General features: G+C 67.9%; 69 protein-coding genes (1 of these 69 running past the window's edge). 10 read left to right on the forward strand and 59 right to left on the reverse strand.

The window, feature by feature from the left end:
• Positions 1 to 79 precede the first annotated feature (79 nt).
• The 3 genes from H5T77_RS10675 to H5T77_RS10685 all read right to left on the reverse strand — a co-directional run bounded on the left by H5T77_RS10675 (position 80) and on the right by H5T77_RS10685 (position 3789).
• On the reverse strand, positions 80 to 997 hold the full coding sequence (locus H5T77_RS10675) for a type IV toxin-antitoxin system AbiEi family antitoxin domain-containing protein (protein WP_292648706.1): 918 nt from the start codon (positions 995 to 997) through the stop codon (positions 80 to 82).
• An 84-nt stretch (positions 998 to 1081) separates the two neighbouring features.
• Positions 1082 to 2095, reverse strand: a complete 1014-nt coding sequence (locus H5T77_RS10680; RefSeq protein WP_292648709.1) for a GNAT family N-acetyltransferase — start codon at positions 2093 to 2095, stop codon at positions 1082 to 1084.
• On the reverse strand, positions 2092 to 3789 hold the full coding sequence (locus tag H5T77_RS10685) for an ABC-F family ATP-binding cassette domain-containing protein (RefSeq protein ID WP_292648712.1): 1698 nt from the start codon (positions 3787 to 3789) through the stop codon (positions 2092 to 2094). The genes H5T77_RS10680 and H5T77_RS10685 overlap by 4 nt, the downstream gene beginning before the upstream one ends.
• 118 nt (positions 3790 to 3907) lie before the next feature.
• Here H5T77_RS10685 and H5T77_RS10690 point away from each other — a divergent pair, with 118 nt between their 5' ends.
• Both H5T77_RS10690 and H5T77_RS10695 read left to right on the forward strand, forming a co-directional pair.
• Positions 3908 to 4822: an alpha/beta hydrolase gene (locus tag H5T77_RS10690; RefSeq protein ID WP_292648715.1), complete on the forward strand. Its 915-nt coding sequence runs from the start codon at positions 3908 to 3910 to the stop codon at positions 4820 to 4822.
• Positions 4823 to 4917: 95 nt separating this feature from the next.
• Positions 4918 to 6258 (forward strand): cytochrome P450, encoded by a 1341-nt coding sequence (locus H5T77_RS10695; RefSeq protein WP_292648718.1) that lies wholly within the window; start codon positions 4918 to 4920, stop codon positions 6256 to 6258.
• A gap of 9 nt (positions 6259 to 6267) precedes the next feature.
• Here the strand turns inward: H5T77_RS10695 and H5T77_RS10700 are convergent, their stop codons facing one another.
• Both H5T77_RS10700 and truA read right to left on the reverse strand, forming a co-directional pair.
• A complete protein-coding gene (locus H5T77_RS10700) occupies positions 6268 to 6885 on the reverse strand; it encodes a class I SAM-dependent methyltransferase (RefSeq protein ID WP_292648721.1) in 618 nt (205 codons plus the stop codon).
• Complete coding sequence (gene truA, locus H5T77_RS10705) at positions 6869 to 7735, reverse strand: tRNA pseudouridine(38-40) synthase TruA (RefSeq protein ID WP_292648724.1); 867 nt, start codon at positions 7733 to 7735, stop codon at positions 6869 to 6871. The genes H5T77_RS10700 and truA overlap by 17 nt, the downstream gene beginning before the upstream one ends.
• 124 nt (positions 7736 to 7859) lie before the next feature.
• Here truA and H5T77_RS10710 point away from each other — a divergent pair, with 124 nt between their 5' ends.
• Complete coding sequence (locus tag H5T77_RS10710; RefSeq protein ID WP_292648727.1) at positions 7860 to 8528, forward strand: hypothetical protein; 669 nt, start codon at positions 7860 to 7862, stop codon at positions 8526 to 8528.
• Positions 8529 to 8576: 48 nt separating this feature from the next.
• Here H5T77_RS10710 and rplQ read toward each other — a convergent pair whose 3' ends face one another.
• From rplQ to rpsJ, 39 genes are all read right to left on the reverse strand, one after another.
• A complete protein-coding gene (gene rplQ, locus H5T77_RS10715) occupies positions 8577 to 9110 on the reverse strand; it encodes a 50S ribosomal protein L17 (RefSeq protein WP_292648730.1) in 534 nt (177 codons plus the stop codon).
• Positions 9111 to 9266: 156 nt separating this feature from the next.
• Complete coding sequence (locus H5T77_RS10720) at positions 9267 to 10283, reverse strand: DNA-directed RNA polymerase subunit alpha (protein WP_008361061.1); 1017 nt, start codon at positions 10281 to 10283, stop codon at positions 9267 to 9269.
• Between the two features lie 149 nt (positions 10284 to 10432).
• Entirely contained in the window at positions 10433 to 11041 is a 609-nt protein-coding gene (gene rpsD, locus H5T77_RS10725) for a 30S ribosomal protein S4 (RefSeq protein WP_183544329.1), read from the reverse strand.
• A 34-nt stretch (positions 11042 to 11075) separates the two neighbouring features.
• Entirely contained in the window at positions 11076 to 11477 is a 402-nt protein-coding gene (rpsK, locus tag H5T77_RS10730; protein WP_091052417.1) for a 30S ribosomal protein S11, read from the reverse strand.
• A gap of 86 nt (positions 11478 to 11563) precedes the next feature.
• Positions 11564 to 11941 (reverse strand): 30S ribosomal protein S13, encoded by a 378-nt coding sequence (rpsM, locus tag H5T77_RS10735; RefSeq protein ID WP_292648745.1) that lies wholly within the window; start codon positions 11939 to 11941, stop codon positions 11564 to 11566.
• A 159-nt stretch (positions 11942 to 12100) separates the two neighbouring features.
• On the reverse strand, positions 12101 to 12214 hold the full coding sequence (rpmJ, locus tag H5T77_RS10740; RefSeq protein ID WP_008361054.1) for a 50S ribosomal protein L36: 114 nt from the start codon (positions 12212 to 12214) through the stop codon (positions 12101 to 12103).
• A 27-nt stretch (positions 12215 to 12241) separates the two neighbouring features.
• Positions 12242 to 12463, reverse strand: coding sequence for a translation initiation factor IF-1 (gene infA / locus H5T77_RS10745; protein WP_011757309.1), 222 nt, complete (start codon positions 12461 to 12463; stop codon positions 12242 to 12244).
• Between the two features lie 313 nt (positions 12464 to 12776).
• The gene (locus tag H5T77_RS10750; RefSeq protein WP_292648828.1) at positions 12777 to 14030 is read right to left on the reverse strand and encodes a styrene monooxygenase/indole monooxygenase family protein; all 1254 of its coding nucleotides are present in this window, start codon (positions 14028 to 14030) and stop codon (positions 12777 to 12779) included.
• A 33-nt stretch (positions 14031 to 14063) separates the two neighbouring features.
• Positions 14064 to 14654, reverse strand: a complete 591-nt coding sequence (locus H5T77_RS10755; protein ID WP_292648831.1) for a GTP-binding protein — start codon at positions 14652 to 14654, stop codon at positions 14064 to 14066.
• Positions 14632 to 14976 carry a DUF742 domain-containing protein gene (locus tag H5T77_RS10760; protein ID WP_179659677.1) on the reverse strand — a complete coding sequence of 115 codons (345 nt, stop codon included), beginning with the start codon at positions 14974 to 14976 and terminating at the stop codon, positions 14632 to 14634. Before H5T77_RS10760 ends, H5T77_RS10755 begins: the two co-directional genes overlap by 23 nt.
• 28 nt (positions 14977 to 15004) lie before the next feature.
• Positions 15005 to 15454 carry a roadblock/LC7 domain-containing protein gene (locus H5T77_RS10765; protein ID WP_179659678.1) on the reverse strand — a complete coding sequence of 150 codons (450 nt, stop codon included), beginning with the start codon at positions 15452 to 15454 and terminating at the stop codon, positions 15005 to 15007.
• Positions 15455 to 15483: 29 nt separating this feature from the next.
• Positions 15484 to 16818: a sensor histidine kinase gene (locus H5T77_RS10770; RefSeq protein ID WP_292648837.1), complete on the reverse strand. Its 1335-nt coding sequence runs from the start codon at positions 16816 to 16818 to the stop codon at positions 15484 to 15486.
• A gap of 347 nt (positions 16819 to 17165) precedes the next feature.
• Complete coding sequence (locus tag H5T77_RS10775; RefSeq protein WP_292648840.1) at positions 17166 to 18203, reverse strand: LLM class flavin-dependent oxidoreductase; 1038 nt, start codon at positions 18201 to 18203, stop codon at positions 17166 to 17168.
• A gap of 30 nt (positions 18204 to 18233) precedes the next feature.
• Entirely contained in the window at positions 18234 to 19319 is a 1086-nt protein-coding gene (locus H5T77_RS10780) for an enterochelin esterase domain-containing protein (protein ID WP_292648841.1), read from the reverse strand.
• A 270-nt stretch (positions 19320 to 19589) separates the two neighbouring features.
• Positions 19590 to 20207, reverse strand: coding sequence for a 4'-phosphopantetheinyl transferase family protein (locus tag H5T77_RS10785; protein WP_292648845.1), 618 nt, complete (start codon positions 20205 to 20207; stop codon positions 19590 to 19592).
• Between the two features lie 24 nt (positions 20208 to 20231).
• A complete protein-coding gene (gene map / locus H5T77_RS10790; protein ID WP_292648848.1) occupies positions 20232 to 21047 on the reverse strand; it encodes a type I methionyl aminopeptidase in 816 nt (271 codons plus the stop codon).
• Between the two features lie 30 nt (positions 21048 to 21077).
• Entirely contained in the window at positions 21078 to 21653 is a 576-nt protein-coding gene (locus tag H5T77_RS10795) for an adenylate kinase (protein ID WP_292648851.1), read from the reverse strand.
• Positions 21650 to 22960, reverse strand: coding sequence for a preprotein translocase subunit SecY (secY, locus tag H5T77_RS10800; protein WP_292648855.1), 1311 nt, complete (start codon positions 22958 to 22960; stop codon positions 21650 to 21652). The genes H5T77_RS10795 and secY overlap by 4 nt, the downstream gene beginning before the upstream one ends.
• A 183-nt stretch (positions 22961 to 23143) precedes the next feature.
• Complete coding sequence (gene rplO, locus H5T77_RS10805; RefSeq protein ID WP_292648857.1) at positions 23144 to 23584, reverse strand: 50S ribosomal protein L15; 441 nt, start codon at positions 23582 to 23584, stop codon at positions 23144 to 23146.
• 1 nt (position 23585) lies between these two features.
• Positions 23586 to 23768 (reverse strand): 50S ribosomal protein L30, encoded by a 183-nt coding sequence (gene rpmD, locus H5T77_RS10810; protein ID WP_008361029.1) that lies wholly within the window; start codon positions 23766 to 23768, stop codon positions 23586 to 23588.
• The gene (rpsE, locus tag H5T77_RS10815; protein WP_292648861.1) at positions 23768 to 24379 is read right to left on the reverse strand and encodes a 30S ribosomal protein S5; all 612 of its coding nucleotides are present in this window, start codon (positions 24377 to 24379) and stop codon (positions 23768 to 23770) included. Before rpsE ends, rpmD begins: the two co-directional genes overlap by 1 nt.
• 34 nt (positions 24380 to 24413) lie before the next feature.
• The gene (gene rplR, locus H5T77_RS10820) at positions 24414 to 24797 is read right to left on the reverse strand and encodes a 50S ribosomal protein L18 (RefSeq protein WP_292648864.1); all 384 of its coding nucleotides are present in this window, start codon (positions 24795 to 24797) and stop codon (positions 24414 to 24416) included.
• Entirely contained in the window at positions 24797 to 25351 is a 555-nt protein-coding gene (gene rplF / locus H5T77_RS10825) for a 50S ribosomal protein L6 (protein WP_292648867.1), read from the reverse strand. Before rplF ends, rplR begins: the two co-directional genes overlap by 1 nt.
• Before the next feature lie 23 nt (positions 25352 to 25374).
• Positions 25375 to 25782, reverse strand: coding sequence for a 30S ribosomal protein S8 (rpsH, locus tag H5T77_RS10830; protein WP_179659690.1), 408 nt, complete (start codon positions 25780 to 25782; stop codon positions 25375 to 25377).
• A 104-nt stretch (positions 25783 to 25886) separates the two neighbouring features.
• The gene (locus H5T77_RS10835) at positions 25887 to 26072 is read right to left on the reverse strand and encodes a type Z 30S ribosomal protein S14 (protein ID WP_011757321.1); all 186 of its coding nucleotides are present in this window, start codon (positions 26070 to 26072) and stop codon (positions 25887 to 25889) included.
• A gap of 1 nt (position 26073) precedes the next feature.
• A complete protein-coding gene (rplE, locus tag H5T77_RS10840; RefSeq protein WP_091052391.1) occupies positions 26074 to 26634 on the reverse strand; it encodes a 50S ribosomal protein L5 in 561 nt (186 codons plus the stop codon).
• A 2-nt stretch (positions 26635 to 26636) separates the two neighbouring features.
• The gene (gene rplX / locus H5T77_RS10845) at positions 26637 to 26996 is read right to left on the reverse strand and encodes a 50S ribosomal protein L24 (protein ID WP_292648871.1); all 360 of its coding nucleotides are present in this window, start codon (positions 26994 to 26996) and stop codon (positions 26637 to 26639) included.
• Positions 26996 to 27364, reverse strand: coding sequence for a 50S ribosomal protein L14 (rplN, locus tag H5T77_RS10850; protein WP_008361015.1), 369 nt, complete (start codon positions 27362 to 27364; stop codon positions 26996 to 26998). Before rplN ends, rplX begins: the two co-directional genes overlap by 1 nt.
• Positions 27365 to 27536: 172 nt before the next feature.
• Positions 27537 to 27830 carry a 30S ribosomal protein S17 gene (gene rpsQ / locus H5T77_RS10855; RefSeq protein ID WP_292648876.1) on the reverse strand — a complete coding sequence of 98 codons (294 nt, stop codon included), beginning with the start codon at positions 27828 to 27830 and terminating at the stop codon, positions 27537 to 27539.
• Position 27831: 1 nt separating this feature from the next.
• Positions 27832 to 28074: a 50S ribosomal protein L29 gene (rpmC, locus tag H5T77_RS10860; protein WP_292648878.1), complete on the reverse strand. Its 243-nt coding sequence runs from the start codon at positions 28072 to 28074 to the stop codon at positions 27832 to 27834.
• A complete protein-coding gene (gene rplP / locus H5T77_RS10865; protein WP_292648881.1) occupies positions 28074 to 28493 on the reverse strand; it encodes a 50S ribosomal protein L16 in 420 nt (139 codons plus the stop codon). Before rplP ends, rpmC begins: the two co-directional genes overlap by 1 nt.
• A gap of 3 nt (positions 28494 to 28496) precedes the next feature.
• Positions 28497 to 29324 carry a 30S ribosomal protein S3 gene (gene rpsC / locus H5T77_RS10870; protein ID WP_292648884.1) on the reverse strand — a complete coding sequence of 276 codons (828 nt, stop codon included), beginning with the start codon at positions 29322 to 29324 and terminating at the stop codon, positions 28497 to 28499.
• Positions 29324 to 29743, reverse strand: a complete 420-nt coding sequence (rplV, locus tag H5T77_RS10875) for a 50S ribosomal protein L22 (protein ID WP_183544367.1) — start codon at positions 29741 to 29743, stop codon at positions 29324 to 29326. The genes rpsC and rplV overlap by 1 nt, the downstream gene beginning before the upstream one ends.
• Positions 29740 to 30021, reverse strand: a complete 282-nt coding sequence (gene rpsS, locus H5T77_RS10880) for a 30S ribosomal protein S19 (RefSeq protein ID WP_008361004.1) — start codon at positions 30019 to 30021, stop codon at positions 29740 to 29742. Before rpsS ends, rplV begins: the two co-directional genes overlap by 4 nt.
• A 3-nt stretch (positions 30022 to 30024) precedes the next feature.
• Positions 30025 to 30861: a 50S ribosomal protein L2 gene (gene rplB, locus H5T77_RS10885; protein WP_292648889.1), complete on the reverse strand. Its 837-nt coding sequence runs from the start codon at positions 30859 to 30861 to the stop codon at positions 30025 to 30027.
• 16 nt (positions 30862 to 30877) lie between these two features.
• A complete protein-coding gene (gene rplW / locus H5T77_RS10890) occupies positions 30878 to 31174 on the reverse strand; it encodes a 50S ribosomal protein L23 (protein ID WP_292648892.1) in 297 nt (98 codons plus the stop codon).
• Positions 31171 to 32070 carry a 50S ribosomal protein L4, sunset domain variant gene (gene rplD / locus H5T77_RS10895; RefSeq protein WP_292648894.1) on the reverse strand — a complete coding sequence of 300 codons (900 nt, stop codon included), beginning with the start codon at positions 32068 to 32070 and terminating at the stop codon, positions 31171 to 31173. The genes rplW and rplD overlap by 4 nt, the downstream gene beginning before the upstream one ends.
• Positions 32071 to 32072: 2 nt before the next feature.
• The gene (gene rplC, locus H5T77_RS10900; RefSeq protein WP_292648896.1) at positions 32073 to 32729 is read right to left on the reverse strand and encodes a 50S ribosomal protein L3; all 657 of its coding nucleotides are present in this window, start codon (positions 32727 to 32729) and stop codon (positions 32073 to 32075) included.
• Between the two features lie 10 nt (positions 32730 to 32739).
• Complete coding sequence (gene rpsJ / locus H5T77_RS10905) at positions 32740 to 33048, reverse strand: 30S ribosomal protein S10 (protein ID WP_008360994.1); 309 nt, start codon at positions 33046 to 33048, stop codon at positions 32740 to 32742.
• 529 nt (positions 33049 to 33577) lie between these two features.
• On the opposite strand from rpsJ, the gene H5T77_RS10910 reads away from it, so the two are divergent.
• The 5 genes from H5T77_RS10910 (at position 33578) to H5T77_RS10930 (ending at position 38714) form a co-directional block, all read left to right on the forward strand.
• Positions 33578 to 34582, forward strand: a complete 1005-nt coding sequence (locus H5T77_RS10910) for a hypothetical protein (protein WP_292648898.1) — start codon at positions 33578 to 33580, stop codon at positions 34580 to 34582.
• The gene (locus H5T77_RS10915) at positions 34579 to 35187 is read left to right on the forward strand and encodes a DUF4129 domain-containing protein (RefSeq protein WP_292648901.1); all 609 of its coding nucleotides are present in this window, start codon (positions 34579 to 34581) and stop codon (positions 35185 to 35187) included. Before H5T77_RS10910 ends, H5T77_RS10915 begins: the two co-directional genes overlap by 4 nt.
• On the forward strand, positions 35184 to 36347 hold the full coding sequence (locus H5T77_RS10920; RefSeq protein ID WP_292648902.1) for a DUF4350 domain-containing protein: 1164 nt from the start codon (positions 35184 to 35186) through the stop codon (positions 36345 to 36347). The genes H5T77_RS10915 and H5T77_RS10920 overlap by 4 nt, the downstream gene beginning before the upstream one ends.
• Positions 36344 to 37327 (forward strand): AAA family ATPase, encoded by a 984-nt coding sequence (locus H5T77_RS10925; protein WP_292648904.1) that lies wholly within the window; start codon positions 36344 to 36346, stop codon positions 37325 to 37327. The genes H5T77_RS10920 and H5T77_RS10925 overlap by 4 nt, the downstream gene beginning before the upstream one ends.
• A gap of 85 nt (positions 37328 to 37412) precedes the next feature.
• A complete protein-coding gene (locus tag H5T77_RS10930; RefSeq protein WP_292648905.1) occupies positions 37413 to 38714 on the forward strand; it encodes a DUF58 domain-containing protein in 1302 nt (433 codons plus the stop codon).
• 8 nt (positions 38715 to 38722) lie between these two features.
• Here H5T77_RS10930 and H5T77_RS10935 read toward each other — a convergent pair whose 3' ends face one another.
• A complete protein-coding gene (locus H5T77_RS10935) occupies positions 38723 to 39718 on the reverse strand; it encodes a stage II sporulation protein M (protein ID WP_292648907.1) in 996 nt (331 codons plus the stop codon).
• A gap of 23 nt (positions 39719 to 39741) precedes the next feature.
• On the opposite strand from H5T77_RS10935, the gene H5T77_RS10940 reads away from it, so the two are divergent.
• Positions 39742 to 40602, forward strand: a complete 861-nt coding sequence (locus tag H5T77_RS10940) for an RDD family protein (protein ID WP_292648909.1) — start codon at positions 39742 to 39744, stop codon at positions 40600 to 40602.
• Between the two features lie 68 nt (positions 40603 to 40670).
• On the opposite strand, the gene H5T77_RS10945 is transcribed toward H5T77_RS10940, so the two are convergent.
• The 9 genes from H5T77_RS10945 to H5T77_RS10985 all read right to left on the reverse strand — a co-directional run bounded on the left by H5T77_RS10945 (position 40671) and on the right by H5T77_RS10985 (position 48771).
• Positions 40671 to 41270 carry a hypothetical protein gene (locus H5T77_RS10945; RefSeq protein ID WP_292648911.1) on the reverse strand — a complete coding sequence of 200 codons (600 nt, stop codon included), beginning with the start codon at positions 41268 to 41270 and terminating at the stop codon, positions 40671 to 40673.
• Between the two features lie 57 nt (positions 41271 to 41327).
• On the reverse strand, positions 41328 to 42050 hold the full coding sequence (gene trmB, locus H5T77_RS10950) for a tRNA (guanosine(46)-N7)-methyltransferase TrmB (protein ID WP_292648914.1): 723 nt from the start codon (positions 42048 to 42050) through the stop codon (positions 41328 to 41330).
• Between the two features lie 176 nt (positions 42051 to 42226).
• A complete protein-coding gene (gene tuf, locus H5T77_RS10955; protein ID WP_292648917.1) occupies positions 42227 to 43420 on the reverse strand; it encodes an elongation factor Tu in 1194 nt (397 codons plus the stop codon).
• Between the two features lie 84 nt (positions 43421 to 43504).
• Complete coding sequence (fusA, locus tag H5T77_RS10960) at positions 43505 to 45619, reverse strand: elongation factor G (RefSeq protein WP_292648920.1); 2115 nt, start codon at positions 45617 to 45619, stop codon at positions 43505 to 43507.
• A gap of 83 nt (positions 45620 to 45702) precedes the next feature.
• Positions 45703 to 46173, reverse strand: a complete 471-nt coding sequence (gene rpsG / locus H5T77_RS10965) for a 30S ribosomal protein S7 (protein ID WP_292648923.1) — start codon at positions 46171 to 46173, stop codon at positions 45703 to 45705.
• Position 46174: 1 nt separating this feature from the next.
• On the reverse strand, positions 46175 to 46546 hold the full coding sequence (gene rpsL, locus H5T77_RS10970; RefSeq protein ID WP_091052356.1) for a 30S ribosomal protein S12: 372 nt from the start codon (positions 46544 to 46546) through the stop codon (positions 46175 to 46177).
• A gap of 262 nt (positions 46547 to 46808) precedes the next feature.
• Positions 46809 to 48059 (reverse strand): MFS transporter, encoded by a 1251-nt coding sequence (locus H5T77_RS10975; RefSeq protein ID WP_292648927.1) that lies wholly within the window; start codon positions 48057 to 48059, stop codon positions 46809 to 46811.
• Positions 48056 to 48517 carry a MarR family winged helix-turn-helix transcriptional regulator gene (locus tag H5T77_RS10980; RefSeq protein WP_292648929.1) on the reverse strand — a complete coding sequence of 154 codons (462 nt, stop codon included), beginning with the start codon at positions 48515 to 48517 and terminating at the stop codon, positions 48056 to 48058. Before H5T77_RS10980 ends, H5T77_RS10975 begins: the two co-directional genes overlap by 4 nt.
• 104 nt (positions 48518 to 48621) lie before the next feature.
• Entirely contained in the window at positions 48622 to 48771 is a 150-nt protein-coding gene (locus H5T77_RS10985) for a DUF1059 domain-containing protein (RefSeq protein ID WP_091052351.1), read from the reverse strand.
• Between the two features lie 169 nt (positions 48772 to 48940).
• Here H5T77_RS10985 and H5T77_RS10990 point away from each other — a divergent pair, with 169 nt between their 5' ends.
• Positions 48941 to 49330 (forward strand): DUF2530 domain-containing protein, encoded by a 390-nt coding sequence (locus tag H5T77_RS10990; RefSeq protein ID WP_292648932.1) that lies wholly within the window; start codon positions 48941 to 48943, stop codon positions 49328 to 49330.
• Positions 49331 to 49353: 23 nt separating this feature from the next.
• Here the strand turns inward: H5T77_RS10990 and H5T77_RS10995 are convergent, their stop codons facing one another.
• From H5T77_RS10995 to H5T77_RS11015, 5 genes are all read right to left on the reverse strand, one after another.
• Positions 49354 to 50163, reverse strand: coding sequence for a DUF3027 domain-containing protein (locus H5T77_RS10995; RefSeq protein WP_292648980.1), 810 nt, complete (start codon positions 50161 to 50163; stop codon positions 49354 to 49356).
• Between the two features lie 175 nt (positions 50164 to 50338).
• Positions 50339 to 50917, reverse strand: coding sequence for a GTP-binding protein (locus tag H5T77_RS11000; protein WP_008360949.1), 579 nt, complete (start codon positions 50915 to 50917; stop codon positions 50339 to 50341).
• A gap of 13 nt (positions 50918 to 50930) precedes the next feature.
• Entirely contained in the window at positions 50931 to 51281 is a 351-nt protein-coding gene (locus H5T77_RS11005; protein WP_179659719.1) for a DUF742 domain-containing protein, read from the reverse strand.
• A gap of 28 nt (positions 51282 to 51309) precedes the next feature.
• Positions 51310 to 51705 carry a roadblock/LC7 domain-containing protein gene (locus H5T77_RS11010; protein ID WP_008360946.1) on the reverse strand — a complete coding sequence of 132 codons (396 nt, stop codon included), beginning with the start codon at positions 51703 to 51705 and terminating at the stop codon, positions 51310 to 51312.
• Positions 51702 to 53276 carry the final stretch of a sensor histidine kinase gene (locus H5T77_RS11015; RefSeq protein ID WP_292648942.1) on the reverse strand. The gene runs 1728 nt beyond the window's last position, so only the last 1575 of its 3303 coding nucleotides appear in the window; its start codon lies off the right edge, out of view; it ends in the stop codon at positions 51702 to 51704. The genes H5T77_RS11010 and H5T77_RS11015 overlap by 4 nt, the downstream gene beginning before the upstream one ends.

Genomic DNA, 53276 nt, shown 5'->3' on the forward strand with positions numbered 1-53276 from the left:
GTTGCACTCGTATCCAAATTTTACCGGGGTGTGCGGACTGGTTTGCCATTTTGCGCACCCTTGGCAGCACACCGCCGGGTTAGGCGGCTTTTGGCACTCCTAGTCTTCGCAGGTCGCGGGCCAGGCGCTGTGGCTCGTCGCGGATCTCACGTGTCGTGCACCGGACGATGACGCGGTCCGGCGCGGACAGGGCGCGCTGCCGGGCCAGATCGTCCTCCCAGTGCTCGACCTCCATGTGGAAGCCGCCATCGATCTCGAGCACGAGCAACCGCCCATCGGGAAGCGGCCACTCGCAGTCGGTGTAGCGCACCCTGCCGTCGCTGTCGCGGCGCTTCGTCTGCTGCGCCGGTCTCGCGATCCCGAATCGGCGGCACATCCGCCTGAACTCCATCTCCGACAGCGACTGAGCACCCTCGCTCATCTCAGCCAGAGCCCTTCGGAACAGCGGGGCCTTGCGCAACGGCTTGAGGTCCCTGAGCCAGGCGGCGAGCGACTCCGGAGTCGTCAACCGCTGCTGGACCACTGCGGCCAGGACCCCCTGCGACGTACGGTCGCTGCGTTCCTGAGCCGCCCACATCAGGGCCGCCGGTTCGAGCTTCATCAGCGGCAGCTCGCTCGACGTCGACCTGAACGAGTCGATCGCCTTCCGGGTGCGCACGAAGTCGATGCCGTCGAGCGGCTCCTGGATGTCGTCGCCGTACGGAACGAGCACCGTGATCGTCTCACGGTGCCAGTTGGCCAACTTGTGCGCCTCGGCAGCGGTGAGACCGCCGACCAACGCCCGCGGCCCACCCTGGAGCACGCCCAACCACATCAGCTGGTCACGGGACATCGAGCCCGTGAAGGTGCTGATCACGGTCGAAGACCGCTCCACCCACCGCTCCGCGGCGAGCTGGTTGCGCACGCGCCACCGTGAGATCCCGAGCGCACGCAGCTGCGCCCGAGTGACCAGCCCGCCCTGCCGCGCCGCCAGGAGAAGCACATCGAAATCCGCCATACGGTCACGCTGCCAGCCCCCACCGACATTTTCGCGGTGTGCTGCCAGGGGTGCGCTATGGCGCACTCCTGGCAGCACACGACGTCATTTCTGGGTGCTGCACAGCCACTCGATCGGCTCGAAGCCCATGGCCTCGTTGACCTGGATCATGTGGGCGTTCACCTCGGCGTTGTAGGTCGTCAGGGTCGGCGCCTCGGGACGCTCGGACTGGAGCAGCCTGAGGTTGGCGACCTTCACCGCCAGCCCGAGCCGGTGGCCCCGGTGAGCCTTCTCGACCAGGGTGCCCCACTGATAGCTCTTGCCGTCCATGCTGGAGTAGCCGATCACCGTGTAGGCCACCACCCGGCCCTCGGCATCCAGCGCCACCGAGTGGTAGAGGGTCCGCTTCTGGGCCTCGACCAGCTCCTCCATCTCGCGCACCTTCGCCACATCGGGCTCTGGCGCCTCGACGTCCAGGTCGCCGGTCGGCGCCTCGGTCTCCAGGCTGGCGTCGAGCACCGCCCAGCTCTCGACGATGTCGTCGGGTACCCGGCCGACCCAGGACCGCAGCGTGTAGGAGCCGTGCCGCTCGGCGGCCTGCGCCGCCAGTCGGTCGAGGACGTCGCCCGGCACCGGGAGCCGCAGCAGGCGGCGTACCTCGACCAGCGCAGCCGCATAGCCCCGGGCGAGCCCGAACTCCCGTCCCGGCGAGCCCTCACCGCTCGACCCGAGCGACCAGGGCCACCAGACCTCGCCCGTCAGCGACGTACGCCCCTGGGCCCGCGCCGCCGCCTCGACATGGTCGAGCAGGCTGGTGCCATGGCCCTGCCGGCGGTGGGCCGGCAGCACCGCCACCACGAGCGTCGCCCGGTGGAGGTTGTGGGTCAGCGGCATGGCCATCCAGGCGGCGGCGACCACCTCCTCACCGACACGGCCGGCGTACGCCCTCCGGTCGGTCTTCGCGGTCTCCTGCTGCAGCTCGACGCGCAGCTCCTCACGTGCCCACAGGTCCGCGTCGGGGCCACGCACGTCCAGCCACGACTGGGTCATCACGTCGTACCACGCGTCGAAGGCGTCCCCTTCGAACGGATCCACCCGCTCGACCACCAGCTCACTCATCGTGACCTCTCCACTCTCGTCTCGTCCCAGACCGGCTCCGGGGACTCGTAGACGTCTCCGTCCGCGCCGTAGACCAGGAACCGGTCGAAGCCACGGGCGAACCAGCGGTCGTGGGTGACCGCGACGACCGTGCCGTCGAACGACTCCAGCCCGGCCTCGAGAGCCTCGGCCGACTGAACGTCGAGGTTGTCGGTCGGCTCGTCGAGCAGCAGCAGGGTGGCACCGCTCAGCTCGAGCAGGAGGATCTGGAAACGCGCCTGCTGCCCGCCCGAGAGCGACTCGAAGGTCTGCTCGGAGGCGTGGGCGAGCTCGTAGCGGTCGAGGACCCGCGAGGCCGCCTCGCGACCCATCCCCGAACGCCCGCGCCCGTCGGGCGTGGCCTCCCCACGGTGGAGGATGTCGAGCAACGTACGCCCCACCAGCTCCGGATGGGCATGGGTCTGGACGAACCAGCCCGGCCGCACACGGGCGCCGAGCTTGGCCTTCCCACGGTGGCGTACCGGTTCGATGGGGGTGTCCTCGACCGGGCGATGCTCCACGTCCGGGTCGGTGCCGCCGCGGGCGAGCAGCCGCAGGAAGTGGGACTTGCCCGAGCCGTTGGAGCCCAGCACAGCAACCCGCTCGCCGTACCAGACCTCCAGGTCGAACGGCTTCATCAGTCCGCTGAGCTCGAGCGCCTCGCAGACCACCGCCCGCTTGCCGGTCCGGCCGCCGCGCAGCCGCATCTGCACCGCCTGCTCTCGGGGCTGCTCGACGGGCGGGCCGGCCTCCTCGAACTTCCGGAGTCGGGTCTGGGCCGCTCGGTATTGGCTGGACATCCCGTCGTTGTACTCCGACTTGACCTTCAGCCGCAGGACCAGCGCTTTGATCTTGGCGTGCTCCTCGTCCCAGCGACGGCGCTGCTCCTCGAACCGCAGGAACCGGTCCTTGCGGGCCTCGTGGTAGGAGGCGAACCCACCAGGGTGGGTCCACGTGCTGTTGCCGGCGCCGGACGCGCCGAGCTCGACCGTGACCACCCTGGTCGCGGTGTTGTCCAGCAGCTCACGGTCGTGACTGACGTAGAGGATCGTCTTCGGAGACTCCCGGATGCGCTGCTCGAGCCAGATCTTGCCGGGCACGTCGAGGAAGTTGTCCGGCTCGTCGAGGAGCAGCACCTCGTCGGGGCCGCGCAGCAGATACTCGAGCACCAGCCGCTTCTGCTCGCCGCCCGACAGGGTGTCCAGGGAGCGGTAGCGGGCGCGGTCGTAGGGGACGCCGAGCCCGGCCATGGTGCACACGTCCCAGACGACCTCGAGGTCGTAGCCGCCGGCGTCGGCGTACTCGGCCAGCGCGGTCGCGTACCGCATCTGCAGCCGCTCCTCCTCCGAGGACATCAGCTCCAGCTCGCAGGCCTCCACTGCTGCCGCCGCCTCGCGCACCCGCGCGGGCGCCACGGAGAGCAGCAGCTCACCGACGGTCGAGGAGCCCTTGCCCACCATCTGCCGCATCACGCCGAGGCCGCCCGAGCGAACCACGGATCCGGTCGTCGGGGTCAGCTCCCCGGTGACGATCCGCAGCAGCGTGGTCTTTCCGGCGCCGTTGGCACCGACCAACGCCACCTTCGCGCCCTCCCCCACCCGGAAGGAGACGTCGTCGAGAAGCACTCGCCCATCAGGCAGCTGGAACCGCACTCCAGCAACGTCCACATGTCCCACAGCCGTCCAGTCTGGCATCCGTGTCGAATGGTTATTCCGGCCCGGTTGGGTCGAAACGGTCCCATCAGTAGAACGTGATGCTCGACACATTTCAGCGAATACCGATATGACTTACGCCATGCCTCCGCTCGACAGCCAGATCGCCGACCTGCTCACTCTCTACGCGTTGGGCGAGCCCCTGGAGTCGTACGACCCGCCGACGGCACGAGCGCTCTTCCGCGCATTGAGCGAGGGCGTTCCACTTCCACCGGTCGCCTCGGTCGAGAGCTCGGTGATCCCAGGTCCGGCCGGCGACCTGGACGTACGCATCTATCGGCCCACCACCGAGGGGCCGCTGCCGACGATCGTGATGTTCCACGGCGGCGGCTGGGTCGTCGGCGACCTCGACACCCACGAGGACCAGGCCCGCAACCTTGCCTCCAACTGCGACGCCGTGGTCGTCTCCGTCGACTACCGCCTCGCACCTGAGCATCCCTTCCCCGCCGCCTACGACGACGCGCTGGCGGCCGCCCGCTGGGTCAGCGACAACGCGGCGACGCTCGGGGGTGATGGCCGGGTGGCTGTCGCCGGCGACAGCGCCGGCGGCAATCTGTCGACCGTGGTCGCCCAGGTCTTCCGGGCCGAGGGGCGCGAGCTCGCCGGCCAGCTGCTGATCTACCCGGCGACGGACATGACCAGCGGCTACCCCTCCTACGCGGAGAACGGCCACGGCTACTTCCTCGAGCTGCCGACGATGAAGTGGTTCTCCGACAACTATGTCGGTGGCGGCGACCGCGCCGACCCGCGGATCAGCCCGATCAAGGGCAACCTGGAGGGTCTGGCCCCGGCGGTCGTGGTGACCGCGGAGTTCGACCCGCTGCGCGATGAGGGCATCGCGTACGCCAAGGCGCTGGAGAGCTCAGGGGTTCCCACCACCTACATGCACTGCGACGGTCTCATCCACGGCTTCTTCGCCATGGGGCAGCATTCGCAGACGGCACAGCTCGCGATCGAGGAGACGTGCGCGCTGTTCCGGGCCGTGCTCCACGGGTGATCCCTTAGGTGTGCCCCAGGGGTGATCGAGGACATACCGTGAAACCAGGGGTATTCCTGATGACCGTGCCCTGACGATGGGTCAGACTGGGCCGCATGCAGATTGCTGCCCAGGTACGTTCCTCTCTAGGGGCGATGACGCGACCGCTGACCGAGCGGGTCCGCAAGCTCGCCCTGCAGTTCGCGATGCGGGGCAAGGAGTCGCCGATCCCCGACATCACCACGCTGCGCAAGATCCCCGAGCACCTGACCTTTCCGCTGCTCCGTGACGGCGTCGACCCGGTGCCGATGCTCGCCGAGAGCCGTGAGCAGGCGCCGGTCACCAAGCTCGGCTCGGTGCTCGGGCTCGACATCGTGCTGGTCACCGGCCATGCCGAGTCCAAGCACGTGCTGGCCGACAAGACCGCGTACTCCAACGACATGCGCCACCTGCTCGGCACCCGCAAGCGCTCCGACGCCGAGAGCATCGGCGGCCTCGGCATGACCGACCCGCCCGACCACACGAAGCTCCGCGGGCTGCTGACGCCGGAGTTCACCATGCGGCGCCTGGGTCGCCTCACCGAGATGATCGACCGGATCGTCACCAACGCCCTCGACGACATGGAGGCCCACGGCCCCGAGGTCGACCTGGTCCAGCACTTCGGCTTCGAGATCCCGTTCCGGGTGATCTGCGAGCTGCTGGGCATGCCCGAGGACGTACGCGAGGAGTTCCACAAGCTCGGCATGGCCCGGTTCGACCTGTCGGAGGGCAGCGCCGGCTCCTTCGGCGCCGCCACCGAGACCCGGACGTTCCTCATCGAGCAGGTCCGCCAGCAGCGCGCCAACCCGGGCGAGGGCATGATCGGCGAGATCATCCGCAACAAGGGCTCGGAGTACGACGACGTCGAGCTCGGCGGCCTCGCCGACGGCGTCTTCCTCGGGGGCTACGAGACCTCCGCCTCGATGCTCTCCATGGGCGCCTACGTCCTGATGCAGAACCCCGAGGCGTACGAGATCCTGCGCTCAGGCGAGCGGGCCGGGGTCGACAAGGTCGTCGAGGAGCTGCTCCGCTACCTGTGCCCGGTGCAGCTCGCCTTCCCGCGGTTCGCCCGCGAGGACCACGACCTCTTCGGTCTGCCGGTCAAGAAGGGCGCCGTCGTCCTGGTCAGCCTGACCGGGGCCAACCGCGACCCTGCGGTGGTTCCGAAGCCGGAGCAGTTCGACCTCCGCAACGCCGACACGATGCACTTCGCCTTCGGCCACGGCATGCACCGCTGCGTCGGCGCCGAGCTGGCCCGCATGGAGCTCCGTGCCGCCCTCACCGGCCTCGCCCGCCGGTTCCCCGACCTGGCCATGGCCACCGACGACCCCGGCGCCCTCGGCTGGCGCGACCTCTCGGTCGTCTACAGCCTCGACCGCCTCCCGGTCCGGCTGGCCAAGGACCTCGTCCCGGTCTGATCCTCGCTATCAGCCGCGGCGGGTCTCGAGGACCCGGAACCCCTTGGCGCTGCCGATGCGGGTGGTGGGGTAGCCCTGCTCGGTGATCCAGCGCTGCAGCGAGTCGCCGCCGAGGTTCTTGCCGACGACCATGACCGCACGACCACCGGGGGCGAGGCGTGGCAGCCAGGTGAGCAGGAGCTCGTGGAGGGCCGGCTTGCCGATCCGGATCGGCGGGTTGCTCCAGATCTCGTCGTACGTCACCTCGGCGTCGACCTGGCCAGGTGTCCGCGCGACGTAGCGGTCTCCGAGACCGAGCTTGGCCGCGTTCTCGTTCGCCAGCAGGACCGCCCGCTCGTTGACGTCGACCCCGGTGACGTACGCCTCCGGCACCGCGACCCCCAGCGCGAGCCCGATCACGCCGTAGCCGCAACCGAGGTCGAGGATCCGCGCGCCCGGCTTCAATGACGGCGGGTCGGTCTCCTTGAACAGCACCGAGGTGCCGATGTCCAGCCGCCCCTTGGCGAAGACCCCCGACCCGCTCACCAGGTCGAGATCAATGTCCCACACGGTCGTCGAGACCGGGATCCGCTCGAAGGCCACCGACGGGTCGGCGGAGAAGTAGTGCTCGTCATCGGTCCCGGTCAAGCTCGCTCGCCTCTCTGCGATTCATGGTGCGTTGGTGCTGGGCAGCCAGCATCTCGTCGGGCGGGTAGGCGACCTCTTCGAGGGTCAGCCCGTTGGCCGGCGCGATCGGGATCGAGGAGGACCGGGTGCGCGATGCCAGTGACTCCTTCGCCCAGGTGACGTCCTTGCGCCCCTCCCCGATCACCATCAGGCAGCCGACCAGGGATCGCACCATCGAGTGGCAGAAGGCGTCGGCGAGGACGGTCGCCTCGATGATCCCGTCGGGGCGTTGGTCCCAGGTGAGCTGGCGCAGGTCGCGGATGGTGGTCGCACCCTCGCGCGGCTTGCAGAAGGAGGCGAAGTCGTTGAGGCCGACGAGATCGGCGGAGGCGACGTTCATCGAGGACAGATCCAACCGCCGGGTCCGGTAGAGCACGTGACCGCGCTGCAGGGGATCGACGTACGCCGGATCGTCCACGATCCGGTAGACATAGCGTCGCGACAGGGCCGAGAACCTGGCGTTGAACCCCTCCGGCGCCTCGGTCGCCCGGTGAACCCGCAGGTCAGCTGGGAGGATCCCGTTCAGGCGGCGCACCAGCGAGTCGAGCGGCGACTGCTCCGTCCGTCCCCGCGAGGACTCGAGCACCTCTGCGTCGACGTCGAAGTGCGCGACCTGGCCGCGGGCGTGCACTCCCGAGTCCGTACGCCCCGCCACCGTCACCCACACCTGGGACCGATCGTCGATCGCCGGCATCCGCAGGGCCGTCGCCAGCGCGTCCTGCAGCTCTCCCTGCACCGTGCGCAGCCCCGGCTGGGTCGCCCAGCCGTGGAACATGGTGCCGTCGTAGGCGAGGTCGATCCTGATACGCACGTCGCTCATTGTCCCAGCAACACCGGCTCCGGACGGAATGCGCGAGGCAGCTTTCGCCGGACTCTGACCGTCGGCCCTCGAATGGAGTGGCCAAGCGGGCAGCGGATCCGACAGGCTGCCCGCCATGAGCCACTCAGCGTCGCCTCCCCCACCGCCCCCGACGCCCCGCTCAGGGGCCGACGGCACCGGTAGCGCCGCTCGATCGACCAAGGCAGTCACCATCGCCGTGATCACCGCGGTGGTGCTCCTGCAGATCGGGATCGCCCTGATCGGCCTCGTCCTGGTCTACCTCCTCGGCGGCACCGCGGCCGCCATGACGATCGTCACCATCGTCACCATCGTGCTCAACGCGCTGCTGTATGCGGTGGTGGCAGGCGGCGCCGCAGTCATCGCACGCACCCCGACGGGCCGGCTCCTGGGCATCGCGCTGCCGATGCTCGCGTGGCTCTTGAACACCGTGCTCTGGCACGCCCTCGTCGAGCTGTTCCAGTTCTACAACCCGATCGTCGTCGGCCTGCTCGCACCGCTGGTCCTGCTGTTGGTCCTCGCCGGTTGGGGATGCGCCGCTTGGACCGGTCGCCGGTGGCTGATCGGGCTCCCGGTCACATATTTCCTGCTCATCGTGGTGCACGTGCCCCTGTCCCTCGCGGCGCCGCAGACGGTGTCTTTCGACAACTACGCCGCGGCGCAGCTGTTGTCGGCTCTGTCCGCCTTGGTGACGACGGTGGCCATGGTCCTCGGCGGGGTCGTCTGCTGGCTGCTGGCCCGATCGGAGCAGGAGGCCTGGAAATGACGGCGGCCCGTCACCCTCGCGGGTGACGGGCCACTGTTTGAAACCAGATCAGGCCTTGGCCTCGTCCTTGGTCTCCTCAGCAGGCGCCTCGTCGGCAGCAGCCTCGGTGGCCTCGGTCTCCTCGGCAGCAGCCTCCTCGGCCGGCGCCTCGTCGGCCGGGGTCTCCTCAACGGGGGCAGCAACCGGAGCCGCGGCAGCCGGAGCAGCCTTGGTCTTCGGCTCGTAGGCCTCGTTGACGAGCTCGATCACAGCCATCGGAGCGTTGTCGCCCTTGCGGGGACCGATCTTGGTGATCCGGGTGTAGCCACCCGGACGCTCCGCGAACTGCTCGGCGATCTCGGTGAAGAGGGTGTGCACGACCGACTTGTCGCGGATGGTCTTGAGGACCTCGCGACGGTTGTGCAGGTCACCCTTCTTGGCCTTGGTGATCAGCTTCTCCGCGACGGGGCGGAGAACCCGGGCCTTGGCCTCGGTGGTGGTGATGCGGCCGTTCTCGAACAGCGCGGTGGCGAGGTTCGAGACGATCAGCTTCTGGTGCGCGGGCGAACCGCCGAGGCGGGCACCCTTCTTCGGGCTAGGCATCGAGCCTGCTCCTTCTCTCCGGCCGTACTAGGTACCGGGGTAGACGCCCAGATGGGCGGTTTTCTCATGGATTACGCCGGGCCGCGGCTGCACCGCAAACCCATGGCGAAACTGTCCGCCCGGCCGTGGCGGAGCCGCCTGGCCGGGCGTAACAACTCAGTACTGCTCGTCCTCGACGAACGCGTCGTCGTCATCGTCGCCGTAGGCGGCGAGGGCGGCGGACGGGTCGAAGCCCGGGGCGCTGTCCTTGAGCGACAGGCCCATCTCGTGCAGCTTCAGCTTGACCTCGTCGATGGACTTGGCGCCGAAGTTGCGGATGTCGAGCAGGTCCTGCTCCGAGCGGGAGATGAGCTCACCCACGGTGTGGATGCCCTCGCGCTTGAGGCAGTTGTAGGAGCGGACGGTCAGCTGCAGGTCCTCGACCGGGAGGGCGAGGTCGGCGGCGAGCTGCTCGTCGACCGGCGACGGGCCGATGTCGATGCCCTCGGCGTCGACGTTCAGCTCACGGGCCAGACCGAAGAGCTCGACCAGGGTCTTACCGGCCGAGGCGATCGCGTCGCGGGGAGCGATCGACGGCTTGGTCTCGACGTCGATGACGAGCTTGTCGAAGTCCGTGCGCTGCTCGACACGGGTGGCCTCGACCTTGTAGCTGACCTTGAGGACCGGCGAGTAGATCGAGTCGACCGGGATCCGGCCGATCTCGTTCTCGGCGCCCTTGTTCTGGACCGCGGAGACGTAGCCGCGGCCACGCTCGACGACGAGCTCGAGCTCGATCTTGCCCTTGTCGGACAGCGTCGCGATCTTCAGGTCGGGGTTGTGCACCTCGACACCGGCCGGCGGCGCGATGTCGGCAGCGGTGACGTCACCGGCACCGGACTTTCGCAGGTACATGGTGACGGGCTCGTCGTGCTCGGAGGAGACGACCAGACCCTTGAGGTTGAGGATGATCTCGGTGACATCCTCCTTGACGCCCTCGATGGTCGAGAACTCGTGGAGAACGCCGTCGATCTTGATCGAGGTGACCGAAGCACCGGGGATCGAAGAGAGCAGGGTGCGCCGAAGAGAGTTGCCCAGCGTGTAACCGAAGCCCGGCTCGAGGGGCTCGATCACGAAACGGGAGCGGAACTCCTCGACGGACTCTTCCGACAGGGTGGGGCGCTGTGCGATAAGCACTGATTTGTCCTTTCCGGGCCGACCGCTATTTGACGGACCCGAACTTCAAGGGGTGATGACGGAAGGCTGTGGGGGCGGCAAGGCCCCGGCGTACTTCTTCTGTGAAGTTTGAACGCCGGGGACTCGCCGTGGTTACTGCATAGGGCTGATCAGAGCTTCGAGTAGTACTCGACGATCAGCTGCTCCTGGACCGGGACGTCGATCTGAGCCCGGACGGGGAGCTGGTGAACCAGGATGCGCATCCGGTTCGGGACAGCCTCGAGCCAAGCCGGGACGACGCGCTCGCCGTGGGTCTCGCGAGCCACGATGAACGGGGTCATCTCCAGCGACTTCTCGCGAACGTCGATGACGTCGTGAGCCGAGACCTGGTACGAAGGCACGTTGACCTTCTTGCCGTTGACCAGGAAGTGGCCGTGAACGACCAGCTGGCGGGCCTGGCGGCGGGTGCGGGCGAACCCGGCACGGTAGACGACGTTGTCCAGGCGGCCCTCGAGGAGCACCAGGAGGTTGTCGCCGGTCTTGCCACCGCGACGGTGGGCCTCGGCGTAGTAGGAAGCGAACTGCTTCTCCATCACGCCGTAGGTGAAGCGAGCCTTCTGCTTCTCACGAAGCTGGAGGAGGTACTCGCTCTCCTTGATGCGGCCGCGGCCGTGCTGGCCGGGAGGGTAGGGGCGCTTCTCGAACGCCGCGTCGTTGCCGACAAGGTCGACACCGAGACGGCGCGACTTGCGGGTCATGGGTCCGGTGTAACGGGCCATTACTCTTCAGTCTCCTTCTATGTCTCGGTGGGGATCAAACGCGACGGCGCTTGGGCGGACGGCAACCGTTGTGCGGGGCCGGCGTGACGTCCTGGATGGTGCCGACCTCGAGGCCGATCGCACCCAGGGAACGGATCGCGGTCTCGCGGCCCGAGCCCGGGCCCTTCACGAAGACGTCGATCTTCTTCATGCCGTGGTCCATCGCACGGCGACCAGCGGCCTCGGCGGCCATCTGAGCGGCGAACGGGGTGGACTTACGCGAGCCCTTGAAGCCGACGGTGCCGGCCGAGGCCCACGAGATCACCGCACCGGTCGGGTCGGTGATCGTGACGATCGTGTTGTTGAACGTGCTCTTGATGTGGGCTTCGCCCTGAGCGACGTTCTTCTTCTCCTTGCGACGAACCTTCGTCGCACCCTGTCGGGTCTTCGGAGGCATGCATTAACTCCTGAGTTGGCTGGTCTGTGAGATCGAGGCGAAGGCCGGATCAACGCTGCCCGGAAAAGTCCGGTACAGGCGTCGAATCACTTGGCCTTCTTCTTGCCGGCGACGGTGCGCTTCGGGCCCTTGCGGGTGCGCGCGTTGGTCTTGGTGCGCTGACCGCGGACCGGAAGGCCCTGACGGTGGCGGCGTCCCTGGTAGCTGCCGATCTCGATCTTGCGACGGATGTCGGCCTGGACCTCACGACGGAGGTCACCCTCGGTCTGGATGCCCTGGGCTTCGATCTCGTCGCGGAGCTTGACCAGCTCGTCCTCAGCCAGAGCGTGCACCCGGGTGTTCGGGTTGACGCCGGTGGCCTCGAGGAGCTTCTGCGAGGTGGTACGGCCGATGCCGTAGACGTAGGTGAGAGCGATCTCCACGCGCTTGTCGCGCGGAAGGTCAACACCTTGGAGGCGTGCCATTGTGATCCTTACGTTGCGTCAGAGGTGTCGGTCGGGTCGCGTCCCGGGGTGGCACCCTCGGGCTCCGGCCTCTGCTCCGGAGGTGAGTTCGGACCCAGAAAGTTCTGGCCTGTGTCCTAGCGACTCGATGAAGTATTCAGTTGTGCTGCGAGCTGGGACTCAGCCCTGGCGCTGCTTGTGGCGCGGGTTCTCGCAGATCACCATGACGCGGCCGTGGCGACGGATCACCTTGCACTTGTCACAGATCTTCTTAACGCTCGGGTTGACCTTCATGTCAGCCCTTTCTTGATCGTCGGCTGGCTACTTGTAGCGGTAGACGATCCGACCGCGCGTCAGGTCGTAGGGGGACAGCTCCACCACCACGCGGTCCTCAGGAAGGATCCGGATGTAGTGCTGCCGCATCTTGCCGCTGATGTGGGCGAGAACCTTGTGTCCGTTGCTCAGCTCCACGCGGAACATAGCGTTGGGGAGGGCCTCCACTACGGTGCCCTCGATCTCGATCACGCCTTCTTTCTTCGGCATGCCCTCTGCAATCTGTTGGTCGGTCATCTACCGTTCAAACCACGGATCGGATGACCCGCGGGCGGTCCGGGAACCTCTCCGAATACCGGAGTGGACCTCGTGAAGCCATCTGCATGTCTCACCCGCGAACGCGCAGAAGCGCGCTGACCGGGCAGCCGCGAGGCACGACGGGACAGACCCACGTTGGACCGACTACCAAGCGTAGTCCCGTAGAACAGCAATGCCCTAATCGTCAAGCCGCCGCCTCCGTAGAGCACTGCAGAGAATACGGAAGCGGCGGCTTGAACCTCTGTGATCGCTCGCTGACGCTCGCTCAGGCCCGGGCGGCTGCGTCCGCCTCCGCGACCTCTGCGATGTACGCCATCGCCGCCTCCGGGTCGCCGAGGAACGGTCCGAGATCCTCGGGGTGCGGGAACAGCCGGGTGAACCGGTCCGCCACCGCCTGGTGCTGGGTGGCCGCGCCGAGCACCTGCTGCACGTGCTCGGGCAGCGGGTTGAGCAGCGCGTCGGTCATGCCGGTCGAGTGCTGGGCACGGGTCTCCCAGAAGGTCTCGAAGGTCGCCTGCATCCATTCCGGGTCGAACGGCTGGTCGCCACGCTCGACGATCGCCTTGGTGTAGATCCCGGCGCAGTGGGCGGCGTTGTTGGACCCCTGACCCGCGATCGGGTCGTTGACCACGACGACGTCGCCCATGCCGAAGACGTAGGTGCCGTCGGCGACCTCGGCGTACGGCTTGCGGATCATGCCGGTGAAGGAGCCCGAGAGCGAGGCGCGGGCGTCGGTCGGCACGCACTCGCGCATCAGCTCGCCCTCCCACGGCATGTGCTCGAGCATCAGGTGCTGGAGACGGCGCAGGTGCTCGTCGGGACGCGGGCGGTCCCAGAAGCAGTCGAAGGGGCCGTCCGGGACCGCCTCGACGAACGCGACCCGGCTCGGTCCGGCGCTGGTCAGGGCGGGGATCACGAACAGCTCCCCCACCCCGGGCGCGACGTTGATCCGCATGCTCCCGGCCGGGAAGTCGTCCGGCTCGACCCAGTTCTGGAGATAGATCGCCGAGAGCGTACGGCCGGGGCTGGTGTACTTCGAGCGGACGGGGTCCCGGTCGAAGAGGTCGACGATCTCGCCCTTGCCCGCGGCGATGAGGGTCAGGTCGTACATCGGCGCCAGGCCGGCCAGGTCGGAGGTCATCACGGGGTGGTAGATGATCCGGCCGCCGCGGTCCTCGAACAGCTCCAGCCAGGTGGACATCTTCAGCCGCTGGTCGACGGACATGGCGTACGGCTGCCACGGCCCGTCGAACTTCAGCGCCCGGACCCCGGGCTCAGGGCTGACCGAGATGCCGACCGCGGGGATGCGCGGTGCCTCGTCCTCCCAGAGGTTCAGGTCGTAGGCACGCTCGTAGGCCAGGGCGGGCTCGAACATGACCTGCGTCGACATCGGCCAGCCGTCGCGCAGCTCGTCGGGCGTACGCGCGGACATGACCGTCACCTCATAGCCCTCGATCTGGAGGCTGAGAGCGAGCTGCATGCCCGCCTGTCCGGCGCCGACGATCAAGATCTTGCGCAAGGAAACTCCTTCGGAGTGGGGACGCCTCCGGGGTCAGGCGCGGGTGGGGGTGGTTTTCATCGTGTGTGCCAGGCAGGCGACCAGCGTCTTGGCCGTGGACCTGCGGTCGCGGGCATCCACGGTCACCAGCGGCGTCTTCTCGTCGAGGCAGAGTGCCTCGCGCACCTTCTCCAGGGAATGGGTGAGCTTTCCGTCGAACAGGTTCACCGCCACGACGAACGGTACGGCGGAGTCGTTCTCGAAGTAGTTGATCGCGGGGAACGACGCATCGAGATGGCGGGTGTCGACGAGCACGACGGCACCGCTGGCGCCGCGGCACAGGTCGTCCCACATCGGCCAGAACCGGGGCTGCCCCGGCGTACCGAACAGGTAGAGCAGCAGGTCGGGGGCGAGGGTGACCCGGCCGAAGTCCATCGCGACCGTCGTGGTCGTCTTCGCGCTCGAGTCCGAGAGCGGGTCCACCGACTCGCCGGCCTGCGTCATCCAGGCCTCGGTGTTCACCGGCGGGATCTCGGAGACGGAGGCGACCAGGGTCGACTTCCCGACACCGAAACCTCCTGCGACCACGAGCTTGGCAGAGGTGACGGACAGCGACTGGCGGTCAGCCGAGCTCGGAAAGGCCATCGATAACTCTCTTCAACAGACGGTGGTCGAACGGGGAGTCGTAGGCCCCCTCATTGATCTGCAGGTGCTCGGTCGAGGCAAGGTCCTCGAGCAGCACGCGAGTCACCCCGAGTGAGATCCCGCAATGCGCGGACAGCTCCGCGACCGACTGTGGCCCGAGACGTACACGGTCGTAGAGCCGGCGCGACTCTGGCGTCAGCTTGGACGCCGCTCGCGCATCGAAGTGCGACGCCGAGATCAGCGTGTGCACGTACAGCTGGTGGTTCGTCTGGGTCCGGCCGCCGGTGAGCACATAGGGCCGTACCCACGGATTGGAACTCATGGTGCCCCCTCCGCTCGCTGACGTTCGTTCACGCCCGCTCCCCCGCCATCGAGCTGACCGTCATCTGGCGCAGCTCGTCGCGCATCTGGGGAGTGAGTACGTGGCCGACGGCGTCGACCAGCTGGGCCATCTTGTGGGCGACGACGCCCAGGTTCGCACCGGCGCCGACGAGGACGGCGAAGCCGGCGAGGTCGCCGATGCCCATGAAGAGGAAGTGGCCGCTGTGGAACTTCAGCATCACCTGGTCACAGCCAGGCTCACCCACCTCACGCGCGATGTTGTTGCCGAGACTGATCACCCCGGCGGTCATCGCGGCAAGAGGGTCGGCGACGTTGGCGGACATGCCGCCGGCACCGATCAGCGGGAGACCGTCGGAGGAGACGATGAGCGCATGGGTCACACCGGGAGTGGAGCTGGCGAAGTTGTCGATCAGCCAGCTGAATTCCTTGGGGTCGCGGGGAACGACCGGGCTTTCCATTACGAAAGGGTTCCTTTCACTGCTGGGACTTAGCTACCAAGGGAGAACGCGTCGAGGTCGTCTGCGAAGGAGTGCCGGGCCGCCGACTGGCCCTCCGGTGAGGAGTCCTCGGTCTTCGGTCCGACGGCTGCTTCAGGCACGGTCTGCTTGTTGCGCAGGCTGACCGGCTCCCGGCGCGGGAGCGCACCGGACTCTACTGGTCCGCTCTGTTCAGCGGGCACGGAGGCCTCGTTCGTCTCATCCGCCCCACCCGTTTCACCGGGGAGCGGGATCGGCGATTTCAGGGTGTCGGTCGACGGATCCGGCGAGGCCTGCTGGCTGGGTGCGGGCGCGAACTGGGCCTCCGGCCGCTGCGGTGGCTGCTGCCCGGGGTGCTGTCCGGTCTGTGCCTCCGGGTGCGGCTCGGTGAACGGATCGGTGAGCGGGTCGGTCCGATGCGTTGGCCGCCGCGCGGGGTCGATGGGCTCGACGGGCTCGAGCGGGGACCGCCGAGTCTCCAGGCGCGCAGGCTGGGCTGCCGGCTGTGACACGGGCTGCGAGACCGGCTGTGACACCTGCTGGGGGCCTCGCCGCCGCGGGGCGGGAGGCAGGACCGCGACGCTGCTCGCGCTGGAGCCCCTCGGCAGCTCGGCCGGCTCGATCGGAGCGACCGGCACCTCGCACAGCAGCTGAGCCGGGACGGTCACCATCGCGATCATCCCGTTGCCGGGTGCGGGCCGGGTGGCGAGGCGTACGTCGATGTCATACTTGCGGGCGATCCGGTGCACCACCGGAAAGCCGGTGTGGCTGCCGGACTTGCTGACCAGCTCCACGACCGGGCCTGCGAGCAGCGCGTTGAGGCGTCCCACCGACCGCTCCGGGATGCCGATGCCGGTGTCCTCGATCCGGAAGAGCACGTCACCGGCGTCGGCCAGGTGGACGTTGACCGTCACCGCTCCAGGGGAGTACTTGGTCGCGTTGTCCAGCAGCGCGGCGATCAGGCAGGCGACATCGTCGGCGGCATAGCCGATGACGGCCAGCTCGCTCACCCGGCCGATCGTCACCTGGTTGTAGCGCTCGATGCTCGACAGCGCCATCCGGATGATGTCCAGCAGCGAGGTGTCGATGCCGCCCATCTCGTCCTGAGCCCGGCCGGCGAGCGTACGCAGGTCGCGGCTGGCGCGCCGCATGCGAGTCACCGCGTGGTCGACCTCGTAGAGCTTCCGCAACCGCTCGGGATCGTCCTCGTCGGCCTCCAGACCGTCGAGCGAGATGCGCATCTGCTCGGCCAGGCTGATCAGGTGGAGCCCGAACTGCTCCATGATCTCGGGCCAGGCCTCGTCCTCCTCCTCCGGAGGCAACGCAGGTGTCGAGGAGACCGGCATGGAAGCAGGTGTCGGCGGCGCGACGGGGTTCGGTGGCACCGGTGGAAAGGGCGCGGCATGGCCGTTCGTCGGAGGGAATGAGCGAGCAGGACCCGGATCTGACTGCTCAGCGAGCGTCGCAGTCTGGGGCGCCCCGCGCTTCAACAAGCGCAGGCTCCAGCGTGTCATGAGGCGGCACTTTCAAATGTGGAGAAGGAAAGGAGCGGTGATCAGATTGGCACAACCCGTGCCCGAGCGCAGAGTTACGCGCCCAGAAGCAGACAGTGTCCTAGGTCCCTCTTCCCGAGTGGCTCAGGCGCGCCGTCACCTTCCGACGGGGTGGGCCAGATCCTACGCCGCCGCCCGACTCAGCTCGCCAGCAGGCGCAGGGTCTCCTCACGGGCCGGCGCGGTGCGCGGATCCGTTCCCTCGTACGCAGATCCGACAGGGTTCACCATGACCTCGTCCACGCCGTACTCGTCGGCCATTCCGGCCAGGCGCGCCTTCGCATACTCGGCGGTGCCGATGATCCAGCGGTGGCGCATGGTGTCGACGAGCCCCTGGTGGGCCTCGGGGATCTCGGTCTTCTCGGCCTCGTCGATGCTGGGCTGCGCGGTCAGCGGCTGGCCCGTACGCAGCTTCAGCATGGTCAGCAGCTGCGGCAGGGCCCGGCGGTCGGCCTCCTCCGCGGTCTCGGCCACGCTCGCGTTCACCGTGAGGAACGTCTTCGGCTCACGGAGGAGCTCCGACGGTCGGAACGTCGACCGGTAGAGGTCGATCATCGCCTTGGTGTCGGTGCCGTTGCCCGCGAAGTGGTGCGCAAAGACGTACGGCAGCCCCTTCTCGGCGGCCAGGCGCGCCGAGTAGTCCGAGGAGCCGAGCAGCCAGAGCTCGGCGACCGACGCTGCCGACGGGGTCGCGTGCAGGACGTGCTGGCGACCTCCGGCCATCAGCCCCACACCCTCGGGTGCCATCATGGAGACGATGTTGTCGAGATACCCTGGGAACCGGTTCACCGCGTCGTCGGTCACTCCCCCGGCACCGTGGCGCAGCGCCCACGAGGTGACCGGATCGGTGCCCGGCGCGCGGCCGATGCCGAGGTCGATCCGCCCGGGGAACGCCGCTTCCAGCAGCGCGAACTGCTCGGCCACGACCAACGGGGCGTGGTTGGGCAGCATCACACCGCCGGAGCCGACTCGGATGCGCTCGGTCGCGCCGGCCACCAGCGAGATCAGCACTGGCGGGTTGGTCGAGCCGACCGCGGGCATGTTGTGGTGCTCGGCGAGCCAGTAGCGCTCGTATCCCAGCTCGTCGGCGATCTTGGCCAACGACAGGGTCGCGGCCAGGGCATCTGCGGAGGACTGGTCCTTGCGGACCGGGACCAGGTCGAGAACGCTCAGCTTCACGTGAGGGCTCAACCCCCACCGAGGCGTCGTTTATTCCGGGGGCAGCAGAGCGCGGAGTCCGTCGGCGACGGCTGAACGCCACCAGGCGTAGTCGTGGCCGCCGTTGTGCTCCGCGGACGTGACGTCGATCCCGGCCGCCCGGAGACGGTCGACGAGGTCGTGGTGGAGCTCGTCGAGGACCCACTCCTGGGTGCCGTGCGCCAGGTGCACGCGGGTCCTGGCCTCCGGCGTGACGGCGTCGGCGAGGTCGTCGAGCCACAGCGAGGCCGACTGGCTGGCTACACCGTGGATGTGCTCGGGATAGGTCAGTCCGGCCCGCAGCGCGGTCACGCCGCCGAGGCTCTGGCCCACGACGTACGTCTCCTCGGAGACCGCACGACGCTCGCGCACCCACGGCAGCAGCTGGTTGACGATGTAGTCGGCACCCTCGCCACCGGCCAGCTCCTCCCAGCGCTTGTCGCGGCCGCCGGAGGCGGGCAGGACGCAGCGTACGTGGCGGAGGTGGCCGTCGGCGATCAGGTTGTCGAGCGTCGTCGGCAGCGAGTGGTGGTCGGTCCAGATCTCGCCGTCGAGCGCGACCACGAGCGGCAGGTCGACGTTGAGCCCGGCGCCTGCCGGGTCGTAGAGCCAGACGTCGCGTCCGTCCGGGCCCGCCTCCAAGGTGACGGTGCCGGGGACGACGTCGTCGCGGCGGGGCAGCCACGGCTGCAGCGGAGCGTCGGGCAGCGAGACGACCGACTGCTTGATGCCCTGCCGGTTGTGGCACCAGTCGGGGTTGAGCGGGTCGAGATATCCGCGGTGCAGCACGGCACGGAGCTCGATCTGCCCCTCGCTCTCCCACGGGGCCAGCTCGCCGGGGTGCTTGCACAGGAAGGCGTAGGAGGCGCGCCAGTCGGCCTTCATCAGGAACGAGGCGTGCCACAGGTCGGTGCCTGCCTTGCGCTCGAGCATCGTCTCGTCGAGGTGACGCTCGTCGGAGAGCCGATTGGCGAAGAGGAACACCTCCTCGGCCTCGTCGTCGCGCCAGCAGAAGGTGACGACGACCTCGTCGTGCGCGCCACCGGGGCCGGTCTCCTCGATGAGCGGGAGCGAGGTGGCGATCTGGTCCCAGAACATCTCGATGTCCTCAGGACTGAGTCGATCGATGATCGCGCTTCGCGTCCGTGCTGATGGATTGGGTCGCGCCGCCATGGGTCGTCGCAACTGCGTACTCATCCGGTTATTCCTCCCGAGTACGGGGCTCTCCCTGTCCCCGCGGGCTGACCAAGTTACTCACAGACGGGCCGAGACGCGAGGTGCCGAGGTCCCTTTCTCTGTCAATCGACAGGTGATGTCGCATAACCGCTAGTCAAACGCGTGGACAACCGGGTTTCGTTCAGTTTCCTATCAGTTTTCGGTCCGCATGTCGGCACAGATCGCGACGGCGCCGAGAAATCCGGGGCCCTCCCACTGGGTGATCCGGAGGTCGCCGAACTGGTCCATCGGGCCCTCCTCCGCGAGAACGTCGAGGCGCTGCGCGGCCGCCATGCTGCCGTGGCCGGCCTTCACCAACGCCTCCTTGCGCACCCACAACCGCGTGAACGCGTACGCAGCGTCCGGCTGCCCCGACACCCAGGCCGCCTCGAGCGGCGAGAGCGCCCGGTCGGGCCCGCGCACGACTCTCTCCACGTCGATGCCGCACCGACGGGTGGCGGCGACCGCCGCGACCTGCCCGCGAGCATGGCTGAGGCTCACCTGGACCGCGGACCGCGCCTGACCGGCCACCGACGGCGCGCCGTGCTCGGTGCTGCCGCACCGAGCGCAGCGCTGCTCGATCACGATCTCCTCGCGCGCGAGGCCCAGCAGCTCCGCAGCGCACTCGCGGACGAGGACGTGCGCTGCCGCGTACGCCTCTTGGTCGGCCTCGGCCACCAGGCGCTGGTGGCGGGCCCGCTCCGCGGCGGTCAGCAACCCGAGATCGGCGGCGACCTCGTCCACCGGCGCGAAGCGCACGATCTCAGTCATCCCGCCACTCGACCCTGCCGCGGCTCAGTGACCGCCCCAGGGGACGCCGAGCTTGCCGAGCATCTCCTCGCCGCCGTCGAGTGCGGTGAGCACCCAGGCGCCGTCGGAGGTGAGCGCGAAGGTGTGCTCGAAGTGGGCGGCCCAGGAGCCGTCGTCGGTGACGACGGTCCAGTCGTCCTCGAGGGTGGTGACCTCGGGGCCGCCGAGGGTGAGCATCGGCTCGATGGCCAGCGCGATGCCGCGCTGCAGCTTGGCGCCCTTGCCCGGCTTGCCGTAGTTGAACACCGACGGCTCCATGTGCATCTCGGTGCCGATGCCGTGGCCGCTGAACTCCTCGAGGATGCCATAGTCCCCCTGGGAGTCGACATAGGTCTCGATGGCGTGGCCGATATCGGTGACCCGGCCGCCGAGGCGGGCGGCGGCGATGCCGTGCCACATGGCTTCCTCGGTGACCCGCATCAGCTCGGAGACCTCGTCGGAGACCGATCCCATGGCGACCGTGATCGCGGCGTCGCCGTGCCAGCCGTCGACGATGGCGCCGCAGTCGATGGAGATGATGTCGCCGTCCTTCAGCTCCCGGGACCCCGGGATGCCGTGGACCACGACCTCATCGACCGAGGCACAGATCGAGCCCGGGAAGCCGTGGTAGCCCTGGAACGACGGGACGCCACCCCGGGACCGGATCGAGTCCTCGGCGATGGCGTCGAGCTCGAGAAGCGTGACTCCGGGCCGCGCGGCGGCCCGGAGCACCTCGAGCGTCTCGCCGACCACGAGGCCGGCGATACGCATCTTCTCGATCTGCTCAGGGGTCTTGATCTGGACCTTGTTCAAGAAGCCCACTGCTCCCCCGTTGCGTAAAGATGTTGTGGTTCAGGACTCGTGAACGATGTCGAGCTCATCGAAGATCCGCTTGGTGACATCGTCGACGTCGCCCATGCCGTCGATCTCGTGGACCAGGCCACGGCCCTTGTAGACCTCGATCAGCGGCGCGGTCTCCTCGAGGTAGACCTCCTGGCGGCGGCGGATGACCTCTTCGGTGTCGTCGGAGCGACCCTCGAGCTCAGCACGCTGCAGCAGCCGCTGCACGATCTCGTCCTTGTCGACCGTCAGCACGACCACCGCGTCCAGCGCGTGGCCGGTGAACTTGATCATCCCGTCGAGCTCCTCGACCTGCGCGAGCGTCCGCGGGTATCCGTCGAGCAGGAACCCCTTGGCTGCGTCGGGCTCGTCGATGCGGTTGCGAACCATCAGGTTCATCACCGAGTCCGGGACGTACTCGCCCTTGCTCATGTACGAGTCGGCCTCGACGCCGAGCGGCGTCCCTGCGTCGACGTTCGCCCGGAGGATGTTTCCGGTCGAGATCGCGGGGATGCCGAAGTGCTCGGCGATGAACTTCGCCTGGGTGCCCTTACCGGCACCCGGCGGGCCCATGATGATCAGTCTCATCGGAGGAACCCTTCATAGTTGCGCTGCTGGAGCTGGCTCTCGATCTGCTTCACCGTGTCGAGGGCAACGCCGACCATGATCAGGATCGAGGTGCCACCGAACGGGAAGTTCTGGTTCGCATTGATGAGCGCCAGCGCGATCAGCGGGATGAGCGCAACCAGACCGAGGTAGAGCGAGCCCGGCAGGGTGATGCGGGACAGAACGTAGGACAGATAGTCCTCGGTCGGCTTCCCAGCCCGGATTCCCGGAATGAAGCCGCCGTACTTCTTCATGTTGTCGGCGACCTCCGGCGGGTTGAAGGTGATCGACACGTAGAAGTAGGTGAAGAAGATGATCAGCGCGAAGTACGTCGCCATGTAGATCGGGTGGTCACCCTGGACGAAGTAGTTGTTGATCCAGTCGACCCAGATGGGCGGGTCCTGCGCGTTCTGGTTGAACTGCGCCGCCATCGCCGGAAGGTAGAGCAGCGACGAGGCGAAGATGACCGGGATGACACCGGCCTGGTTCACCTTCAGAGGGATGTACGTCGAGGAGCCGCCGAACATCTTGCGGCCGACCATCCGGCGGGCGTACTGAACCGGGATCCGGCGCTGGGCCTGCTCGATGAAGATGACCGCGGCCATGATCGCCAGACCGATGATGAGCACGATCGCGAAGGTCCACCAGCCCTTGTCGTTCTTGACGGCCCACATGGTGGCCGGGAAGGTGGCGACGACCTGGGTGAAGATCAGGATCGACATACCGTTGCCGATACCGCGCTCGGTGATCAGCTCACCCAGCCACATGATGACGGCGGTGCCGGCGGTCATGGTGACGACCATGACCAGGAAGGTGGCTGTGCCGTCGTCGTGCAGCAGAGGCTGCGTACAACCCTGGAGCAGGTCGCCGGAGCGGGCCAGCGCGACGATGCCGGTGGCCTGCAGGACCGCGAGGCCGAGCGTCAGGTAGCGGGTGTACTGGGTGATCTTCGACTGCCCGGCCTGGCCCTCCTTCTTGAGCCGCTCCAGTCGCGGGATCACCACGACGAGCAGCTGCAAGATGATGCTCGCGGTGATGTACGGCATGATGCCGAGCGCGAAGACGGTCAGCTGCAGCAGCGCCCCGCCGGAGAAGAGATTGACCAGGTTGTAGAGGCCGGCGCTGTCACCGGTCTGGGCTGCGTCAAGACACTGCTGGACGTTCGCGACGTGAACGCCAGGAGCCGGGATCTGAGACCCAGCCCTGAAGATCACGACGATCAGGAGAACGAAGAGCAGCTTCTTGCGCAGGTCCGGGGTACGGAACGCTGATGCGAACGCGCCAAGCACGAATGGATCCTCTTTCGACAATCAGGGGTCGCAGGGCCTGCGCCGATGCGAAAACCCGTGGCAGCCTAACAGCCTCCACGGCAGCTCATGCACGTAGGGCTGAAACAGCGGGAGCGCGGTCGGGACCCCGAAGGGGCGACCCGGCCGCGCTTCCACGTGACAGGCTCTACGTTAGTAGAACTGTCAGAGAACCGTGACAGTTCCGCCAGCGGCCTCGATCTTCTCTTTGGCAGAGCCGGAGAAGGCGTTGGCGCTGATCTCGACCTTGACGGTCAGGTCGCCCTGACCCAGAACCTTGACGGGGAGGTTCTTGCGAACCGCGCCCTTCTCGATGAGCGTCTCGGGGGTGACGGTGCCACCCTCCGGGAACAGCTCGTTGAGCTTGTCGAGGTTGACGACCTGGAACTCCACCTTGAACGGGTTCTTGAACCCCTTCAGCTTGGGGAGCCGCATGTGCATCGGGGTCTGGCCGCCCTCGAAGGCAGCCGGGACCTGGTAGCGGGCCTTGGTGCCCTTGGTGCCGCGACCCGCGGTCTTACCCTTGGACGCCTCACCACGACCTACTCGGGTCTTGGCCTTCCTGGAGCCGGGAGCCGGCGCCAGGTTGTGCACCTTGAGTGCCATATCAGTCGACCTCCTCGACCGTCACCAGGTGACGGACGGTCTGGACCATGCCCCGGATCTCCGGGCGGTCCTCCTTGACGACCACGTCGCCGATCCGCTTGAGACCGAGCGTACGCAGAGTGTCTCGCTGGTTCTGCTTCAGACCAACGAGGCCCTTCTTCTGCTGGACCTTGAGCTGTGCCATCAGGCCGACACCCCCGCCTTGGGCGCCGCAACCTCGGCCTGCGCCTTGAGCAGCGCCTCCGGGGCAACGTCCTCGACCGGGAGACCACGACGCGCGGCAACAGCCTCGGGCGTCTCGAGCATCCGGAGCGCCTCGACCGTCGCGTGGACGATGTTGATCTGGTTGGACGACCCGAGCGACTTGCTCAGGATGTCGTGGATGCCGGCGCACTCCAGGACGGCGCGCACCGGGCCACCGGCGATAACACCGGTCCCAGGAGCGGCCGGGCGGAGCATGACCACACCAGCGGCCTTCTCGCCCTGCACCGGGTGCGGGATCGTGGCCTGGATGCGGGGAACGCGGAAGAAGTTCTTCTTCGCTTCCTCGACACCCTTGGCGATCGCCGCGGGAACTTCCTTCGCCTTACCGTAGCCGACGCCGACCAGACCTTCGCCGTCGCCGACGATCACGAGGGCGGTGAAGCTGAAGCGACGACCACCCTTCACGACCTTGGCAACTCGGTTGATCGCGACGACCTTCTCGATGTAGGCGGTCTTGTCGGCACCTTGGTTGCGACGATCGTCGCGACCTCGGCGCTCGCCACCACGCTGTCCGCGCTGGGCTCCGCTCATCAGACTTTCCTCTTCTCTCGTTCGATCGTTGCGATCAGAAGGTCAGACCGGCCTCGCGCGCGCCATCAGCGAGCGCGGCGACACGGCCGTGGTACTTGTTGCCGGCGCGGTCGAAGACGACGGTCTCGACCCCAGCGGCCTTGGCACGCGACGCGACCAGCTCGCCGACCTGCTTGGCCTTGGCGGTCTTGTCACCGGAGGCGGACCGCAGGTCGCCCTCGATGGTCGAAGCCGAGGCAAGCGTCTTGCCGGCCAGGTCGTCCACGACCTGGGCGGTGATGTGCTTGGCCGACCGGGTCACGACGAGGCGCGGGCGCGCCGGCGTACCCTCGATCTTCTTGCGACCGCGGGCCTGACGACGCAGGCGCGAGCGGACACGGGAAGCGGTGTGCTTGTTGTTCGACAGCGAGATGGCCATCACTTACCAGCCTTTCCGACCTTGCGGCGGATGTTCTCGCCGGCGTAACGAACGCCCTTGCCCTTGTAGGGCTCCGGCTTGCGCAGCTTGCGAATGTTGGCCGCAACCTCACCGACGAGCTGCTTGTCGATGCCGACGACGCCGAGCTTGGTCGGACCGTCGGTGGTGAAGGTGATGCCTTCGGGGGCGTCGAAGACGATCGAGTGCGAGTAACCGAGCTGGAACTCCAGCTTGGTCGGACCCTTCGACAGGACGCGGTAACCCACGCCGACGATCTCGAGCTTCTTCTCGTAGCCCTCGGTGACACCCAGGACCATGTTGTTGACCAGCGTGCGGGACAGGCCGTGGAGGGCCTTGTTGTCCCGGCTGTCGTCGGGGCGCTTGACGTCGAGGACGTTACGGCCCTCGTCGTCCTGAGCCTTCTCGACGGTGATCGGGTCGACCACGGTGTGCGACAGGGAGCCCTTGGGGCCCTTGACGCTCACAACCTGGCCATCGATGGTGACGTCCACGCCGGCCGGAACCAGGACGGGGAGCTTGCCAATACGCGACATGTTCTTCTCTCTCCCTTCCCTGATTACCAGACGTAGGCGAGGACTTCCCCACCTACGCCCTTCTTGTTCGCCTGGCGGTCGGTCAGCAGACCCTGGCTCGTCGAGATGATCGCGACGCCGAGGCCGCCGAGCACCTTGGGGAGACCGGTGTGCTTCGCGTAGACACGCAGACCGGGCTTGCTGATGCGGCGTACGCCGGCGATCGAGCGCTCACGGTTGCGGCCGTACTTGAGGGTGATGGTCAGGGTCTTGCCGACCTGGCCCTCGGTGGGCTCCAGCACCTCGTACTTGGTGATGTAGCCCTCCTGCTGGAGGATCTCAGCGACGCCCTGCTTCAGCTTGCTGTACGGCATCGAAACCGTATCGTGGAACGCCTGGTTGGCGTTGCGCAGACGAGTGAGCATGTCTGCGATCGGGTCAGTCATCGTCATTGGCCGAACGGCCCTTTCTCGTAGTGGTTTCCTCGCGACACAAAGCCACGAGGACCTTCAACGTCAGTGGTTGTGGTGAATCTGGTGATCGAGCCTGTCGAGATTCACCAGGAGGACTTGGTGACGCCGGGCAGCTCGCCGCGGTGGGCCATCTCACGCAGGCAGATACGGCACAGGCCGAACTTGCGGTAGACAGCCTTCGGGCGGCCGCAGCGCTGGCAGCGGGTGTAACCGCGAACCGCGAACTTCGGCTTGCGGGCGGCCTTCACCTTGAGAGCGGTCTTCGCCATCTCAGTTCTCCTTGAACGGGAAGCCGAGCGCCTTGAGCAGCGCGCGACCCTGGTCGTCATTGGTGGCGGTCGTCACGAGGGTGATGTCCATGCCCCGCGAGCGGTCGATCTTGTCCTGGTTGATCTCGTGGAACATGACCTGCTCGGTGAGACCGAAGGTGTAGTTGCCGTTGCCGTCGAACTGCTTGCCGTTGAGGCCGCGGAAGTCCCTGATTCGGGGCAGCGCGAGCGAGAGCAGGCGGTCGAGGAACTCCCACATCCGGTCGCCGCGCAGCGTGACGTGCGCACCGATCGGCATGCCCTCGCGCAGCTTGAACTGCGCGATGGACTTCTTCGCCTTGTTGATCAGCGGCTTCTGGCCGGTGATCGCGGTCAGGTCGTTGACAGCGCCCTCGATCAGCTTGGAGTCGCGAGCAGCCTCGCCCACACCCATGTTGACGACGATCTTGGTCAGACCGGGGATCTGCATGACGTTCGGGATCTCGAACTCGGCCTGCAGGGCCGGGGCGATCTCCTCGCGGTACTTCGTCTTGAGGCGCGGGGCCACAGCGGTGTCGGTCATGATCAGATGTCCTTACCGGTCTTGCGCGAGATGCGAACACTGCGCTCGGCGGCGTAGGTCGAACCGTCGGCGCGACGCTTCTGAACCGTCTCACGGCGGTAGCCGACGCGAACCGGCTCGCCACCCTCGAGCAGCTGGACGTTGGAAACGTGGATCGGGGCCTCGGTGGTCACGATGCCGCCGGTCATGCCGGCGCGGCCGCCCTGGTCCTGGACCTTGGTGTGCTTCTTGATGAGGTTGATGCCCTCGACAATCACACGGTCCTCTTCGGTGAAGACAGCGATCACCTTGCCGGAGCCGCCCTTGTCCTTACCAGCGATCACCTTGACGGTGTCGCCCTTCTTGATGTGCGAGCGACCCATCACAGCACCTCCGGCGCGAGCGAGATGATCTTCATGAACTTCTTGTCGCGCAGCTCACGGCCAACCGGGCCGAAGATGCGGGTGCCTCGCGGCTCGCCGTCGTTCTTGAGAATGACGGCGGCGTTCTCGTCGAAGCGGATGTACGAGCCGTCAGCGCGGCGGCGCTCCTTGACGGTGCGCACGATGACGGCCTTGACGACGTCACCCTTCTTCACGTTGCCACCGGGGATAGCGTCCTTGACGGTGGCGACGATGGTGTCGCCGATGCCGGCGTAGCGACGACCGGAACCGCCGAGCACACGAATGCAAAGGATCTCCTTCGCACCAGTGTTGTCGGCGACCTTGAGTCGCGACTCCTGCTGGATCATTACTTCTCCTTGTCGAGCTGGTTCTCTCCCCGCTCCAGGGCGGGTGAGCCTTGCCGAACGTAATGGGATTTGATGGGCACAGGCCCAGCGAACAATGGTCGCTGGACCTGCACCCTTTGGTCAATTTGGCGACGTTTGTCGCCGGCCGGATCCGTCGCGTGTGCGACGAGGATCACTTGGCGCGCTCGACGACCTCGACGAGGCGCCACCGCTTGGTCGCGGACAGCGGCCGGGTCTCCATGACCAGGACGCGGTCGCCGACGCCGGCGGTGTTCTGCTCGTCGTGAGCCTTGAGCTTGCTGCTGCGGCGCATGACCTTGCCGTAGAGCGGGTGCTTCACGCGGTCCTCGACCTCGACGACGATGGTCTTGTCCATCTTGTCGCCGACGACGAGGCCCTCGCGCACCTTGCGCGTGTTGCGCTCAGTGCCCTCGGTGGGCTCTGCCTGGGTGGACTCTGTAGCCATCTCAGGCCTCCTCAGTGGTCTCGGCGCCCGGGGCCACGCGGATGCCGAGCTCGCGCTCACGCACCACGGTGTAGATCCGGGCGATGTCCTTCTTGACGGTGCGGAGCCGACCGTGGCTCTCCAGCTGGCCGGTGGCCGCCTGGAACCGGAGGTTGAACAGCTCCTCCTTCGCCTCGCGCAGCTTCGCCTCGAGGTCGACGTCGGTGAGCTCGTCCAGCTCGAACGCCTGCAGGGAGTTAGCCATCAGAACTCACCAGCCTCTCGCGTGATGAAACGGCACTTCATGGGCAGCTTGTGCATCGCGCGGCGCATGGCCTCGCGAGCCGTGTTCTCGTCGACACCGGAGAGCTCGAACATGACGCGGCCCGGCTTGACGTTGGCAACCCACCACTCGGGCGAGCCCTTACCGGAACCCATGCGGGTCTCAGCGGGCTTCTTGGTCAGCGGGACGTCGGGGTAGATGTTGATCCACACCTTGCCGCCTCGCTTGATGTGACGAGTCATCGCGATACGCGCTGCCTCGATCTGGCGGTTGGTCACGTAGTGACCCTCGATCGCCTGGATGCCGTACTCACCAAACGCGAGCTTCGTGCCACCCTTGGCCATACCAGTGCGCTTCGGGTGGTGCTGCTTGCGGTGCTTGACTCGACGGGGCATCAGCATGGGTCAGCCCTCCTGGGTCGTGGTCTCGGCGGCGGGAGCCTCAGCGGCAGCCGGCGCCTCAGTCTTCGCCGCGCGGTCAGCGCGGTTCGGGCGGTCACCACGGGTGCCACGCGACGGACGGTCGTTGCGGCCACCGCGACGATCGTTGCCACCGCGACCCGGGACGCCCGCACGGGCGGCCTGGGCGGCCTGACGCTCAGCGCGCGAGCCGGAGACCTCGCCCTTGTAGATCCAGACCTTCACGCCGATACGGCCGAAGGTCGTGCGGGCCTCGTAGAAGCCGTAGTCGATGTCGGCACGCAGCGTGTGCAGCGGAACGCGGCCCTCGCGGTAGAACTCGGTACGCGACATCTCGGCGCCGTTCAGACGACCCGAGCACTGGATCCGGATGCCCTTGGCACCGGAGCGCATGGTGGTCTGCATGGCCTTGCGCATCGCGCGACGGAACTGCACGCGACCGCTGAGCTGCTCAGCGACACCCTGGGCGACCAGCTGAGCGTCGACCTCGGGGTTCTTGACCTCGAGGATGTTCAGCTGCACCTGCTTGCCGGTGAGCTTCTCCAACTCGGTCCGGAGGCGGTCGGCCTCGGCGCCGCGGCGGCCGATGACGATCCCGGGACGCGCGGTGTGGATGTCCACACGGACGCGGTCACGGGTGCGCTCGATCTCGACCTTGGAGATGCCGGCCCGCTCCATGCCCTTGCTGAGCAGCTTGCGGATGTTGACGTCCTCGCCGACGTACTCCTTGTACTGCTTGTCGGCGTACCAACGCGACTTGTGGTCGGTCGAGATGCCCAGGCGGAAGCCGTTCGGGTTGATCTTCTGACCCATTACTTCTTACCGCCCTTCTCGACGACGTCGGCCGGCTGCACGACCAGGGTGATGTGCGAGGTCCGCTTGTTGATGCGGGTCGCACGACCCTGGGCGCGGGGACGCCAGCGCTTCATGGTCGGACCTTCGTCGACCATGGCGACCGAGACGACGAGGTCGTCACGGTCCAGACCCTCGGCCGACACCGCGTTGGCGATGGCGCTCTCGAGGACCTTGTAGACAGTCTCAGAGGCTGCCTGCGGCGCGAACTGCAGCAGGGACAGGGCCTCGTCGACGGGCAGACCGCGAACCATGTCGACGACCCGGCGCGCCTTCATCGGAGTGATCCGCACGAAGCGGGCACTCGCGAAGGCACCCGGCTGGTCGCCGAGCAGGGACTCGCGGCGGGCGCTTACGCGCACACGCTCGGTGGTGCTCATCGACGCCGTCCCTTCCGATCGTCCTTGATGTGACCCTTGAAAGTGCGGGTCGGTGCGAACTCGCCCAGCTTGTGACCGACCATCGAGTCGGAGACGAAGACCGGGACATGCTTGCGACCGTCGTGCACCGCGATGGTGTGACCGATCATCTCGGGCACGATCATCGAGCGGCGCGACCAGGTCTTGATCACGTTGTGGGTGCCCTTCTCGTTCTCGGCGTCGACCTTCTTCTGAAGGTGATCGTCGATGAAGGGGCCCTTCTTCAGGCTGCGAGGCATTGCTTACTTCCTACCCTTCCCGCTCTTACGGCGGCGGATGATCTGCGAGTCAGAGGCCTTGCGCTTACGCGTGCGGCCCTCGGGCTTACCCCAGGGGCTGACCGGGTGACGGCCACCAGAGGTCTTACCCTCACCACCACCGTGCGGGTGGTCGACCGGGTTCATGACGACACCACGGACGGTCGGGCGAACGCCCTTCCACCGCATCCGGCCGGCCTTGCCCCAGTTGATGTTCGACTGCTCGGCGTTGCCGACCTGGCCGACGGTGGCGCGGCAGCGCACATCGACGAAGCGCATCTCACCCGAGGGCATACGCAGCGTGGCCTTGGAGCCCTCACGGGCGACCAGCTGGGCGCTCATACCGGCGGAGCGGGCGATCTTCGCGCCGCCCCCCGGACGCAGCTCAACATTGTGGATGGTGGTACCAACCGGGATGTTGCGCAGCGGCAGGTTGTTGCCGGGCTTGATGTCAGCGGCGGGGCCGGACTCCACGACGGTGCCCTGCGAGACGCCGACGGGCGCGAGGATGTAACGCTTCTCGCCGTCGAAGTAGTGCAGCAGGGCGATGCGGGCGGTGCGGTTCGGGTCGTACTCGATGTGAGCGACCTTGGCCGGGACACCGTCCTTGTCGTAGCGACGGAAGTCGATGATCCGGTACGCACGCTTGTGACCGCCACCGATGTGGCGAGTCGTGATGCGACCCTGGTTGTTGCGGCCGCCCTTTTTGGGAAGGGGCTTGGTCAGCGACTTCTCCGGCGTGGTCCGAGTGATCTCGGCGAAGTCGGCCACCGACGAGCCACGACGGCCCGGGGTGGTCGGCTTGTACTTACGAATAGCCATGTTCAGTCAGTCCTTCTCACGCGCCGAAGATATCGATGCGGTCGCCCTCAGCCAGGGAGACGATCGCGCGCTTGGTGTCGGGGCGCTTGCCCAGGCCGTAACGAGTACGACGGGCCTTGCCCTTGCGGTTGATCGTGTTGACCGAGGTCACCTTGACGTCGAACACCTTCTCGACCGCGATCTTGATCTCGGTCTTGTTCGCGTCAGGGCGAACGACGAAGGTGTACTTGTTCTGGTCGAGGAGGCCGTAGCTCTTCTCGGAGACCACGGGCGCGATCAGGATGTCGCGGGGGTCGTAGTGCAGCGTGCTCACTTGTCAGCCTCCTCAGCCTTCTTCTTGCCGGCCTCGACGAAGCCTGCGGCGATGGCGTCCTCGGCGGACTTGAAGTAGAACTCCGCCTTGGTGGACTCGTACCAACGGCCGCCCGGGGCGTGGAACTTCTTGTCCTTGCCCTTGACGTTGCCCTTGATCTCGAAGCCCTCGGGAGCCGAGCCGTCCTCGAGCGGCGCGACAGCGCCCTCGGGGAGGTCGTTCTCGTCGGCGGGCTCGACAGCGGCCTTCTTGCTCGCGTCCTTCTCGACCTCACCGATGGTGACGGTCTCCTTGGCAGCGACGACCGGCTTGCCCGAGACGAAGATCTCGTAGGCCGGCTTGGAGAAGACAACATCGTCGGAGACGAGGACGTCGTAGGTGTTGAGCTGGTCGGCCCAGAGCAGGTGAACCTCGGGCACGTTGCGCAGGCTCAGCGCGGCGACGGACTCGGAGCGGTCCAGGACGACGAGGTAACGCTTGACGTCCGAGATCGCCTTGAGGGCGGTCAGCGCGGTCTTGGTCGAGGGCGCCTCGAGGGCGAACTCGGCGACGTGGATCTGGCCGGCACGTGCCCGGTCGGAGAGGGCTCCGCGGAGAGCCGCGGCCTTCATCTTCTTGGGGGTGCGCTGGCTGTAGTCACGCGGCTGCGGGCCGTGGACGATGCCACCACCGGCGAACTGCGGCGCACGGGTCGAACCCTGGCGGGCGCGACCGGTGCCCTTCTGCTTGTAGGGCTTGCGGCCACCGCCGCGGACTTCGCCGCGGGTCTTGGTGGAGTGCGTGCCCTGGCGTGCAGCAGCCTGCTGCGCGACGACGACCTGGTGGATCAGCGGGATGTTGACCTCAACATCGAAGATCTCAGCCGGGAAGTCGACCTTGACGGTCTTGATAGCCATGATCAGGCCTCCAGCTTCTTAGCAGCCGAGCGGAGGACCACGAGACCACCCTTGGGGCCAGGAATGGCGCCCTTGACCAGGATGAGGCCCTTCTCGGTGTCGACGGCGTGCACGGTCAGGTTCTGGGTGGTGACGGTGTCAGTACCCATGTGACCGGCCATGCGGACGCCCTTGAAGACGCGACCGGGCGTGGCGCAAGCGCCGATCGATCCCGGCTTGCGGTGGTTGCGGTGAGCACCGTGGGAGGCACCGACGCCGTGGAAGCCGTGACGCTTCATGACACCCGCGAAACCCTTGCCCTTCGAGGTGCCCGTCACGTCGATCTCCTCGCCGATGGCGAAGGTGTCGACGGGGAGCTCCTGGCCGGCGGCGTAGGACGCGGCGTCGGCGGTGCGGATCTCAGCCAGGTGACGGCGCGGCGTGGTGCCGGCCTTCACGAACTGGCCGGCGCCCGGCTTGTTCACCTTGCGGCCGTCGATCTCGCCGTAGCCGATCTGCACGGCGTTGTAGCCGTCGACCTCGGGGGTGCGGACCTGCGTCACGACGTTGGTGTTCGCCGCGATGACGGTCACAGGGACGACGATGTTGTTCTCGTCCCACAGCTGGGTCATGCCGAGCTTGGTGCCCAGGAGACCCTTCACGTTGCGTTCGATCGTCATGTCGTCAACCTCAGAGCTTGATCTCGATGTCGACACCAGCAGGCAGGTCGAGCCGCATGAGGGAGTCAACAGTCTTCGGGGTCGGGTCGATGATGTCGATGAGGCGCTTGTGGGTGCGCATCTCGAAGTGCTCGCGCGAGTCCTTGTACTTGTGGGGCGAGCGGATGACGCAGTACACGTTCTTCTCGGTCGGCAGCGGCACCGGGCCGGCGACCTTGGCACCCGTACGGGTGACCGTGTCCACGATCTTTCGCGCCGAGGTGTCGATCACCTCGTGGTCATAGGCCTTGAGCCTGATGCGGATCTTCTGTCCCGCCATCTGTCTCTCTCGTCCTTCTTGGTCAGCGTGCCGCGTGCTACAGGCTTCCTCCGGCTGAGTCGGCCCGGTTGCTCACCTCTGGCTCCGACCCCCGCGGTCGGGCGTGTCGCGGATGATGTTCAGAGGAACACCAATGCAAACAACGCCGACGTCACGTCGGGACTTTCACCATCAGCTTCACTGGAACCACGCCTTCGGGATGGGCACACGGCGACCACAGACCACATCCGGACAGGCTGACAGCCTGCTCAGGTGACGCGATTCAGTAGTCAAGGTGTGCGCACCCCAGCGAACGTTCACTGGAGCAACCAGAGAATCTTGGCACGCGTACGCAGGTGGCTCCAAATCAACGATGTCCTCTGGGTCGCTCTGAGAGGATGCCCCCAACCGAGCGAGATCGCCGGTCGTCGTGACGAGGAGCATCAGGATGTCAGGAGCGTGGCCACCCCCACCGGGTGAGCAACCTCAGCAGGGTGCGGCCGACCCGTCCACCCCTCCCCCACCGGGCCAGCCGGCGCACCCTCAGCAGGTGCATCCTCACCCCGCCCAACCGACGTGGACGCAGCCGCTGCCCCCTGCCCACAAGCCAGGAGCGATCCCGCTGCGCCCGCTGGGCCTCGGCGACATCCTCGACGGCGCCTTCCGGCTCGTCCGTTTCAACCCGGGCGCCACGGTCGGCGCCTCGGTCCTCGTGGCCGCGGTGGCGATGGCCATCCCGCTGGGGGTGAGCGCGGCGATGACCTTCTCCGGCGACAGCCTGGATTGGTTCGGGGCCACCCTCGAGGACCCCGACTACGCGCCCAGCAATTCCGAGATCCTCAGCATCGTGGCGGCCGTCGGCTCCCTCGTCCTCGGCACGATCCTGCAGGTGATCGGCGCGATCCTTGTCGCCGGGATGATCTCCCACGTGGCCCACGCCGCCGCGATCGGCCGCAAGCTCACCCTCGGCCAGGCCTGGACAGCGACCCACGGCAACCGCTGGCGGCTGATCGGGCTCGCGCTGCTGACCACGCTGGTCTTCATCCTGGTCCTGGCGGTCGCGATCACGCCCGTGGTCGTGGCCGCCGTGGTCGTCGACAGCCCCGTCCCGGCCATCCTGGTCGGGATCCTGATGTTCCTGCTGCTGATCGCGGTCTTCCTCTTCCTGACGGTGCGGCTCTACCTGCTCTCGGTGCCGTCGCTGATGCTCGAGAACACCGGTGTCTTCGGCGCCATCGGCCGGGCCTGGCGGCTGTCGGCACGCCAGTTCTGGCGACTCTTCGGGATCTGGCTGCTGGCCAGCATCATCGTCGGCTTCGTCTCCCAGATCGTCGCCTTCCCGATCAGCATGGTCGCCAGCGTGGTCGGCGTCGTTCAGCCGGACCTCTACTTCTTCGCGACCATCGCCGGCAGCGCCGTCTCGACCGTCGTCGCTGCCGCGATCGTGGCTCCGTTCAGCGGCGCGGTGACCAACCTGCAGTATCTCGACCAGCGTATCCGCAAGGAGTCCTACGAGGTCGAGCTGATGGAGCAGGCCGGGCTGCTGAGCAGATGATCCTCCTACAGACACCTCCACTGGATCCGTCGCCCGAGGAGGGTCGCTCCTGGCTCCGGCGCGAGCTGGCCGACCCGGAGTACCACGAGCTCGACCTCGTCGAGCAGATCCTGCGTTGGATCGAGCGCACCCTGTCCGGTGGCATCCCGTCAGCGGGCGACGTGCCGTGGGCGCAGACCGTCGCCGCCATGGTCGTCTTCGCGGTGATCCTGGTCGGGCTCGGCCTGCTGGTCTCACGCGCCCGCCGCAGTCCGCGGGCAGCCCGCGACCGCGACGGGGACGTGCTCACCGACGAGTCGCTGTCGGCGGCCGCCCTCCGGGAGCGGGCCGAGGCTGCGTACGCGTCAGGGGACCATGGCGCCGCCGTGATCGACGGTTTCCGGGCGCTGGCCAGGCGTCAGGTCGAGCGCGGCCGGCTCGCGGAGGACCTGGGGCTGACCGCGGCCGAGGTCGCGGCGAGCCTGGAGCGGGAGATGTCGCTCGATGGCCGGGCCGGCCGGGCCGCGGAGCTGTTCAACGAGGTGCTCTACGGCAATCACCCCGCCACGCGTGAGCAGGCCGAGGGCGTGCTGGCTCTCGAGCAGGAGCTGGCGGTGAGCCGATGAGCACCACGACCGACGAGGTCTCGACAGGCTCGACCACCGGGCGGCCAGGCTCGACCACCGGCTCGGCCGGCTGGTTCCGCCGGCACCGTCCGTTGCTGGCTGTCACGCTGGCCTTCGTGGTCGCGGTCACCCTGGCCTACATCGCGACGCCGAAGGGCGGGGAGTCCTTCGCCCCCTACGACCCCGAGAGCCCCGATCCCGACGGCACCCGGGCGCTGGTCCGGGTGCTCGAGGACCACGGGGTCGAGATCGACGTCGTCCGGTCCGCCAAGCGACTCGAGAGCGCCGAGATCGGACAGGACACGACGGTCTTCGTGACCGGCACCGACGCGCTCGGCAAGAACACCGCCACCAGGCTGCGCGACCGCACCGACGACGCCGACCTGATCCTCTCCGACCCCCCGCCTTACGTCTCGGCGATGCTCGACATCCCCTACGCGCTCTCCCAGACGCCCGAGACGATCGAGGCGGACTGCGACGACCCGCGCTGGGAGGGACTCAGCATCCAGGCCGACGCGGTCACCGCGTACGACGCCGGCTCCTGCTTCCCGCACGAGGGCGGTGCGGTGCTCGCGCCCGCCGACGGGCTCACCGTCTGGGGCGCGCCACAGGTGCTGACCAACGACCAGATCCTGCGGGCGGACAACGCCGCGGTGGCGCTGCGGCTGCTGGGCGGCAACGACCGCCTGGTCTGGTACATCCCCTCCTTCGACGACCTCGCTCCCGACGAGACCCACTCCGCCGGGTCGCTGCTGCCGGACTGGATCAGGCCGGCCCTGTGGATCCTGCTGCTCGCGGTCGTGGCCTTCGCGCTCGCCCGCGGGCGACGGCTGGGTCCGCTGGCGGTGGAGCCGCTGCCGGTCCATGTCCGCGCCGCGGAGACCACCCGCAGCCTGGGCAGGCTCTACCGCCGCTCCGGCGACCGCGCCCACGCAGCGACGACGCTTCGGCACGCCGCCCGCGCCCGCCTCGCCCGGCGGCTGCGGCTGGACCGCGATGCCAGCACGGAGGCCGTCGTACGCGCCGTCGTCCATCGCACCGGACGATCCGACCTCGAGGTCTCCGCGCTGCTCACCGACTCTCCGATGAAGAACGACCAGGACCTGATCACGCTGGCCAACGCGCTGGCGGCCCTTGAGGAAGAGGTACGACACCCATGACCCAATCCGAGACCATGTCCCACGTGTCGCCAGACGCCGCGCGCGAGCGCCTCACCGCGGTCAGGGCCGAGGTCGCCAAGGCGGTCGTCGGGCAGGATGCCGCGGTCTCCGGGCTGCTGGTCGCCCTGGCGTGCGGCGGCCACGTGCTCATGGAGGGCGTGCCCGGCACCGCCAAGACCCTGCTGGTGCGGTCGCTGTCGGCGGCGCTCTCCGTGGAGACCCGGCGGGTGCAGTTCACCCCCGACCTGATGCCCGGTGACATCACCGGTTCGATGGTGGTCGAGTCCTCCCACGGCTCGCTGACGTTCCGGGAAGGACCGGTCTTCACCAACCTGCTCCTCGCCGACGAGATCAACCGCACCCCGCCGAAGACGCAGTCGGCGCTGCTCGAGGCGATGGAGGAGGGGCAGGTCTCGGTCGACGGGGTCACCCGGCCGCTGCCGAAGCCGTTCCTGGTGGCCGCGACCCAGAACCCCATCGAGTACGAGGGCGTCTACCCGCTCCCCGAGGCTCAGCTGGACCGGTTCCTGCTCAAGGTCGTCCTGCCCGTGCCCGAGCGCGCCGACGAGGTGCAGATCCTCACCCGACACGCCTCCGGCTTCGACCCGCGCGACGTCGCCGCTGCCGGGGTCACGGCAGTGGCGTCGGGCGCCGACATCGAGGCCGCCCGCCGGTTGGTCGGCTCGGTCCAGGTCTCCCCCGAGGTCACCGGCTACATCGTCGACATCGCCCGGGCGACCCGCGAGTCCCCGTCGCTGTCCGCCGGGGTGTCGCCGCGTGGCGCCACCGCGCTGCTCCGCGCCGCGCGCGCCTGGGCGTGGCTCGCGGGTCGTGACTTCGTCACCCCGGACGATGTGAAGTCGCTGGCCCACGCCACTCTCGCCCACCGACTGGCCCTGCGCCCCGAGGCCGAGCTCGAGGGCGTCCAGGTCTCCCAGGTCCTCTCCTCCGCCATCGGCGCCGTCCCCGTCCCCCGATGACCATGCCCCGAGAAGTCATCTTCTGGCGCCGAGAGGTCAGTTTCTTGGCTCGAGACGTCAGTTTCTCCGAGTCGAGGCGGCGCTGATGGCGATCACCTGGCGCGTCGCGCTGCTCATGCTGGCCGGCATCATCCCGGTCGTCCTGCGGCCGGGGGCGGACACTGCTGCGATCTGGATCGTGCTCGTGGTCGTGCTGGTGCTGGCCGATGTCGTCCTGGCTCCGAATCCGGCGGCTCTGGAGATCGGCCGGAAGCCGCTCGGCGGGATCCGGCTGGGCGACTCGACGACCTCGGAGCTGGTGCTCCGCTCCCCCGGTCGGCGCGTCAGAGCGATGGTGCGCGACGCCTGGCAGCCCACGGCCGGCGCGACTGGCAACCGACACCGGATCCGGCTCGGTCGAGGCGAGAGCACCAGGCTGCGTACGCCGCTGCGGCCGCGCCGCCGCGGAGACCTGCGCGCGCTCGGGGTGACGGTCCGGAGCTTCGGGCCCATGGGCCTGGGCGCACGGCAGAGCACCCGCCCAGTCGGCGGCTCGGTGCGGGTCCTGCCCGCGTTCGAGTCGCGTAAGCACCTCCCGTCCCGGCTTCAGCGTCTGCGTGAGCTCGACGGCCGGGCCGCTGTGCGGGTGCGCGGGCAGGGGACGGAGTTCGACTCGCTGCGGGAGTACGTCCGAGGCGACGACGTACGCTCCATCGACTGGCGCACCACCGCCCGCTCCCGCACCGTCGTGGTCCGCACCTGGCAGCCGGAGCGGGACCGCCGCGTCGTGCTGGTGCTCGACACGTCCCGCACCTCGGCCGCCCGGGTCGAGGGCACCGGCGGTGGGGTGCCGCGGCTCGACTCGGCGATGGATGCCGGGCTCCTGCTCGCCGCCATCGCCTCCCGGGCAGGCGACCGGATCGACTTCATCGCCGGCGACCTGCGCGTCCGCTCCCGGGTCCGGCTCGCCGGACAGCGCGACGTCACCCAGCGTCTGCAGGAGGCGATGGCCGACCTCGAACCGGTCATCGCCGAGGCCGACTGGTCCAATCTCGCCGGCGCAGTCGCGGGTCTCGGTCGCCACCGCGCGCTCGTGGTCCTGCTGACGCCCCTCGATCCGCACGCGATCGAGGAGTCGCTCCTTCCCGTACTGCCGGTCCTGACCCAGCACCACCGCGTCGTCCTCGCCTCGGTCCGCGACCCCGAGCTCGAGGCCACAGCAGCCGCGCGGGACACCCTCGAGGACGTCTACGCCGCGGCCGCCGCCGAGCAGACCCTCCGCCGCCGCGAGCACACCGCCGCCATGCTCCGCACCTTGGGCGTCGACATCGTCGACGCCGACGCCGAGTCCCTCCCACCCGCTCTCGCCGACCACTACCTCCAGCTCAAGGCCACCGGTCAGCTCTAGGCCATGGCCTACGCCTGGGTGGCGACGCGGTCCTCGAGCAGCCGCTCGTCGATGTCACCCGTCTCGCCGCGAGAGGCGGCGGCGCGGCCGACGATGAAGACGTACGCGAAGAACGCGACCTCGGCGAGGATGCCGATGCCGACGCGGGCCCAGGTGGGCAGGGGCGATGGGGTGACGAAGGCTTCGATGATGCCGGAGATCAGCAGCACGACGATGAGCCCGAGGGCGATGCCTCCGGCGGTGCGGCCCTCCCGGGCCATCGACTGACCGCGCGTCAGCGGCCCGGGGTCGATCCAGGACCAGAAGATCCGCAGCCCGACGGCGCCGGCGACGAAGACCGCAGTCAGCTCCAGCAGGCCATGGGGCAGGATCAGGCCCCAGAACTGGCCGCCGCGGTCATGACGGTGCATCAGGGTGCCGAGGATCGCCAGGTTGGAGATGTTCTGGAACATCGAGTAGATCACCGGCAGCCCGAGCACGCCCAGGGCGATGCAGATGAACGAGACCCAGACGTTGTTGACCCAGACCTGGGTGGCGAACGACGAGGCCGCATGCTCGCTGTAGTAGCCCTCGATGTCGTGCTCGACGAGCTGCCTGACCTGCTCCGGGCCGAGCAGCGACTGCTCGACCTCCGGGTGACGCAGGAGCCACCAGATCATCACCGCGGTGACGACCACGTTGGCCACCAGCATCCCCAGCCACCACCAGCGCAGCCGGTAGAGCGCGGCCGGGAACCGACGGGTGAAGAACCGCAGGACGCCGGACCAGGTGCTGGTCCGGGTGCCGGTGGTGCGGTTGCGGGCCGCGGCCAGCAGCACCGAGAGATGCTGGACCACCGTCGGGTCCGGGGCGTTGCTGCGTACGACCGAGAGCTGGGTGCTCACCCGTTGATAGAGCTCGACCAGCTCGTCGGCCTGGGCACCGCTCAGCCGGCGCTCTGCCAACAGCTCCTCGAGCCTGGTCCGGTCGGCCGCGGTCGCGGCCAGATACGCATCGAGATCCACGCCCGCAGCGTACGCTGACCGCCATGACCCTCGCGCCGCAATCGCCCGAGCGACGTCCTCAGGAGCAGAGCCTCCCCCAAGAACGTGAGCTGCTGACCGACGACGACCTCGTCACCGGCGACGCGGTCGCCCTCGACCTGCCGGCGGCCGGGCTGGGGATGCGGCTGCTCTCAGGGCTGATCGACGTGCTGGTGACCTGCGTCCTGCTGGTGGTCTTTCTGATCCTCTTCATGACCGCGACCTTCGACACCGACGAGGCCCTCGCCTGGGCCGCCTACATCGCGGCGACCGCCGCGGTCCTGGTCGTCTTCCCGACTGCCATCGAGACGCTCACCCGCGGCCGGTCGCTCGGCAAGCTGGCGCTCGGACTGCGGACGGTGCGGGACGACGGCGGCGCGATCAGCTTCCACCACGCGTTCATCCGTGCCTTGGTCGGCGTCGTCGAGATCTACGGCACCAGCGGTGCCGCTGCCCTGATCACGGCGATGATCCACCCCCGCGGAAAGCGCCTCGGCGACATCGCGGCCGGGACCTACGTCATCCGCGTCCGGGTTCCGCTGAACCGTCCGGCGCCGGTCCAGATGCCGCCCGGGCTCGCGGCCTGGGCCTCCCGTGCGGACGTCGCTGCCATCCCCGTCGGTCTGAGCCTGGCGGTGCGCCGGTTCCTCTCCGGCGAGGTCGGCACCTCCACCGATCCGGTCCGCCGCCACGCACTCGCCGAGCGCCTGGCGACCCACGTCCAGACCTACGTCGCCCCTGGCCCTCCCCCGGGCACACCGCCCGAGGCCTACCTGGCCGCAGTGCTCGCAACCCGCCGCGACAGGGACGTCGCCCGGCTAGCCCGCGACAAAGACCTCCGCACTCGCCTGACGTCGCGAAGTTAGGGGTCGACGGGGTAGTCCGGTAGCGAACTGCCTATTACTCGCCGGTATATGGGCAGTTCGCTACCGGACTACCCCTTCAGTCCAACGGACCTCAGCTCCAGCGCGGCCAATTTCGCCACCACGTCGGGATCGCCGTCGCGCCAGGCCCTGACAGGGTCGTCGCTGATCTTCACCAGCTTGTGCAGCGGTTGGGTCGATATCGCCCTGAGGGCGAGCAGGTCGGCGCCGGTGCCGGCCTTCAGGAACCGCTGCGTCGAGGTGGCTCTGCGGATGAACCGCCACCGCAGAGGCACGTAGACCAGCATCCACATCAGCACCGGAACGACCACGACCGCGATCGCCAGCCCGATCGCGATGCTGGCCACGGCCTCGACCTGCGCCTCGCCGGCCGCGGCGAGCTGGTCGGCCGCCTTCGCGGCCCCCGTGAACGGCGCCGCGATCCCGTCCTTGACCAGCGGCAGGTCATCGACCCTGCCGGCCGCCTCGAGCATCCTCTCGGAGAGCGAGGTGCCGGCGGCGTCCATCTTCTCGCCGGGCAGGGCGAGCGCCGAGACCATCTCGTGGACGAACCTGCCGATGAGGACCCACCCGACGACCCACACCACCGTCAGCAGGTCGGCGAACAGCTGGGCAACGCGCCGCGTGGGCGTATCGGCGTACCACTTCATGGCACTGATCCTTGCGGCTCCAGCGCCACAGATCAGTCACGACACGGGTAGTTCGGGTCAACGCCTCCGGTAGAGCAGGTCGGTGATGACCCGATCCTTGGCCAGCCCCTTCCGCTCGAACTTGGTGATCGGACGCTCGTCCCAGCGGTCGACCACGCCACCGCTCAGCAGCGGCTCGGCGTCGAGGACCTCGACCATCTGCTCGGCGTACTCTACCCAGTCGGTCGCCAGCCGCCAGGTGCCACCTGTCTGGAGCCGTTCGGCGACCATCCGCGCGTTGGCGGGCGTGACCAGGCGTCGCTTGTGATGACGGGTCTTGTGCCACGGGTCGGGGAAGAAGGTCCAGACCTCGCTGACCGACTCGGGGGCGACGAGGTTCTCGAGGGTCCAGAGCGCGTCGACGCTGCAGAACCGTACGTTGGTCGCCCCGGCTGCACCCACCCGGGCGAGGCTCTCCGCGACGCCGGGCCGCCAGACCTCCAGCGCCAGGATGTTGGCCTCGGGACGGTTTGCCGCCAACACCGCGGTCGCCTCCCCCACGCCCCCGCCGATGTCGACGATCAGCGGAGCGTTGCGACCGAACCAGCTCTCCAGCGAGAAGCCCGGCTCGTCGACCGCCTCGTCGGGGATGACCCAGTCTGCTGCGTACGCGTCCCAGGCTTTTTGCTGCTTGGCGTCCAGGCGGCTGCCGCGGCGGGCGTAGGTGAGGACCTCTCTTACCGTGCGGCCGTCGTCGAGCAGCTTTTGGTGAGGTCTTGCTGGGCGGATTGGGTCTGTCACGTTTCTTACCTTGGTCTCGTGGCGCGCCGACGCGGCGCAATCCGGTCCTCGCTTCGCTCCGGTCCGTTTGCGCCGAGTCGGCGCTTACTAAGCAAACAAGGAGCATCTAGTCCAACGCGAAAGGCCCCCTTCGCCTTGCGGCTCCGGGGACCTTCCACGTTGGATCAGACGATCACTTACTTGATGATCTTCGTGACGCGACCCGCGCCGACGGTGCGACCGCCCTCACGGATAGCGAACTTCAGACCCTCGTCCATCGCGATGGGCTGGATGAGCTCGACCGACATCTCGGTGTTGTCACCCGGCATGACCATCTCGGTGCCCTCGGGGAGGGTCACAACGCCGGTCACGTCCGTGGTCCGGAAGTAGAACTGCGGACGGTAGTTGTTGAAGAACGGCGTGTGACGGCCACCCTCCTCCTTCGAGAGGATGTAGACAGAGCCCTCGAAGTTGGTGTGCGGGGTGGTGGTGCCCGGCTTGATGACAACCATGCCGCGCTCGACGTCCTCGCGCTTGGTGCCGCGGAGCAGCAGCCCGACGTTCTCGCCGGCCTGGCCCTCGTCGAGCAGCTTGCGGAACATCTCGACGCCGGTGACGGTCGACTTCTGCGAGGTCTCGCGGATGCCGACGATCTCGACCTCTTCGCCGACCTTGACGATGCCGCGCTCGATACGACCGGTGATGACGGTGCCACGACCGGTGATCGTGAAGACGTCCTCGACGGGCATCAGGAACGGCTTGTCGGTCTCACGAGCCGGGGTCGGGATGTAGTCGTCGACGGCCTGCATGAGCTCGGCGACGGAGTCCATCCACTTCTCCTCGCCCTGCAGGGCGGGGAAGGCGGCAACGCGCACGACCGGCAGGTCGTCACCCGGGAACTCGTACTCGCTGAGGAGCTCACGCACCTCCATCTCGACGAGCTCGATGAGCTCCTCGTCGTCGACCATGTCGCACTTGTTGAGCGCGACGACGATCGACGGCACGCCGACCTGGCGGGCCAGGAGCACGTGCTCCTTGGTCTGCGGCATCGGGCCGTCGGTGGCGGCGACCACGAGGATCGCGCCGTCCATCTGCGCGGCACCGGTGATCATGTTCTTGATGTAGTCCGCGTGACCCGGGCAGTCGACGTGAGCGTAGTGACGCGACTCGGTCTGGTACTCGATGTGCGCGATCGAGATCGTGATCCCGCGCTGGCGCTCCTCGGGGGCCTTGTCGATGTCCTCGAACGCGAACTCCGGGTTCAGGTCCGGGTACTTCGCGTGCAGCACCTTCGAGATCGCCGCGGTAAGGGTGGTCTTACCGTGGTCGATGTGACCGATGGTGCCGATGTTGACGTGCGGCTTGTTCCGCTCGAACTTCGCCTTAGCCACTGTGGGCTCCTCCTGGTGTGATTTTCTTACTGACTCGTACTGAAAGGTGGTGCTGCCGAAGTCCCTGGACGGGCGACCCGAAGGTCACTCGCCACGGGCCTTCTTGATGATCTCGTCGGCGACGTTCGTGGGAACCTCGGCGTACGAGTCGAACTCCATCGAGTACGACGCCTGACCACTGGTCTTGGACCGGAGGTCACCGACGTACCCGAACATCTCGGAAAGCGGGACGAGCGCGTTGACGACCATGTCGCCGTGACGCTCCTCCTGCGAAGACACCTGGCCGCGGCGGGAGTTGATGTCGCCGATCACGGTGCCCAGGAAAGTGTCCGGGGTGGTGACCTCGACGGCGAACATCGGCTCCAGCAGAACGGCCTTCGCCATGCGGGCGGCCTCCTTGAAGGCCTGGTTGCCGGCGATCTTGAAGGCGAGCTCGGAGGAGTCGACGTCGTGGTAGGCGCCGTCCTCGAGCGATACCTTCACATCGACCATGGGGAAGCCGGCGAGGATGCCGAACTCCATGGCGTCCTGCGCACCCTGGTCGACCGAAGGGATGTACTCCTTCGGCACGCGACCACCGGTGACGTTGTTGGCGAACTCGTAGCCCGCGCCCTGGCCCGTCTCCTCGTCGATGTTGGGCTCGACGGAGATGACGACCTTCGCGAACTGACCCGAACCACCGGTCTGCTTCTTGTGTGTGTAGCTGTGGTTCGAGACCTTCTTGCGAAGCGTCTCGCGGTAGGCGACCTGCGGCTTGCCGACGGTCGCCTCGACCTTGAACTCGCGCTTCATCCGGTCGACGAAGACCTCCAGGTGGAGCTCGCCCATACCGGCGATGATCGTCTGGCCGGTCTGCTCGTCGGACTTGACCGTGAAGGTCGGGTCCTCCTCGGTGAGCCGCTGGATCGCCGTGCCGAGCTTCTGCTGGTCGCTCTTGGTCTTCGGCTCGATGGCGACCTCGATCACCGGAGCGGGGAAGGACATCGACTCGAGCACGACCGGGTTGGTCGGGTCGCACAGGGTGTGACCGGTCTTGGTGTCCTTCAGACCCATGACGGCCACGATCTGACCGGCGCCCACCGACGCGATCTCCTCACGCTTGTTCGCGTGCATCTGGTAGATCTTGCCGATGCGCTCCTTGCGGCCGTTGATCGGGTTGACCACGGTCGCACCCGCCTCGACCTTGCCGGAGTAGACGCGCAGGTAGAACAGCTTGCCCAGGTGCGGGTCGGAGGCGATCTTGAAGACCAGACCGGAGAACGGCTCGGACTCGGAAGGCTGGCGAGTGACCTCGACCTCCTCGTCCTTGACGTCGTGGCCGATGATCGACTCGACATCGAGCGGCGAGGGCAGGTAGTCGACGACCGCATCGAGCAGGGGCTGGACGCCCTTGTTCTTGAACGCGGTGCCGGTGAGGATCGGGTTGAGCTTGTCGGCCAGGGTCGCGCGACGGATGGCGGCCTTCAGGGTGGGCACGTCGAAGACGTCGCCCTCCTCGAGGTAGACCTCCATGATGTCGTCGTCGGCCTCGGCGAGGGTCTCGACCAGCTTCTCGCGGTATTCCGCAGCCTTGTCGGCGAGGTCGGCGGGGATCTCCTCGACCGTGTAGTCCTCACCCATCTCGGTCTCGCCGCGCCAGACCTTGGCGTGCATCTCGACCAGGTCGACGACACCGATGAAGTCGGACTCGGCACCGATCGGCAGCTGCAGCACCAGCGGGGTGGCGTGCAGCTTGTCGACGATCGAGTCGACGACCATGTAGAAGTCGGCACCGGTGCGGTCGAGCTTGTTGACGAAGCACATCCGCGGGACGGCGTACTTGTTCGCCTGACGCCACACGGTCTGCGACTGCGGCTCGACACCGGCAACACCGTCGAAGACGGCGACGGCACCGTCGAGGACGCGCAGCGAGCGCTCCACCTCGACCGTGAAGTCGACGTGCCCCGGGGTGTCGATGATGTTGATCTGGTGGTCCTTCCACCAGCAGGTCGTCGCGGCAGACGTGATCGTGATGCCGCGCTCCTGCTCCTGCTCCATCCAGTCCATCGTGGCTGCGCCTTCGTGGACCTCACCGATCTTGTACGAGATACCGGTGTAGAACAGGATGCGCTCGGTGGTGGTGGTCTTACCGGCATCGATGTGCGCCATGATGCCGATGTTGCGGACCACATTGAGGTCCGTGGTGATGTCGACGGCCACTGTCTTCAGCGTTCCTTAAAGAGATTGTCTTCGGTCTGGAGGGGCGGGGTGCCCCCATTGTGCGGTAGGCACCCCGCCTTACGTCACCAGCGGTAGTGCGCGAAGGCCTTGTTGGACTCGGCCATCTTGTGAGTGTCCTCGCGCTTCTTCACAGCGGCGCCGAGGCCGTTGCTCGCGTCGAGGATCTCGTTCATCAGACGCTCGGCCATCGTCTTCTCACGACGGTCCTGGGCGTAGCCGACGAGCCAGCGCAGAGCGAGCGTGGTGCCACGCGTGCCCTTGACCTCGATCGGAACCTGGTAGGTCGCGCCACCGACCCGGCGGGACTTGACCTCGATGGCCGGCTTCACGTTGTCCATCGCACGCTTGAGCGTGACCACGGGGTCGGTGCCGGTCTTCTCGCGGCAGCCCTCGAGCGCGGTGTAGACGATGCGCTGAGCGACCTGCTTCTTGCCGTCCTGCAGGACCTTGCTGACGAGCTGGGTTACGAGCTGCGAGCCGTAGACGGGGTCGACGACGAGCGCACGCTTGGGAGCGGGACCCTTACGAGGCATGTCACTTCTCCTTCTTCGCGCCGTAGCGCGAACGGGCCTGCTTGCGGTTCTTGACACCCTGGGTGTCGAGCGTGCCGCGGATGATCTTGTAGCGAACGCCGGGGAGGTCCTTCACACGACCGCCACGGACGAGCACGATGGAGTGCTCCTGAAGGTTGTGACCCACGCCCGGGATGTAAGCGGTGACCTCGACGCCGGAGGAGAGGCGCACACGGGCGACCTTCCGGAGGGCGGAGTTCGGCTTCTTCGGGGTGGTGGTGTAGACGCGCGTGCAGACGCCACGGCGCTGCGGCGATCCCTTGAGGGCAGGCGTCTTCGACTTAGTCGCCTTGTCCTCGCGGCCCTTGCGGACCAGCTGGTTGATTGTGGGCACCTCGGTGGTTCCCCTTCTTTTCTGCTCTCACTACGCGGCGCTCTACCGCGAAGGATCCAATGTTGTGCGTCCAGGTGGTGCGATACCAACTGGTTCCGCCTCGCCCCCGAGGTCGGGCGTGTCGCCCATACCTCAACAGCATGAAGACGGATCTTTCGAACCGAATCCCCGCTAGAGGGCGCCGAACCCGGGTCCGAGACCTTTTCTCGAGCTTGTTCCGGGCACGCGCGACGGCCTGGTTGTCCCAGACACGCTTCAGAGGCTACCCGGCGGCCTGAGAGGGGGTCAAAACGGCCCGGATACCACCTCGGAGCGCGACCAGGAGCAGGACCCCCGCAAGCGTGCCGAACAGGACCATGGTGCCACTGGCGTACAAGGTCGTGCGGGCGCCGAAGTGCTCGCCGATGAAGCCGATGAGCGGGGCCCCGAGCGGGGTGCCGCCCATCAGGACGGTCATGTAGATCGCCATCACCCGGCCGCGGAACTCGGGTGCCGCCTCGGTCTGCATGGTGGCGTTGCAGGCGTTGAGCACCGTGATCGTGCAGAACCCGACGATCGGGCCGGTCAGGGCGAACAAGGCGTACGTCGGCATGAACCCCGACATGATGACGGACAGCCCGAACCCGATCGAGGCCGCCACGATCAGCCGGAGCGGGATCCGGGTGCGGCGGGCGCCGAGCAACGCGCCCGAGAGCGAGCCGACGGCCAGGACGGTGCCGAGGAGGCCGTACTCGCTGGCGCCCTTGCCGAACTCCTCGGTCGCCATCAGCGCCGAGGTGATCGGGAAGTTCGCCCCGAACGTGCCGACGAAGAAGACGATGACGAGCACCATCAGCATCTTGGGCTGCGTACGGATGTAGCCGACCCCCTCGCGCAGCATCCCGCGCCGCCGGGCGACCGGGTCGGGCGAGCGGAGCTCGCCGGTGTTCATCCGCTGCAGCTGTCCGATGACGGCAAGGTAGGAGACGGCATTGATGAGGATGACCCAGCCGGTCGCCTGGGGACCGCCGCCCAGCGCGCCGATGAGCAGACCGGCCGTCGCCGGTCCGACCAGGCGGGCGAGGTTGAACGAGGCCGAGTTGAGGCCGACGGCGTTGGTGACATCGTCGGGGTGGACCATCTCCGAGACGAACGACTGCCTGCCGGGGCCGTCGAAGGCGGCACCGATGCCGAAGAGGAAGGCGACCAGGTAGACCATCCACACCTCGGCGTTGGCGCTCACCGCGAGCACACCGAGGAGCAGCGACATCAGCGCCATCCAGCCCTGGGCCACCTGCAGCAGGCGGCGCTTCGGGAAGCGGTCCGCGATGACCCCGGCGTAGGGGCTGAGCAGCAGGATGGGCAGGAACTGCAGGCCGGTCGTGATGCCGAGCGCCGCTCCCCCGCCGCCCAGACTCAGGACCAACCAGTCCTGGGCGATGCGTTGCATCCAGGTGCCGACGTTGGAGACGACACTGCCGGCTAGGTACAGGCGGTAGTTGTGGCTGCGCAGGGAACGGAACGTGGGGCTCAACTGGTAGCGATTCTCTCCATGATCGAAGCGGCAGTGCGGATAGCGGCGAGCTCGTCGGCATCGAGGTCGACGAGCTGCTGGGCAAGCCAGGCGTCCCGACTGAGCCGGTCCTTGCGTACGGTCCGGCGACCCTTGTCGGTGATCGAGACCAGCACCTGGCGGCGGTCGGTCTCGCCCTGGCGGCGTACGACGTAGCCGCCCTCCTCGAGGAAGTTGACCATCCTGGTCATGCTCGGCGGCTGGACCCGCTCGCGTCCGGCGAGAGCGCCGAGGGTCATCTCGTCGTTGGCGTACAACGCCCCGAGCACCGCCATGGACCCCAGGGAGAGGTCGTTGTCGGGGTGGCGCTCGTTGGCGAGACGGCGGCGCATCCGCATGACGGAGGTGCGCAGCACCGACGCGACCTCGGGGATGTCAGAGGTCGCGTCGGACGCGGGAACGGGCTGTGCGATAGGCATGTCGGCAAGCATAACTACTTACCGGAACTAACTATTCCCGGAGAATCACAGATCGGTGCCCGATGGCGAGCCCGGCGCGTGGCCGGTCGAACAGAACGGCTCGGTCAGGACATCGCGGCGAGCATCAGGATGTCGTCGCGGCTGTAGGTGCGGCCGGGGTGAGCCTCGGCGAGGTGCTCCTGCACCTTCTCGACCAGCTCGTCGTCGGTCTCCGTGCGGAAGTTGGTGCCACAGGGGCAGCGAAGCGAAGCCATCAGGAACCTCCCAGGTCGTCGGGCCATGCCGAGACCTGCTCGGCAGGCCCAGACTATCGCCCACCCAAGGCCCACTAAGGTTGGGAGGCATGAGCGAGCGCCAGCGAGCGACCATAGGCCTCAGGCCGCCGCGTCCGTATTCTTCGCCCACATCGACGGAGGCGGCGGCATGAACGACCAGTACCGCGACGAGGACTACTCCGGCGCCTACCCGGAGCAGCAGTACGACGGGTACGACGGCGGCCACTACCCCGAGGTGGGCGGCTACCCGCAGGACTACGGCTACGAGGAGCCGCCTGTCGAGGAGCCCGCCGCGGAGCGCCCGGAGCCGAAGATCGAGCTGGTCGACGAGGACGGCATCCGGGCGTTCGAGCTCGCCACTCTCGGCTGGCTCGTCGGGTTCGTCGCCCTGCTCCCGTTCTGGGGGCTGCTCAACGACCGCGGCTGGACCTGGTGGATCTGGACCTGCCTGGCGGCCTTCGGCATCGGCGCCATCGGCATCGAGCTGACCCGGCGCCGCAAGGTGCGCCGGCTGCGCGCCGAGGGGCTGCAGCTCTAGGGCAGCGCCAGAGCCTGAGAGGCCTAGAAGGTCTCGACGTCGGCGCTGATGGTGTCGAAGACCGGGTCCGGCAGCGGCAGCGGCTCGTGCTTCTTCGCCAGCCGCACCTCCGAGTGCGCACCGCACCCGTGGTTGAGGCTGACCACCTTGCCGTCGTCGTTGGCGTCGCCGTTGGCGCAGACGCCGAAGCTCGACGCGAGATGGCCGGTCAGCCGGACCAGGAAGCCACAGCTGTGGCACTGGTCGGGGGCAGCCTGCGCGAGCGGCGCCTCGGGACCACCGTCGCCGGTGTACCAACGCTCCGCGGCGGCGTCGAAGCCGGAGGTGGACAGGGTCCGGACACGGCCGAGGCCGAGGTCCTTCGCGACCTCGCGCACCTGGGCCTTCTCGTCGGCGTCGAGCGGGTCGTCACCGAAGGCGTACGTCGGGACCAGCCGCGCGTCGTCGTCCTCGACCGGGAGGAGATCCCCGGGCGAGAGGTCGCCTGGCTTGATCCGCTCGCGGTAGGGCACCCAGGCGGGCGCGACGATCGCAGCGTCACCGGGGACCAGGACGATCTCGTTGATCGTCACCGGAGCGTCGACGCCGAATCCCGGACCGTCCAGGGTGGGCACGGTGACGAGCGTGACCGACCAGTGCCAGCCCACGTACCCCTTGCGGGAGCAGGCGAACAGGTGGGTCACGACGCCTGGGCCGGCGCCCTCCTCGGCCACATGGCCGAGGTGTTCTCCGACGTCACCTGCTGGCACGTCGGACAGGAGCGCGGCGCGGGCCTCGTCGACGGCAGCGACGGCCGTCGCATCGGCGTACGGGGTCGAGATCACGATCCACATCTTCGCCCACAGGCGTCTCAGGTTCCACTTCGGGGTCACCTTGCGCCACCACAACCTGAACTTCCGCACAACGCGTGATCCTCCCAGACGTACGCCGCTACTGCACAGTCACGGCATGTATTGAGACGACAACACCCGCCGAGCATGGCTACGGCGGGTGCTGGCTGTCGCTGGATTACTGCAGAGCGCGCGTGGAGACCATGGAGAGGACGTACTCGACGAGCGAGATCAGCGTCGCCTTGGTCGACTGACGGTCGCGGGCGTCACAGGTGACGATCGGGATGTCCGGGCGCAGAGCCAGAGCCTCGCGGATCTGCTCCGGCTTGTAGGCCTGGTTGGCGCCGAAGACGTTGTGGGCGACGACGAACGGCACGTTGCGGGACTCGAAGTAGTCGATCGCGCCGAAGGAGTCGGCGAGACGACGGGTGTCGATGAGCACCACAGCGCCGATGGCACCCTGGGTCAGGTCGTCCCACATGAACCAGAACCGGTTCTGACCGGGTGTCCCGAACAGGTAGAGGATCAGGTCGGAGTCGAGGGAGACCCGGCCGAAGTCCATCGCGACCGTGGTGGTCTTCTTGTTCGGCACTGCGGAGAGGTCATCGACGCCGGCGGTCGCCTGCGTCATCACGGCCTCGGTCGTCAGCGGAACGATCTCCGAGACGGAACCCACGAAGGTCGTCTTACCAACGCCGAACCCGCCGGCGATGACGATCTTCGCAGACATTGTCGCCTGCTTGGAGTCGGTGGTCACTGCAATACTCCTGTCAAAGCTTCCTCAGGCCGGACAGCACGCGCTCGAGGAGAGCGGTGTCCGGGGCGTCCGGGACCTTGCTGGCGTGCACCTGCACCACGCCGCGCTCCGCAAGGTCACCGATCAGGACTCGGGCGACACCCAGGGGCACCCGGATGAGCGCCGCTACCTCGGCGACGGAACGGCTCTCACGGCAGAGCTCTGCGATCGTCCGCTCCTCGGGCGACCGGACGTAGCCGTCGATCACGTAGCGGTCCGTGATCACCAGGGCTTCTATCGGGAAGACGCGCTTGGGTTGCGTGCGGCCACGGGTCAGGGCATACGGCCTGACCAGCGGCGGCGGTTCGGATGCGTGGTTGCTCACGATCTCGGTCCTAGGGTCGGGGCACTGATCAGGCGCCGGTTCTGGTGTCGGGGGTGAGGGCGGTGGCAACACGCGAGATCAACAGCTGCATCTGGTAGCCAACCTGTCCCAGATCGCAGTCGGGGGCGGCAAGGGCAGCAAGGCTGGAGCCCTCACCAACCGCCATGAGGACCAGATAGCCACCATCCATCTCGATGACCATCTGCTGGACATTACCCGCCGCGAAGCACCGAGCTGCTCCCTGGGTAAGACTGGTGAGACCGGAGGCGATCGCCGAGAGCTGGTCGGCCCGGTCCGGGGGGAAGTCGACGGAGCTGGCCATCGGCATGCCATCAGCCGACACCAAGATCGCGTGAGCGATGTCAGGGGTGCGCTGGGTCAGGCTGTCGACAAGCCAGTCCAGTCCTGCGGGGGCCGTTGTCACTGCTGCTCCTCACCTTCGGGGTTGCTTTCCGCCTCAGCGGGGTTGTTGCGGGCGCGGCTGACGCCCTTCTGGAAGCTGGACAGGCCACGGGTGCGGCGAGCGTCCATATTACGCGGACCTGAGGCCGCTGGGGTGACGGCTGGGGCCGCACCTGGGATCAGGTTCTGACCCGGGACACGCACCGGGAGGCCACCTTGGGTCACCGTCGCTGGCTCCTGCTCCTGCAGCTGCTCCAGCTCCTGCGCCCGTCGCCAACCCTCGTCACCCGGCGAGGACCAGCTCGTCGGCGTGGTCGGTTCGTCGTCCTGAGCCGCCGGCTCCTCGACGGGAGCACCCGCCGGGGCGGCCGCAGCAGCGGCGTCGCCGGCCCTGGCACCGGTGTCGGTCTTGGCGGCCGGAGCAGCGATCGGGTCGGTGAGCGGGTCGCCCTTGGCCTCCATCGCCCGGCGCGCGCCCAGCGGGCGACGGCGGGTGAACCACTCGGACTGGAGGTCGTCGAAGATCGAGCTTCCCTCGTCATCGAGGATCGGAACCTCGGTGGTCGAGTCGAGCGGGTTCGCCGAGTTGGTCGGCTCCGGAGCCATCGGGCCCATCGGGCTCGGGGCGATCGCGTCACCGGCAGGACCGAACGGGTCGTCGTCGGGACCGAAGCCCGGCGGCGGCGTGCGCGGCGTGGTGCGCTCGTTGGGACGCTCGAACGTGCGGAACGCGCCGGTGTCGGTGCCGAACGGGCTGCCACCCTGGCCGCCCGGTTCGCGACGAGGGAGCTCGCCGGCGTCGGTGCTCGGGTCGAAGCGACCGTCGGGGAAGCGCGCAGCCAGGTCCTCGGCCTTGCGAACCGGGAGCATGCTGGACAGGAAGTTCTGCTGCGGGCCGCTCTGGTTCTGCTGCGGGGCCGGCGGCTGATGGGAGCCGAACGGGTCCGCACCGAACTGCTGCTGGCTGCCGCTGAACTGCTGCGGCTGGGCCGGGAAGCTGCCCGTGCGTGCGGTGTGCGGCTCGAAGCCGGGGTCGCCCGGCATCGGCGGGACGCCACCGTAGGCGGGCTGCTGACCCGTGTGGGTGCCGGTCTGACCGTAGCCGTTGTGCTGGCCGGACTGACCGTCGCCGCCCTGCTGTGCGAAGCCCGCCGAACCGCCACCGGAGAGGTTGGGGTGGTTGGAGGCGCCGGGCGTACGGCTCGGCAGCGCCGGGGGCGCTGCGGCGGAGGCCATGGGTGCCTCGGGCGCCGGAAGGGCGCCGACAGGCACGTCGTAGGGGTTGCCACCGGTATGCGGCTGGGCGTCGTAGGCCGGCATCCCGTACTGCATCTCGTAGGGGAGCTCGCCGGTGCCCGGGTAGCCGCCGGCCTGCTGGCCGTAGCCGCCCTGCTGGAAGGCGTAGGCGTCGAAGCCCTGCTGCTGACCCGACGGGGCCTCGACGGCGTGAGCGCCGACGATGGTGGTGACCGGCATCTCGACGCGCGCGACCACACCGCGGGGGCGGTTGGGCACGAGCTCGATGTAGAGGCCGTGACGCGCCGCCAGGCGCGCGACCACGACCAGACCCATCATCCGGGCGACGTCGGCGTC

The organism is Nocardioides sp., assembly GCF_014360585.1.
GTDB lineage: Bacteria > Actinomycetota > Actinomycetes > Propionibacteriales > Nocardioidaceae > Nocardioides.

What these genes read in the sequence shown, in the direction of transcription:
- rplO (WP_292648857.1), bottom strand. Translation starts at nt 23,584, where the DNA reads ATGGCACTCAAGGTGCACAACCTGGCGCCGGCTCCCGGCTCCAGGAAG.
- H5T77_RS10940 (WP_292648909.1), top strand. Translation starts at nt 39,742, where the DNA reads ATGACCCTCGCGCCGCAATCGCCCGAGCGACGTCCTCAGGAGCAGAGC.
- rplD (WP_292648894.1), bottom strand. Translation starts at nt 32,070, where the DNA reads ATGGCTATCAAGACCGTCAAGGTCGACTTCCCGGCTGAGATCTTCGAT.
- H5T77_RS10675 (WP_292648706.1), bottom strand. Translation starts at nt 997, where the DNA reads ATGGCGGATTTCGATGTGCTTCTCCTGGCGGCGCGGCAGGGCGGGCTG.
- rplC (WP_292648896.1), bottom strand. Translation starts at nt 32,729, where the DNA reads ATGACGATCGAACGCAACGTGAAGGGTCTCCTGGGCACCAAGCTCGGC.
- H5T77_RS10765 (WP_179659678.1), bottom strand. Translation starts at nt 15,454, where the DNA reads ATGGAAAGCCCGGTCGTTCCCCGCGACCCCAAGGAATTCAGCTGGCTG.
- rplV (WP_183544367.1), bottom strand. Translation starts at nt 29,743, where the DNA reads ATGAGCACCACCGAGCGTGTGCGCGTAAGCGCCCGCCGCGAGTCCCTG.
- rpmJ (WP_008361054.1), bottom strand. Translation starts at nt 12,214, where the DNA reads ATGAAGGTCAACCCGAGCGTTAAGAAGATCTGTGACAAGTGCAAGGTG.
- rplQ (WP_292648730.1), bottom strand. Translation starts at nt 9,110, where the DNA reads ATGCCTAGCCCGAAGAAGGGTGCCCGCCTCGGCGGTTCGCCCGCGCAC.
- rpsC (WP_292648884.1), bottom strand. Translation starts at nt 29,324, where the DNA reads ATGGGTCAGAAGATCAACCCGAACGGCTTCCGCCTGGGCATCTCGACC.
- H5T77_RS10680 (WP_292648709.1), bottom strand. Translation starts at nt 2,095, where the DNA reads ATGAGTGAGCTGGTGGTCGAGCGGGTGGATCCGTTCGAAGGGGACGCC.
- rplX (WP_292648871.1), bottom strand. Translation starts at nt 26,996, where the DNA reads ATGGGTCGCTCGCACATCAAGAAGGGCGACACCGTCAAGGTGATCGCT.
- H5T77_RS10945 (WP_292648911.1), bottom strand. Translation starts at nt 41,270, where the DNA reads ATGAAGTGGTACGCCGATACGCCCACGCGGCGCGTTGCCCAGCTGTTC.
- rplE (WP_091052391.1), bottom strand. Translation starts at nt 26,634, where the DNA reads ATGACCGACACCGCTGTGGCCCCGCGCCTCAAGACGAAGTACCGCGAG.
- H5T77_RS10995 (WP_292648980.1), bottom strand. Translation starts at nt 50,163, where the DNA reads ATGTGGATCGTGATCTCGACCCCGTACGCCGATGCGACGGCCGTCGCT.
- rpsJ (WP_008360994.1), bottom strand. Translation starts at nt 33,048, where the DNA reads ATGGCGGGACAGAAGATCCGCATCAGGCTCAAGGCCTATGACCACGAG.
- rplR (WP_292648864.1), bottom strand. Translation starts at nt 24,797, where the DNA reads ATGGCCATCTCGCTGTCGAACAACAAGCACACCGCTTCCCGTGTCCGC.
- rplF (WP_292648867.1), bottom strand. Translation starts at nt 25,351, where the DNA reads ATGTCGCGTATTGGCAAGCTCCCCGTCCTGGTTCCGGCCGGCGTGGAC.
- H5T77_RS10930 (WP_292648905.1), top strand. Translation starts at nt 37,413, where the DNA reads ATGGCGATCACCTGGCGCGTCGCGCTGCTCATGCTGGCCGGCATCATC.
- infA (WP_011757309.1), bottom strand. Translation starts at nt 12,463, where the DNA reads ATGCCGAAGAAAGAAGGCGTGATCGAGATCGAGGGCACCGTAGTGGAG.
- rpsQ (WP_292648876.1), bottom strand. Translation starts at nt 27,830, where the DNA reads ATGGCTACAGAGTCCACCCAGGCAGAGCCCACCGAGGGCACTGAGCGC.
- H5T77_RS10915 (WP_292648901.1), top strand. Translation starts at nt 34,579, where the DNA reads ATGATCCTCCTACAGACACCTCCACTGGATCCGTCGCCCGAGGAGGGT.
- H5T77_RS10920 (WP_292648902.1), top strand. Translation starts at nt 35,184, where the DNA reads ATGAGCACCACGACCGACGAGGTCTCGACAGGCTCGACCACCGGGCGG.
- H5T77_RS10980 (WP_292648929.1), bottom strand. Translation starts at nt 48,517, where the DNA reads ATGCCTATCGCACAGCCCGTTCCCGCGTCCGACGCGACCTCTGACATC.
- rpsM (WP_292648745.1), bottom strand. Translation starts at nt 11,941, where the DNA reads ATGGCACGCCTCCAAGGTGTTGACCTTCCGCGCGACAAGCGCGTGGAG.
- rplN (WP_008361015.1), bottom strand. Translation starts at nt 27,364, where the DNA reads ATGATCCAGCAGGAGTCGCGACTCAAGGTCGCCGACAACACTGGTGCG.
- rplB (WP_292648889.1), bottom strand. Translation starts at nt 30,861, where the DNA reads ATGGCTATTCGTAAGTACAAGCCGACCACCCCGGGCCGTCGTGGCTCG.
- rpsS (WP_008361004.1), bottom strand. Translation starts at nt 30,021, where the DNA reads ATGCCTCGCAGCCTGAAGAAGGGCCCCTTCATCGACGATCACCTTCAG.
- H5T77_RS10690 (WP_292648715.1), top strand. Translation starts at nt 3,908, where the DNA reads ATGCCTCCGCTCGACAGCCAGATCGCCGACCTGCTCACTCTCTACGCG.
- H5T77_RS10785 (WP_292648845.1), bottom strand. Translation starts at nt 20,207, where the DNA reads ATGACTGAGATCGTGCGCTTCGCGCCGGTGGACGAGGTCGCCGCCGAT.
- H5T77_RS10835 (WP_011757321.1), bottom strand. Translation starts at nt 26,072, where the DNA reads ATGGCGAAGACCGCTCTCAAGGTGAAGGCCGCCCGCAAGCCGAAGTTC.
- H5T77_RS10925 (WP_292648904.1), top strand. Translation starts at nt 36,344, where the DNA reads ATGACCCAATCCGAGACCATGTCCCACGTGTCGCCAGACGCCGCGCGC.
- H5T77_RS10755 (WP_292648831.1), bottom strand. Translation starts at nt 14,654, where the DNA reads ATGGCCTTTCCGAGCTCGGCTGACCGCCAGTCGCTGTCCGTCACCTCT.
- rplP (WP_292648881.1), bottom strand. Translation starts at nt 28,493, where the DNA reads ATGCTGATGCCCCGTCGAGTCAAGCACCGCAAGCAGCACCACCCGAAG.
- rpsE (WP_292648861.1), bottom strand. Translation starts at nt 24,379, where the DNA reads ATGAGCGGAGCCCAGCGCGGACAGCGTGGTGGCGAGCGCCGAGGTCGC.
- H5T77_RS10710 (WP_292648727.1), top strand. Translation starts at nt 7,860, where the DNA reads ATGAGCCACTCAGCGTCGCCTCCCCCACCGCCCCCGACGCCCCGCTCA.
- rpsG (WP_292648923.1), bottom strand. Translation starts at nt 46,173, where the DNA reads ATGCCTCGTAAGGGTCCCGCTCCCAAGCGTGCGCTCGTCGTCGACCCC.
- rpmD (WP_008361029.1), bottom strand. Translation starts at nt 23,768, where the DNA reads ATGGCACAGCTCAAGGTCCAGCAGAAGAAGGGCCTCGTTGGTCTGAAG.
- H5T77_RS10780 (WP_292648841.1), bottom strand. Translation starts at nt 19,319, where the DNA reads ATGTTCTGGGACCAGATCGCCACCTCGCTCCCGCTCATCGAGGAGACC.
- rpsH (WP_179659690.1), bottom strand. Translation starts at nt 25,782, where the DNA reads ATGACGATGACTGACCCGATCGCAGACATGCTCACTCGTCTGCGCAAC.
- H5T77_RS10760 (WP_179659677.1), bottom strand. Translation starts at nt 14,976, where the DNA reads ATGAGTTCCAATCCGTGGGTACGGCCCTATGTGCTCACCGGCGGCCGG.
- H5T77_RS10695 (WP_292648718.1), top strand. Translation starts at nt 4,918, where the DNA reads ATGCAGATTGCTGCCCAGGTACGTTCCTCTCTAGGGGCGATGACGCGA.
- H5T77_RS10795 (WP_292648851.1), bottom strand. Translation starts at nt 21,653, where the DNA reads ATGAGACTGATCATCATGGGCCCGCCGGGTGCCGGTAAGGGCACCCAG.
- rpsK (WP_091052417.1), bottom strand. Translation starts at nt 11,477, where the DNA reads ATGCCTCCGAAGACCCGACAGGGTGCGACGAAGGTTCGTCGCAAGGAG.
- rpmC (WP_292648878.1), bottom strand. Translation starts at nt 28,074, where the DNA reads ATGGCTAACTCCCTGCAGGCGTTCGAGCTGGACGAGCTCACCGACGTC.
- H5T77_RS10990 (WP_292648932.1), top strand. Translation starts at nt 48,941, where the DNA reads ATGAACGACCAGTACCGCGACGAGGACTACTCCGGCGCCTACCCGGAG.
- H5T77_RS10985 (WP_091052351.1), bottom strand. Translation starts at nt 48,771, where the DNA reads ATGGCTTCGCTTCGCTGCCCCTGTGGCACCAACTTCCGCACGGAGACC.
- rpsD (WP_183544329.1), bottom strand. Translation starts at nt 11,041, where the DNA reads ATGGCCCGTTACACCGGACCCATGACCCGCAAGTCGCGCCGTCTCGGT.
- H5T77_RS10770 (WP_292648837.1), bottom strand. Translation starts at nt 16,818, where the DNA reads ATGCCGGTCTCCTCGACACCTGCGTTGCCTCCGGAGGAGGAGGACGAG.